This is a genomic window from Pseudonocardia charpentierae (genome assembly GCF_031845345.1).
Classification (GTDB): domain Bacteria; phylum Actinomycetota; class Actinomycetes; order Mycobacteriales; family Pseudonocardiaceae; genus Pseudonocardia; species Pseudonocardia charpentierae.
This window is the reverse complement of the sequence record NZ_JAVREJ010000017.1, coordinates 55,673-110,559: the sequence shown is the minus strand read 5'-3', so window position 1 is coordinate 110,559 and position 54,887 is coordinate 55,673. Positions and strand designations below refer to the sequence as shown.

60 protein-coding genes (1 of these 60 cut by a window edge) are annotated in these 54,887 nt (G+C 72.9%); 26 read left to right on the top strand and 34 right to left on the bottom strand.

Going from position 1 to position 54,887, the window contains the following annotated elements:
- Positions 1-783 carry the 5' portion of a phosphoglycerate kinase gene (locus RM445_RS22370; RefSeq protein WP_311558785.1) on the bottom strand. It extends 447 nt beyond the left edge of the window, so only the first 783 of its 1,230 coding nucleotides appear in the window; its start codon is at positions 781-783; the stop codon falls past the left edge of the window.
- Positions 780-1,796 (bottom strand): type I glyceraldehyde-3-phosphate dehydrogenase, encoded by a 1,017-nt coding sequence (gene gap / locus RM445_RS22365; RefSeq protein ID WP_311558821.1) that lies wholly within the window; start codon positions 1,794-1,796, stop codon positions 780-782. Before gap ends, RM445_RS22370 begins: the two co-directional genes overlap by 4 nt.
- Positions 1,797-2,132: 336 nt before the next feature.
- Here gap and glgC point away from each other — a divergent pair, with 336 nt between their 5' ends.
- A complete protein-coding gene (glgC, locus tag RM445_RS22360; RefSeq protein WP_311558784.1) occupies positions 2,133-3,371 on the top strand; it encodes a glucose-1-phosphate adenylyltransferase in 1,239 nt (412 codons plus the stop codon).
- Entirely contained in the window at positions 3,368-4,549 is a 1,182-nt protein-coding gene (gene glgA / locus RM445_RS22355; protein ID WP_311558783.1) for a glycogen synthase, read from the top strand. Before glgC ends, glgA begins: the two co-directional genes overlap by 4 nt.
- A gap of 29 nt (positions 4,550-4,578) precedes the next feature.
- Here glgA and RM445_RS22350 read toward each other — a convergent pair whose 3' ends face one another.
- On the bottom strand, positions 4,579-5,244 hold the full coding sequence (locus RM445_RS22350) for a DNA-formamidopyrimidine glycosylase family protein (RefSeq protein ID WP_311558782.1): 666 nt from the start codon (positions 5,242-5,244) through the stop codon (positions 4,579-4,581).
- Positions 5,181-5,501: a DNA-formamidopyrimidine glycosylase family protein gene (locus tag RM445_RS22345; RefSeq protein WP_311558781.1), complete on the bottom strand. Its 321-nt coding sequence runs from the start codon at positions 5,499-5,501 to the stop codon at positions 5,181-5,183. Before RM445_RS22345 ends, RM445_RS22350 begins: the two co-directional genes overlap by 64 nt.
- Positions 5,502-5,734: 233 nt before the next feature.
- Here RM445_RS22345 and RM445_RS22340 point away from each other — a divergent pair, with 233 nt between their 5' ends.
- A complete protein-coding gene (locus RM445_RS22340; protein WP_311558780.1) occupies positions 5,735-6,241 on the top strand; it encodes a CAP domain-containing protein in 507 nt (168 codons plus the stop codon).
- 1 nt (position 6,242) lies between these two features.
- Here RM445_RS22340 and RM445_RS22335 read toward each other — a convergent pair whose 3' ends face one another.
- Entirely contained in the window at positions 6,243-7,364 is a 1,122-nt protein-coding gene (locus tag RM445_RS22335; protein ID WP_397469384.1) for a winged helix DNA-binding domain-containing protein, read from the bottom strand.
- 84 nt (positions 7,365-7,448) lie between these two features.
- Between RM445_RS22335 and RM445_RS22330 the strand changes: the two genes are divergently transcribed.
- Complete coding sequence (locus RM445_RS22330; protein WP_311558778.1) at positions 7,449-7,988, top strand: phage holin family protein; 540 nt, start codon at positions 7,449-7,451, stop codon at positions 7,986-7,988.
- Between the two features lie 6 nt (positions 7,989-7,994).
- Here RM445_RS22330 and RM445_RS22325 read toward each other — a convergent pair whose 3' ends face one another.
- Entirely contained in the window at positions 7,995-9,155 is a 1,161-nt protein-coding gene (locus RM445_RS22325; RefSeq protein ID WP_311558777.1) for a macrolide family glycosyltransferase, read from the bottom strand.
- 135 nt (positions 9,156-9,290) lie between these two features.
- On the opposite strand from RM445_RS22325, the gene RM445_RS22320 reads away from it, so the two are divergent.
- Positions 9,291-9,752: a P-loop NTPase family protein gene (locus RM445_RS22320; RefSeq protein WP_311558776.1), complete on the top strand. Its 462-nt coding sequence runs from the start codon at positions 9,291-9,293 to the stop codon at positions 9,750-9,752.
- A gap of 4 nt (positions 9,753-9,756) precedes the next feature.
- Here RM445_RS22320 and RM445_RS22315 read toward each other — a convergent pair whose 3' ends face one another.
- From RM445_RS22315 to RM445_RS22285, 7 genes are all read right to left on the bottom strand, one after another.
- Complete coding sequence (locus tag RM445_RS22315) at positions 9,757-10,047, bottom strand: DUF1540 domain-containing protein (RefSeq protein WP_311558775.1); 291 nt, start codon at positions 10,045-10,047, stop codon at positions 9,757-9,759.
- Positions 10,048-10,322: 275 nt separating this feature from the next.
- A complete protein-coding gene (locus RM445_RS22310; RefSeq protein ID WP_311558774.1) occupies positions 10,323-10,784 on the bottom strand; it encodes a Rieske (2Fe-2S) protein in 462 nt (153 codons plus the stop codon).
- Positions 10,785-10,810: 26 nt separating this feature from the next.
- On the bottom strand, positions 10,811-11,374 hold the full coding sequence (locus tag RM445_RS22305) for a DUF6529 family protein (protein WP_311558773.1): 564 nt from the start codon (positions 11,372-11,374) through the stop codon (positions 10,811-10,813).
- Positions 11,371-12,066, bottom strand: coding sequence for a hypothetical protein (locus RM445_RS22300; protein ID WP_311558772.1), 696 nt, complete (start codon positions 12,064-12,066; stop codon positions 11,371-11,373). The genes RM445_RS22305 and RM445_RS22300 overlap by 4 nt, the downstream gene beginning before the upstream one ends.
- A gap of 49 nt (positions 12,067-12,115) precedes the next feature.
- Positions 12,116-12,679 carry an RNA polymerase sigma factor gene (locus RM445_RS22295; protein WP_311558771.1) on the bottom strand — a complete coding sequence of 188 codons (564 nt, stop codon included), beginning with the start codon at positions 12,677-12,679 and terminating at the stop codon, positions 12,116-12,118.
- 94 nt (positions 12,680-12,773) lie between these two features.
- Positions 12,774-14,879: an adenylate/guanylate cyclase domain-containing protein gene (locus RM445_RS22290; RefSeq protein ID WP_311558770.1), complete on the bottom strand. Its 2,106-nt coding sequence runs from the start codon at positions 14,877-14,879 to the stop codon at positions 12,774-12,776.
- Between the two features lie 41 nt (positions 14,880-14,920).
- On the bottom strand, positions 14,921-15,595 hold the full coding sequence (locus RM445_RS22285; RefSeq protein ID WP_311558769.1) for a Crp/Fnr family transcriptional regulator: 675 nt from the start codon (positions 15,593-15,595) through the stop codon (positions 14,921-14,923).
- 162 nt (positions 15,596-15,757) lie between these two features.
- Here RM445_RS22285 and RM445_RS22280 point away from each other — a divergent pair, with 162 nt between their 5' ends.
- The gene (locus tag RM445_RS22280; RefSeq protein ID WP_311558768.1) at positions 15,758-15,976 is read left to right on the top strand and encodes a hypothetical protein; all 219 of its coding nucleotides are present in this window, start codon (positions 15,758-15,760) and stop codon (positions 15,974-15,976) included.
- Entirely contained in the window at positions 15,973-16,215 is a 243-nt protein-coding gene (locus RM445_RS22275) for a hypothetical protein (protein ID WP_311558767.1), read from the top strand. The genes RM445_RS22280 and RM445_RS22275 overlap by 4 nt, the downstream gene beginning before the upstream one ends.
- A 264-nt stretch (positions 16,216-16,479) precedes the next feature.
- Here the strand turns inward: RM445_RS22275 and RM445_RS22270 are convergent, their stop codons facing one another.
- Positions 16,480-18,345, bottom strand: coding sequence for an Hsp70 family protein (locus RM445_RS22270; protein WP_311558766.1), 1,866 nt, complete (start codon positions 18,343-18,345; stop codon positions 16,480-16,482).
- 278 nt (positions 18,346-18,623) lie between these two features.
- On the opposite strand from RM445_RS22270, the gene RM445_RS22265 reads away from it, so the two are divergent.
- The 5 genes from RM445_RS22265 (at position 18,624) to RM445_RS22245 (ending at position 25,052) form a co-directional block, all read left to right on the top strand.
- A complete protein-coding gene (locus RM445_RS22265; RefSeq protein ID WP_311558765.1) occupies positions 18,624-19,190 on the top strand; it encodes a hypothetical protein in 567 nt (188 codons plus the stop codon).
- A 75-nt stretch (positions 19,191-19,265) separates the two neighbouring features.
- The gene (locus RM445_RS22260) at positions 19,266-20,072 is read left to right on the top strand and encodes an IniB N-terminal domain-containing protein (RefSeq protein ID WP_311558764.1); all 807 of its coding nucleotides are present in this window, start codon (positions 19,266-19,268) and stop codon (positions 20,070-20,072) included.
- 7 nt (positions 20,073-20,079) lie between these two features.
- Entirely contained in the window at positions 20,080-21,894 is a 1,815-nt protein-coding gene (locus RM445_RS22255) for a dynamin family protein (RefSeq protein WP_311558763.1), read from the top strand.
- Positions 21,891-23,375, top strand: coding sequence for a dynamin family protein (locus RM445_RS22250; protein WP_311558762.1), 1,485 nt, complete (start codon positions 21,891-21,893; stop codon positions 23,373-23,375). Before RM445_RS22255 ends, RM445_RS22250 begins: the two co-directional genes overlap by 4 nt.
- A gap of 222 nt (positions 23,376-23,597) precedes the next feature.
- Positions 23,598-25,052, top strand: coding sequence for a LuxR C-terminal-related transcriptional regulator (locus RM445_RS22245; protein WP_311558761.1), 1,455 nt, complete (start codon positions 23,598-23,600; stop codon positions 25,050-25,052).
- 55 nt (positions 25,053-25,107) lie between these two features.
- On the opposite strand, the gene RM445_RS22240 is transcribed toward RM445_RS22245, so the two are convergent.
- The 3 genes from RM445_RS22240 to RM445_RS22230 are packed head-to-tail and all read right to left on the bottom strand — an operon-like array spanning position 25,108 to position 29,516.
- Positions 25,108-27,303: an FUSC family protein gene (locus RM445_RS22240; RefSeq protein WP_311558760.1), complete on the bottom strand. Its 2,196-nt coding sequence runs from the start codon at positions 27,301-27,303 to the stop codon at positions 25,108-25,110.
- A gap of 43 nt (positions 27,304-27,346) precedes the next feature.
- On the bottom strand, positions 27,347-27,853 hold the full coding sequence (locus RM445_RS22235; RefSeq protein WP_311558759.1) for a nuclear transport factor 2 family protein: 507 nt from the start codon (positions 27,851-27,853) through the stop codon (positions 27,347-27,349).
- Positions 27,854-27,899: 46 nt separating this feature from the next.
- Positions 27,900-29,516 carry a DHA2 family efflux MFS transporter permease subunit gene (locus RM445_RS22230; RefSeq protein ID WP_311558758.1) on the bottom strand — a complete coding sequence of 539 codons (1,617 nt, stop codon included), beginning with the start codon at positions 29,514-29,516 and terminating at the stop codon, positions 27,900-27,902.
- A gap of 169 nt (positions 29,517-29,685) precedes the next feature.
- Between RM445_RS22230 and RM445_RS22225 the strand changes: the two genes are divergently transcribed.
- The gene (locus RM445_RS22225) at positions 29,686-30,654 is read left to right on the top strand and encodes a trypsin-like serine peptidase (protein ID WP_311558757.1); all 969 of its coding nucleotides are present in this window, start codon (positions 29,686-29,688) and stop codon (positions 30,652-30,654) included.
- Positions 30,651-31,688 (top strand): hypothetical protein, encoded by a 1,038-nt coding sequence (locus RM445_RS22220; RefSeq protein ID WP_311558756.1) that lies wholly within the window; start codon positions 30,651-30,653, stop codon positions 31,686-31,688. Before RM445_RS22225 ends, RM445_RS22220 begins: the two co-directional genes overlap by 4 nt.
- On the opposite strand, the gene RM445_RS22215 is transcribed toward RM445_RS22220, so the two are convergent.
- Positions 31,685-32,851, bottom strand: coding sequence for a 4-hydroxybenzoate 3-monooxygenase (locus RM445_RS22215; RefSeq protein WP_311558755.1), 1,167 nt, complete (start codon positions 32,849-32,851; stop codon positions 31,685-31,687). The genes RM445_RS22220 and RM445_RS22215 overlap by 4 nt on opposite strands.
- A 187-nt stretch (positions 32,852-33,038) precedes the next feature.
- On the opposite strand from RM445_RS22215, the gene RM445_RS22210 reads away from it, so the two are divergent.
- Positions 33,039-34,253, top strand: coding sequence for an alpha/beta hydrolase family protein (locus tag RM445_RS22210; protein WP_311558754.1), 1,215 nt, complete (start codon positions 33,039-33,041; stop codon positions 34,251-34,253).
- Here RM445_RS22210 and RM445_RS22205 read toward each other — a convergent pair whose 3' ends face one another.
- The 3 genes from RM445_RS22205 to RM445_RS22195 are packed head-to-tail and all read right to left on the bottom strand — an operon-like array spanning position 34,254 to position 35,293.
- Positions 34,254-34,823: a nitroreductase family protein gene (locus RM445_RS22205; RefSeq protein WP_311558753.1), complete on the bottom strand. Its 570-nt coding sequence runs from the start codon at positions 34,821-34,823 to the stop codon at positions 34,254-34,256.
- The gene (locus RM445_RS22200) at positions 34,820-35,152 is read right to left on the bottom strand and encodes a DUF6092 family protein (RefSeq protein ID WP_311558752.1); all 333 of its coding nucleotides are present in this window, start codon (positions 35,150-35,152) and stop codon (positions 34,820-34,822) included. Before RM445_RS22200 ends, RM445_RS22205 begins: the two co-directional genes overlap by 4 nt.
- An 18-nt stretch (positions 35,153-35,170) precedes the next feature.
- The gene (locus tag RM445_RS22195; RefSeq protein WP_311558751.1) at positions 35,171-35,293 is read right to left on the bottom strand and encodes a hypothetical protein; all 123 of its coding nucleotides are present in this window, start codon (positions 35,291-35,293) and stop codon (positions 35,171-35,173) included.
- Between the two features lie 159 nt (positions 35,294-35,452).
- Between RM445_RS22195 and RM445_RS22190 the strand changes: the two genes are divergently transcribed.
- Complete coding sequence (locus RM445_RS22190) at positions 35,453-35,818, top strand: hypothetical protein (protein ID WP_311558750.1); 366 nt, start codon at positions 35,453-35,455, stop codon at positions 35,816-35,818.
- Here RM445_RS22190 and RM445_RS22185 read toward each other — a convergent pair.
- On the bottom strand, positions 35,815-36,771 hold the full coding sequence (locus tag RM445_RS22185) for a sugar-binding transcriptional regulator (protein WP_311558749.1): 957 nt from the start codon (positions 36,769-36,771) through the stop codon (positions 35,815-35,817). The two genes, RM445_RS22190 and RM445_RS22185, sit on opposite strands and share 4 nt — an antisense overlap.
- Positions 36,772-36,974: 203 nt before the next feature.
- Here RM445_RS22185 and tkt point away from each other — a divergent pair, with 203 nt between their 5' ends.
- Positions 36,975-39,131, top strand: coding sequence for a transketolase (gene tkt, locus RM445_RS22180; RefSeq protein WP_311558748.1), 2,157 nt, complete (start codon positions 36,975-36,977; stop codon positions 39,129-39,131).
- Positions 39,132-39,137: 6 nt separating this feature from the next.
- On the opposite strand, the gene RM445_RS22175 is transcribed toward tkt, so the two are convergent.
- Genes RM445_RS22175 through RM445_RS22165 form a run of 3 tightly spaced genes read right to left on the bottom strand, consistent with a single transcriptional unit; the run spans position 39,138 to position 41,368 of the window.
- The gene (locus RM445_RS22175; protein ID WP_311558747.1) at positions 39,138-40,118 is read right to left on the bottom strand and encodes a methyltransferase; all 981 of its coding nucleotides are present in this window, start codon (positions 40,116-40,118) and stop codon (positions 39,138-39,140) included.
- On the bottom strand, positions 40,115-40,822 hold the full coding sequence (locus RM445_RS22170) for a DUF899 domain-containing protein (RefSeq protein WP_311558746.1): 708 nt from the start codon (positions 40,820-40,822) through the stop codon (positions 40,115-40,117). Before RM445_RS22170 ends, RM445_RS22175 begins: the two co-directional genes overlap by 4 nt.
- A 24-nt stretch (positions 40,823-40,846) precedes the next feature.
- The gene (locus tag RM445_RS22165) at positions 40,847-41,368 is read right to left on the bottom strand and encodes a pyridoxamine 5'-phosphate oxidase family protein (RefSeq protein WP_311558745.1); all 522 of its coding nucleotides are present in this window, start codon (positions 41,366-41,368) and stop codon (positions 40,847-40,849) included.
- 57 nt (positions 41,369-41,425) lie between these two features.
- Between RM445_RS22165 and mtnA the strand changes: the two genes are divergently transcribed.
- Positions 41,426-42,418, top strand: a complete 993-nt coding sequence (gene mtnA, locus RM445_RS22160) for an S-methyl-5-thioribose-1-phosphate isomerase (protein ID WP_311558744.1) — start codon at positions 41,426-41,428, stop codon at positions 42,416-42,418.
- Between the two features lie 10 nt (positions 42,419-42,428).
- On the opposite strand, the gene RM445_RS22155 is transcribed toward mtnA, so the two are convergent.
- The 6 genes from RM445_RS22155 to RM445_RS22130 all read right to left on the bottom strand — a co-directional run bounded on the left by RM445_RS22155 (position 42,429) and on the right by RM445_RS22130 (position 45,966).
- Positions 42,429-42,845: a DUF6069 family protein gene (locus RM445_RS22155; protein ID WP_311558743.1), complete on the bottom strand. Its 417-nt coding sequence runs from the start codon at positions 42,843-42,845 to the stop codon at positions 42,429-42,431.
- 106 nt (positions 42,846-42,951) lie between these two features.
- A complete protein-coding gene (locus RM445_RS22150; protein WP_311558742.1) occupies positions 42,952-44,403 on the bottom strand; it encodes an aromatic amino acid ammonia-lyase in 1,452 nt (483 codons plus the stop codon).
- Between the two features lie 46 nt (positions 44,404-44,449).
- On the bottom strand, positions 44,450-44,740 hold the full coding sequence (locus RM445_RS22145) for a YciI family protein (protein WP_311558741.1): 291 nt from the start codon (positions 44,738-44,740) through the stop codon (positions 44,450-44,452).
- On the bottom strand, positions 44,737-45,249 hold the full coding sequence (locus RM445_RS22140) for an SRPBCC domain-containing protein (RefSeq protein WP_311558740.1): 513 nt from the start codon (positions 45,247-45,249) through the stop codon (positions 44,737-44,739). Before RM445_RS22140 ends, RM445_RS22145 begins: the two co-directional genes overlap by 4 nt.
- A complete protein-coding gene (locus tag RM445_RS22135) occupies positions 45,224-45,607 on the bottom strand; it encodes an ArsR/SmtB family transcription factor (protein WP_311558739.1) in 384 nt (127 codons plus the stop codon). The genes RM445_RS22140 and RM445_RS22135 overlap by 26 nt, the downstream gene beginning before the upstream one ends.
- Positions 45,608-45,609: 2 nt before the next feature.
- Complete coding sequence (locus RM445_RS22130; protein ID WP_311558738.1) at positions 45,610-45,966, bottom strand: VOC family protein; 357 nt, start codon at positions 45,964-45,966, stop codon at positions 45,610-45,612.
- A 115-nt stretch (positions 45,967-46,081) separates the two neighbouring features.
- On the opposite strand from RM445_RS22130, the gene RM445_RS22125 reads away from it, so the two are divergent.
- Together RM445_RS22125 and RM445_RS22120 are read left to right on the top strand one after the other, a co-directional pair.
- The gene (locus RM445_RS22125; RefSeq protein WP_311558737.1) at positions 46,082-46,858 is read left to right on the top strand and encodes an SDR family oxidoreductase; all 777 of its coding nucleotides are present in this window, start codon (positions 46,082-46,084) and stop codon (positions 46,856-46,858) included.
- Positions 46,858-47,967: an L-idonate 5-dehydrogenase gene (locus tag RM445_RS22120; protein WP_311558736.1), complete on the top strand. Its 1,110-nt coding sequence runs from the start codon at positions 46,858-46,860 to the stop codon at positions 47,965-47,967. The genes RM445_RS22125 and RM445_RS22120 overlap by 1 nt, the downstream gene beginning before the upstream one ends.
- On the opposite strand, the gene RM445_RS22115 is transcribed toward RM445_RS22120, so the two are convergent.
- Entirely contained in the window at positions 47,942-48,868 is a 927-nt protein-coding gene (locus tag RM445_RS22115; protein ID WP_311558735.1) for an AEC family transporter, read from the bottom strand. The two genes, RM445_RS22120 and RM445_RS22115, sit on opposite strands and share 26 nt — an antisense overlap.
- A 120-nt stretch (positions 48,869-48,988) precedes the next feature.
- On the opposite strand from RM445_RS22115, the gene RM445_RS22110 reads away from it, so the two are divergent.
- From RM445_RS22110 to RM445_RS22100, 3 genes are all read left to right on the top strand, one after another.
- Positions 48,989-49,858, top strand: coding sequence for an NAD(P)H-binding protein (locus RM445_RS22110; RefSeq protein ID WP_311558734.1), 870 nt, complete (start codon positions 48,989-48,991; stop codon positions 49,856-49,858).
- Between the two features lie 78 nt (positions 49,859-49,936).
- Positions 49,937-50,782 carry a Rossmann-fold NAD(P)-binding domain-containing protein gene (locus RM445_RS22105; protein WP_311558733.1) on the top strand — a complete coding sequence of 282 codons (846 nt, stop codon included), beginning with the start codon at positions 49,937-49,939 and terminating at the stop codon, positions 50,780-50,782.
- A 59-nt stretch (positions 50,783-50,841) separates the two neighbouring features.
- Complete coding sequence (locus tag RM445_RS22100) at positions 50,842-51,282, top strand: hypothetical protein (RefSeq protein ID WP_311558732.1); 441 nt, start codon at positions 50,842-50,844, stop codon at positions 51,280-51,282.
- 7 nt (positions 51,283-51,289) lie between these two features.
- Here the strand turns inward: RM445_RS22100 and RM445_RS22095 are convergent, their stop codons facing one another.
- Positions 51,290-52,015 (bottom strand): SDR family oxidoreductase, encoded by a 726-nt coding sequence (locus RM445_RS22095; protein ID WP_311558731.1) that lies wholly within the window; start codon positions 52,013-52,015, stop codon positions 51,290-51,292.
- Between the two features lie 97 nt (positions 52,016-52,112).
- Between RM445_RS22095 and RM445_RS22090 the strand changes: the two genes are divergently transcribed.
- The gene (locus RM445_RS22090) at positions 52,113-52,961 is read left to right on the top strand and encodes a LysR family transcriptional regulator (RefSeq protein WP_311558730.1); all 849 of its coding nucleotides are present in this window, start codon (positions 52,113-52,115) and stop codon (positions 52,959-52,961) included.
- Positions 52,962-52,966: 5 nt separating this feature from the next.
- On the opposite strand, the gene RM445_RS22085 is transcribed toward RM445_RS22090, so the two are convergent.
- On the bottom strand, positions 52,967-53,731 hold the full coding sequence (locus RM445_RS22085) for a DeoR/GlpR family DNA-binding transcription regulator (protein ID WP_311558729.1): 765 nt from the start codon (positions 53,729-53,731) through the stop codon (positions 52,967-52,969).
- A 48-nt stretch (positions 53,732-53,779) separates the two neighbouring features.
- Here RM445_RS22085 and RM445_RS22080 point away from each other — a divergent pair, with 48 nt between their 5' ends.
- Positions 53,780-54,163, top strand: a complete 384-nt coding sequence (locus RM445_RS22080) for a DUF4406 domain-containing protein (RefSeq protein ID WP_311558728.1) — start codon at positions 53,780-53,782, stop codon at positions 54,161-54,163.
- Positions 54,160-54,843, top strand: coding sequence for an NUDIX domain-containing protein (locus RM445_RS22075; protein ID WP_311558727.1), 684 nt, complete (start codon positions 54,160-54,162; stop codon positions 54,841-54,843). Before RM445_RS22080 ends, RM445_RS22075 begins: the two co-directional genes overlap by 4 nt.
- Positions 54,844-54,887 lie beyond the last annotated feature (44 nt).

Sequence of the window (54,887 nt, the reverse complement as noted above, 5' to 3'; positions counted from 1 at the left end):
CAGCAGCCGACGGCAGCTGTTGATCTGGTCTTCCTCCAGCAGCGAGTCGCCGACCCCCAGCCCCTGGGCGGCGAGGAAGGTGAAGCACATCCCGCCGCCGACCAGCAGCGAGTCGACCTGCGGCAGCAGCGACTCGATCACCTGCAGCTTGTCGGAGACCTTCGACCCGCCGAGCACCACGGCGTAGGGCCGCTCCGGGTCGTGGGTCAGCTTGCGCAGCACCTCGACCTCGGTGAGCACCAGCTCGCCCGCGTAGGCGGGCAGCTCGCGGGCCAGGTCGTAGACCGAGGCCTGCTTGCGGTGCACGACGCCGAACCCGTCGGAGACGAAGACGCCCTGCGTCCCGGTCAACGCGGCGAGCTCACCGGCCAGCTCGCCCCGCTCGTCGTCGTTCTTGCTGGTCTCCCGCGGGTCGAAGCGGATGTTCTCCAGCAGCACCACACCGCCGGAGGTCAGCCGGTCGACGGCCGCCTTCGCCTCCTCGCCGTGCTGCACGAGGGCGACGTCGGTGCCCAGCAGCTCGCCCAGACGGGACGCGACCGGGCCGAGGGAGTACTTGGAGTTGTCCGCACCGGGCTTCGGCCGGCCGAGGTGCGCGGCGACGACGACCCGCGCACCGGCGTCGCGCAACCTCTGCAGGGTGGGGACCGAGGCGCGGATGCGCCCGTCGTCGGTGATGGTCGTGCCGTCCAGGGGGACGTTGAGGTCGGCGCGCACGAACACGCACCGGCCCTTCGCCGGATCCCCGTCGAGCTCGGCGACCAGGTCGTCGAGGGTCTTCACAGCTTGGACGCCACCAGCCCGGCGATGTCGACCAGCCGGTTCGAGTAGCCCCACTCGTTGTCGTACCAGCCCACGACCTTGACCTGGTTCCCGATCACCTTCGTCAGCCCCGAGTCGAAGATGCACGACGACGGGTCGGTCACGATGTCACTGGACACGATCGGCGCATCGGTGAACTTCAGGTAGCCCTTCAGCGGCGCCGAATCCGCCGCCGCCCGGTACGCGTCGGTGATCTCCGCAACCGAGACCTCGTTGCGGACGGTCACCGTCAGATCCGTCGCCGACCCGGTCGGCACCGGCACCCGGATCGCGTACCCGTCGAGCTTGCCCTGCAGGTGCGGCAACACCAACCCGATCGCCTTCGCCGCACCCGTGGATGTCGGCACCATGTTGATCGCCGCCGCCCGCGCCCGGCGCAGATCCTTGTGCGGCCCGTCCTGCAGGTTCTGATCCTGGGTGTAGGCGTGGATCGTGGTCATCAGACCCCGCTCGATCCCCGCCAGATCATCGATCACCTTCGCCAACGGCCCCAGGCAGTTCGTCGTGCACGACGCATTCGAGATCACGTCCTGGGAACCGTCGTACTTGTCGTCGTTGACGCCCATCACCACGGTGATGTCCTCACCACTGGCCGGCGCCGAAATGATGACCTTCTTCGCACCCGCCTCCAGGTGCTTGGCCGCCGCGTCGCGCTTGGTGAACAGACCCGTCGACTCGATCACCACATCGACGCCGAGGTCCTTCCACGGCAGCTGCGCCGGGTCGCGCACGGCCAGGCCCTTGAAGCCCTTGCCGTCGACCACGATCTCCTCGTCGGTCGCCGAGACGTCGCCCGGCAGCCGGCCCAGGATCGAGTCGTACTTCAGCAGGTGCGCCAGGGTGTTGTTGTCGGTGATGTCGTTGACACCCACGATCTCGATGTCCGACGTCCCCGCCGCCTTCTGCGCCGCCACCGCACGCCAGAAGTTGCGGCCGATCCGCCCGAACCCGTTCACGCCTACCCGGACCGTCATGTTCTCTCGCTCCTCCATGAACTGCTCTTCGGTTGCTTCTGGGTGCGGGCAGCCGACTGCCGCAGGCCGGTCGCCGCGGGCACAGTCCAGCAGACCGGCCGGAGGCGGAGAAGATCGACTCCCGGTGAACGGGCACACGATCGGGGCCAACGCATGTCCTGTGAATCAGCGCCGCAGCGGAGCAAGGCGGTGATTCACAGGTGAACTGGCTGCCAACTCGTACCACCGGCCAGCGGGAGCGGCGCTCCCCGACGCTGCGCCGCACTGCGATCCTCCGCAAGGATGGGTCCGAGAACCACCCGGTCCGCCGGGGTTACGCGGCGCAAAGGAGTGCAGATGGCCGAACCGAGGATCCTGGGCATCGTCCTGGCCGGCGGCGAGGGCAAACGGCTCGCCCCGCTGACCAACGACCGGGCCAAGCCCGCAGTGCCGTTCGCCGGTCTCTACCGGCTGATCGACTTCGCCTTGTCCAACCTGGTGAACGCGAACGTTCTCAAGATCGCGGTACTCACCCAGTACAAGAGCCACAGCCTCGACCGGCACATCACGATGACCTGGCGCCTGTCGAACCTCCTGGGCAACTACGTCACCCCCGTGCCGGCGCAGCAGCGGCTCGGTCCGCGCTGGTACACCGGCTCGGCGGACGCGATCTTCCAGTCGCTGAACCTGATCCACGACGAGCGCCCGGACCTGGTGATCGTCTTCGGCGCCGACCACATCTACCGCATGGACCCGCGGCAGATGTGGGAGCAGCACCTCGACGGCGGTGCCGGGGTGACCGTGGCCGGCATCCCCGTGCCGCGCCGCGAGGCCTCCGCGTTCGGGGTGATCCAGACGGCCGACGACGGGCGCAAGATCGAGGCGTTCCTCGAGAAGCCCGCCGACCCGCCCGGGCTGCCCGGCAGGCCGGACGAGACGTTCGCGTCGATGGGCAACTACGTCTTCAGCACCGAGGCGCTGCTCGACGCCCTGCACACCGACGCCGCCGACGAGAACAGCAAGCACGACATGGGCGGCAACATCGTCCCGATGCTCACCGCGCAGAGCGCCGCACAGGTCTACGACTTCCAGTCGAACGAGGTCCCCGGCGAGGCCGCAGGAGGCGAGCGCTACTGGCGCGACGTCGGGACGATCGACTCGTACTTCGACTCCCACATGGACCTCTGCGACGTGGTCCCGGCCTTCAACCTCTACAACGAGCGGTGGCCGATCCTCACCCACATCCCCTCGCGCCCGCCGGCGAAGTTCGTGCACAACGACGGCGACCGGGTGGGCAAGGCGATCGACAGCATCGTGTCGAACGGTGTGATCGTCTCCGGGGCGTCCGTGAACGAGTCGGTGCTGTCGCCGGGTGTGCACCTGCACAGCTGGGCGTCGGTCGACCGGTCGGTGCTGATGGACGGCGTGGACGTCGGTCGACGGGCCGTCGTGCGCAACGCGATCCTCGACAAGAACGTCCGTGTCGGGGACGGCGTGGAGATCGGTGTCGACAAGGACGAGGACCGGGCCCGTGGATTCGCCGTCTCCGAAGCAGGCGTCACCGTGATCGGCAAGGGCGTGGAGGTGCTGAAGTGAGCGGGCCGACCGACGACGCGGCGGACCGGCTCAAGGTCGCGCTGCTGACCCGTGAGTACCCGCCGGAGGTCTACGGCGGCGCCGGGGTGCACGTGGAGTACCTGGCACGCGAACTCGCGCCGTTCGTCGACCTGACCGTGCACTGCCAGGGCAAACCGCGGACGACCGCCGTCGCACACAGCCCGTGGAGCCTGCTGTCGGAGTCGAACCCCGCCCTGCAGACCCTCTCGACGGACCTGTCGATGGCCGCCGCACTCGACGGCTGCCAGCTCGCGCACTCCCACACCTGGTACGCCAACCTGGCCGGGCACCTCGGCGGGCTGCTGCACGGGATCCCGCATGTCGTCACCACGCACTCGCTGGAGCCTCAGCGGCCGTGGAAGGCCGAGCAGCTCGGCGGCGGCTACGCGCTCTCGTCGTGGGCGGAGAAGGTGTCGATCGAGGGCGCGGCCGCAGTCATCGCCGTGTCGGAAGGAATGCGCGCGGACGTTCTGTCGAACTATCCGGCCGTCGACCCGGCCAAGGTGCACGTCGTCTACAACGGCATCGACGCCGAGCAGTACTCCCCCGACCCGGCCACCGACGTCCTCGAGCGCTACGGCGTCGACACCAGCAAGCCGTCGGTGGTGTTCGTCGGGCGGATCACCCGGCAGAAGGGCGTCCCGGTGCTGCTGCGGGCGGCGGCGCACCTCGACCCGGAGGTGCAGCTCGTGCTGTGCGCGGGCGCTCCGGACACGCCCGAGCTGGGCGCGGAGGTCGCGGGTCTGGTCGAGGAGCTGCGCAAGACCCGCTCGGGCGTCATCTGGCTCTCAGGGATGCTGAGCAAGCGCGAGGTCATCCAGCTGCTGTCGCACTCGACGCTCTTCGCCTGCCCCTCGGTCTACGAACCGCTGGGGATCGTCAACCTGGAGGCCATGGCCTGCGGGACGGCCGTCGTCGCGTCCAAGGTCGGCGGTATCCCGGAGGTGGTGGCGGACGGGGAGACCGGGCTGCTGGTGCCCCCGGACGACCCGGACGCCCTAGCCGAGTCGATCAACGCGTTGACCCGCGACCGCGACCGGGCGAAGGCGATGGGCACCGCGGGCCGCGAGCGCGCGCAGTCGCAGTTCGACTGGGGCAAGATCGCCCAGCAGACCGCCGAGTTGTACGAGTCGACCGTGGCCGCCCACGGCAAGTAGCGGGCCGCCGCCGCCATGCCTCAGTCGGGTCAGATCTGCTCGCGAGGGCAGAACCACGTGGTCCGTCCGCCGACGGTGGCCCGCTGCATCGCGGTGCCGCACCGCGGGCAGTGGCCGTCCGGGTGCCGGTGCGCGATCACGGTGCCGGTGTGCACCCCGCCGTACCGGATGGCCGCACGGGTGGCCGCCCGCAGGGCGCGGTACAGGGCGGCGAGGTCGTCGGCGCTCAGAGCGTCGGCTGGGCGGCGCGGGTCGATCCGCGCCTGCCACAGCGTCTCGTCGGCGAGCAGGTTCCCGACGCCCGCGAGCACCGACTGGTCCAGGAGCCGCGCCTTGACCGCGGCGGTGCCGCGTCCGACCCGCTCCCGGAACGCGGCAGCGCTGATCCGGGCGGCGTCGGGCCCGAGCACGGTGAGGTCGGGGTCGAGGCGGACCCGGCCGAGCCGGCGCTTGTCGAACAGGCGCTTGTCGAACAGGCGCAGCGTGCCGCCGTCGTCGAACGTGATGCTGAAGCGGGTCCATTCGGGGCGCCGGTCGGCCTGCTCGGCCGCGCCGCCGGTCACGCTGCCCGTGACGCGGTCGCCGCCCTCGGTCAGGCCGCCCGCCGGGTCGGAGACGAGGATCCGGCCGCTCATCCCGAGGTGCAGGCCGAGCACCTGCCCGGCTCCGTCGCCGGTCCCGGAGGTCTCCGGCACCGCCAGGCTCGCCGGCTTCGAGACATGCCCCGGTTGCGTAGAGGGGCTTCGCCTGACGGCCCCGTCTCACACCACAACGCTTTGCCCTGCCGGTACGCCGCGGTGAGCCGGCGGCCGACCAGCGCGGCGCGGATGTCGCCGGGAGCGTGTGGCCGGCACTCCCAGGTGTCGTGGTCGTCGACGTCGGCGATCGTCCGGTCCAGCGCTGCCCGCTCGATCGTCGCGCGGGCGCTCTCGACCTCGGGGAGCTCGGGCACGATCACCAGTGTCGGCCACGGCCACCGACGGTGCGCGGTGTCCTCACCGGTCGTCGTGCCGGGGCGGCCGTCCGCGGATCGACGACGCCGACGCGCCGCGACTACTTGGTGTAATTAGCTGCTTGACGTAGAGTGATGACGCTCAAGGAGACAGGCCGCAATACCGCGGAAGTCGCTCCCCCCTCCGGCCACCGACCGGATGGCGCCTCCGTCGGCCCCGGCCCGGGAGATCCATGCGTGCTGCCCGCGTCATCCCCACAGCCCTGCTCGCCGGGCTGTTCCTCACCCTGCCCGGCACCGTTCCAGGCATCGGTTGGCTGGTCGGGCCGCCCACCGCCGAAGCGGCCACCGCCGCATCGGCGGCGGAGCAGATGCTGACGCTGGTCAACGCCGAGCGCCGAAAGGCCGGCTGCGCCGACGTGCGCCTCGACCCCCGGCTGACGTCGGCAGCGAGCAAGCACAGTGCCGACATGGCCACGAACGACTACTTCAGCCACACCGACCGCAACGGCGCCGGCTTCGCGACGCGGATGGAGGCCGCGGGCCATCCCACGCCACGCTCGGAGAACATCGCCGCCGGCAACTCGACCGCCCAGGCGACCTTGAGCCGGTGGATGGACAGTGCGGTACACCGCCGCAACATCCTCGACTGCTCGGCGAAGGACATGGGCGTCGGAGTGGCCACCGACCCCGGGTCGACCTACGGCGTCTACTGGACTCAGGACTTCGGACGCGGGTAGGTCACTCGTCGCCCGGCGGGTCACCGAGCCGCACCTCGCTCGCCGGGTCACCGTCGGAGAGGAACACCGCCAGGCGCGTCCCCTCCTGGACGAGGTCGTCGCGTTCCGCAGCGGTCAGACGCCGGTGCGGTGCGACGACCACGTGCGACGTGTCGCCGGCGCGAGTGATCGTCCACGTGCCGGCGACCCGTCCGTCGACCAACAGGAACCGCGCGCCCTGCACGGACAGCCCCCGGTCCGCGTCGTCGACGATGCGGGAGCGGTCGTCGAAGCCGAGCACGGCGTTGTCGAACGCGGGCAGGAATCGGACGGGCGCCGGGGTCTCGGGGTCGGGCAGCGGGGCGTCGGGAAGATCGAGCAGGGTGCGTCCCCGCTCGTCGCGGAACGTCCGCAGTCGCGGACGCAGCCGGGCCACCACCGCGGGCAGCCCGGTCAGGCCGGACCAGGCCCGAACGTCGGCCGTCGCCGCAGGGCCGAACGCGGCCAGGTAGCGCAGCACAAGAGCCTCGGCGAGGTCGGGCGTGTGCTCTGCGGGCTCGGCACCGAGCCAGGCGCCGATGGTCGTGTTCTTCGCGGGCGCGGTCTGCCGCCACAATCCGCGCGGCGGTACCTGCACGAGCGTGAGCAACGTGCTCAGCGCGTCGCCGAGATCGCGGGGAGCTGCCTGCGGCCACCGATGGCCGACGGCCATGGCCACCTCCGTCAACGTGCTCGGCGCAGCGGCGAACAGGGGTTCGGCGGCAGCGGCCAGTGCGGCCTCGTCGACGTCGGGAAGGCGGCGGCCGAGGGTGCCGCGCATCCGGGCGACCAGCATCGGGTCGTGCAGTCGGCGCAGGGCCAAGCAGTCGCGGGCCGACACCAGGTGCAGCGTGCGGCGCATGAGCAGCACCCGCACCGCGGTCCGCTGCTCGAGCAGGTCCGCGAGGTCTGCGGGCACGAAGTCGTCCAGCCGGGACCAGACGCCGACGTAGGGCTCCTGCGGTTCCTGCGCCTGGAACCCCACGAGGTGCTCGACGAGGTCCAGCGCGGATCCGCCGGTCCGGGTGAGCAGGTGCTGGCGGGCGAGCAGGGCCCGGTTGAGCGCGCGGGCGCTCAGCACTGTCCCGTCCGCCACAGGCGGCATCATGACATCGCGGCACGTTCTCGTTACCGCGGCTGTTTGTGCCGGGCCGACCGGGGCAAGCCGTAACCGACGAGAGGACGTGCCATGACCACCGGACCGACCCCTGCCGGCCGAGACACCCCGATACCGGACGTCGACCCCGCTGCACCGGTGCCCAGCCCGGCCGGGAACGTCGACGCCACCGCCTCGATCGGCGATGCGTCGGCGACCGTGCCGCCCGCGGACCAGCGCCCTGATCCCTCCGGCGACTCGACGGGTGACCTGCTGCGCCGGCTTACGGACAACGTCCAGTCGCTGGTGCAGGGCGAGGTGGCCAGTGCACGTCAGGAGATGACCGACAAGGCGCTCGCCCTCCGACCGGCCGCCGGGATGCTCGGGGGCGCGGCCGTCCTCGGCGCGCTGGCGGCCGGCACCTCCGCGGTCGTGCTGGTCCGTTTACTGGACCGCTTCCTGCCGCCGACGACGTCGGCCGCGGTCGCCACCGCGGTGCTCGGCGGCGGCGCGGCCGTGCTGGCGAAGGCCGGTGCCGAGCAGGTGCGTCTCGTCGGGCCGCCCGTCCCGGAGCGCACCCTTGAGAGTGTGAAGGCCGACGTCGCGGCCGTGACCGAGGCGACGTCCGGCTGACCTCAGTCAGGTGGTCAGGTGCGCCTCGATCGCATCGGCCGCCGCCTCCGCCCCACCCGCGCCGCGCACGGCGGTCCGCATCCGGTCGAGGGCGGTCCGCATCGCCGCGTCTGTCGTCACCGCGTCGACGGCGGTGCGCAGATCGGCGGCGGTGATCCCGGCGGCGTCCAGACGCACGCCCAGGCCCAGTTCCGCGACGCGGCCGGCGTTCGCCTCCTGCTCGAGCATCTGCGGCACGCACACCAGCGGGACGCCGTAGTACAGCGCCTCCATGGTCGAGCCCATGCCGGCGTGGGAGACGAAGGCCGCGGCGTGGCGCAGCACCGCGGGCTGTGGGAACCACGGCCGGATGTCGATGTTGCCGGGAATCGCACCTAGACCGTCGACGCCGACGTGCTGCCCGACCGCCATCGCGACGGGCCCGCGGTCCGCGAACGCCTCCAGGCAGGTCCGGAAGAACTCGGGGCGGTCGTTGAAGGCGGTGCCGAGCGAGACGAAGAGCACCGGCTCGTCCGGCGGTGACCACCCTCCGTCGTCTTCACGGGTGCCGGGCGACGGGCCGACGAACCGGAACCGGCCGTCGAAGGTGTCGGCGCCCGGCTGGAACTCCCGCGGCACGAAGACGACGTTCAGGGAGGCGGGGGCGAGAATCCCGACGCCCCGCTGCAGCTCGACACCGTGCGCTGCGGCCAGGTCGGCCATCTCGCGGACGACGGCGAGGATCTCCGGGGGCGGTGCGCCCGCACGGGCGAACGGCGACGAGCGCTCGTTGGTGGCGAACGTCGGCAGGAGCGCGACGTCCGCGGCGCCGGTCTCGGCCGCGAGAATCCGGCCGGCGAGGCTGGTGGCGTCGTAGCAGACCGCGCGTGGAGGGTCGGCGCGGAAGTGCGCGGTCAACACCGGCAGCGAGGTGCGGGCGTCCACGACGATCCGCTGCAGGAAGGACGCGACCACGGCCGGACCGGTCACCGTCGGCGGTGGCGCAGCAGGCGCCGGCGTCGAGGTGCGGACGAGTGTCGCGCCCGCCTTCTCGACCTCGAAGCCGAACTGTTCACCGGTCGCGTAGCTGATGCGCCAGCCGCGACGGGCGAGCTCGGCGACGACCGGCAGCGTCGGGGTCACGTGCCCGTGAGCAGGCAGGCTGACGAACGCGAGATGGCGGTCCACCCGACCAGGATGCCCGTACTCGGGGCGCTCGCTTCGGGGCGTCGAACCCGGGAGAAATCCCAGACCTGACTAAGACGTATGGACCCTTACCGACTGGGTTGTTAGCCTTGCCTCACTGTCCGGAGGGAGCGTTCGATGTCAATCACCGCAGAGCCGTCGCGCGGGCTGCGACTGCCCTTCCGCCAGGTCACCGTGCTCCTCGGCCCGAGCGATGCGCGGCGCGACGTCATCGAACTCCTCGACGCCGCGACGGCCCGCCGCCCCGGCGGGTCGCCGATGGGCGGCGTCCTCACAGTGACGTCCGGGCCGGCGCGCACTGCGGAAGAGCGGTGCGCCGCGCTCGCGCAGGCAGCAGAACACCGCCCCGCGATCGTGCTCGTGGCCCGCCTCACGGACGGGCTCGACGCCACGGACCGCCGGGTGGTTCTCGCCGAGCTGCGCGCACTGGCCGACGGCGGCGCCGCCGTACTGGTCGACGACGTGGATCCGGTCGCCGCACTCGCGGTCGCGGACGGCGCTCTCCGCGCCGGGCTCGACGGAACGCTTCAGGCGGAGAAGCTCGGCGCCGCGGTCGACCCGGCCGTCATCGAGTCCTGACTCGTCAGCGGGCCGAGTAGGTCAGGCAGTCCGCCGCGTCCGCGCCGGCACCGACGCGCACCGAGGCCGCCGTGCACTCGAGCTTCTCGTTGTACTTGCACTCCGAGCGGTGACACGCACCCACGAGACCGGTGCGGTCCAGACCGCCCCGGAAGGAGATCTCGACGAACGTGCCGCAGTGCGCGTGGTCGCCGGCGATGGTGATCGCCCCGGCGTGGCAGCTCGTGTCGGAGTTGTAGGAGCAGGCGGTGACCGAGCACTCCTGGATCTGGGGCATGCTCTGGGTCGCGGTCATGATTCCTCCGAACGGTCGGTTAGTACGCGACTGAGCCTGCATCAAGCGACCATGATCGTCCAGGCAACAGAGGCTTACCTATAGCTCAGGCAGGGCACGCACACAAGACGCCATCAGGTCCTGATCATGGTCGGTGACCTGGGATTTCGCCGGCATCCCCACCCTGCGCCAGCCGCCGTCCCGGTGTGCGTGCGCCCGAACCACCAGGCTCATCACCCGTTCGGGGGCTACGCCGAGCCGGCACCCGTGGCAGGGCGGCCATCCAGGCGACGATCTCACGCCAAGACGACGGAGGTGCCCTCCACCGTCACCGGCTTCTCCGGCAGCGGCTTCTTGGCCGGGCCCGCGGTCGGTGCCCCGTCCCCCACCGCGAACTTGCTGCCGTGACACGGACAGTTGATGGTGCCGCCGGCCACCTCGTTGACCTTGCAGCCCTGGTGGGTGCAGGTTGCACTGAAGCCCTTGAACGTGCCCGCGACCGGCTGGGTCACGACCAGGTCCTGGGCGGCGAGCACAATCCCGCCGCCGACGGGGACGTCCGCGACGGCCGCGACCGCACCGGCACCGGCCGCAGTACCTCCCGCCGTTCCTGCCGCCTCGTTCGGCGCGGCCGACGGAGCTGGCGCCGTGACCGGGCCGCTGGCGTCGTAGCCCGCGCACGCGGTCAGGGCGGCTGCGGCGGCGAGGCCACAGCCTCCGGCGACGACGGCCCGGCGGGTGACGGGAGTCTGTTCCATGATCGGCTCCTGGGGGTGTGGTGGGGTCAGAACGTCAGGCCGGACGTGGCGAAGAACCACACGGACGCGGTCAACCACAGGGCGGTGAGCGCGGAGAACACGGCCCCGCCGAGCACCGGCAGGGTCCACTTCGGGGTGTCGGCGCGCAGGACGAGCATCTTCGCGGCGAACGCGCCGTAGAAGAAGCACCCGAACAGCGAGTGCACCAGCACACGCGGCTCACCGGCCTGGAAGCCGAGCGCGTAGAGGCAGTGCACCGCGACGGGCACGGTCAGCAGCACCGCCACCCGCCCGGACCAGCGGTGCAGGGCCCCGATCCACGACGGCGCCCGGACCGGGATCCGGCCGTACATGATCAGCGCCGAGACCAGCTGCACGACGGCGAGCACGAAGGCGCCCGTCGCGAGCCACGCCTTGGCGGCAATGCCGCTCGAGAACCCCGCGACGTTGAGCGCGAAGAACGTCGGCTCGTGCGTGCTGCCGTAGACACCGAGGCCGACGGCGAAGAGCGAGCCGACGCCGAAGGCGATGACGAGTGCACGGATCTGCCCGTTGCGTCCGTGCCGGTTGCGAGCTGCCGGGAGACTCATCGCTGCACCACCGTCGAGGCGCCGTCGAGCGCGGTCACGGTGACGGGGCTGCCGTCGCTCATGGTCGCGCCGAGGTTCGTCGGGTCGAGCGGAGCGGCGGGCTTCGGGGAGCCGCCGGCGTTCTCGACGCCCGTCACCGAGCCGTCCTCCTGCACGATCCACCCGACCCGCGCGGCGACGCCGTCCACGTTGCCGCGGCCCTCGTAGAGCCCGGCGGGCGACGCCACGCCCTTGGCCGAGAAGGGCCACTCCTTGCCGTCGACGGTGACCGTGCCGAACGAGGCCTTGTCGTCGAGCGTGGCGGTGATGCTGCTGGTCTTACCCGAGAGGGAGAGGCTGTCGCCGGTCAGCGTGCCCTCCAGCCATGCCTCGGTCTTCTTGCCGTCGCAGGCGTAGGCCACGGCCTTGCCGTTCTTGACGGCGATGGCGACGGTCACCTCGTTGCCTGCCGAGCGGCCCGTGTAGGCCTTCTCGACCACGGCGGGCTCCGCCGGCGCCGGAGCAGGCGCGGGCTCCGCGGCGGCCGCGGCTGGATCGCCCGGTGCAACCGCCGCCGCAGCCGAGGCGGCCGGGGCGGCCGGGGCGGCGGCGGTGGTCTGGTTGGCGGGATTGCTGAGCATGTTCGCCACCAGGAGCCCGGCGCCCAGGAGGACGACGGCCACGAGTGTGGCGAGAGGCGCGTACTTCTTCATGTCTTCTCCTGGTGAACGGGCGTGCGCAGACCGTTGTCGGTCTACACGGTCAGGCCGCGAGCACGGTTCGATCGAGGCTGGGATGACCCAGGCTGCGGCGCATGCCGCGCAGGGCGTGGTGCACGCGGCTCTTGACCGTGCCCACCGGGATGTCGAGTGCGGCGGCGACGTCGGCGTAGGGACGGTCCCGCACCACGGCGAGCAGCACAACGCCCCGGTGCTCGGGGCTGACCTGCGACAGCGCGTCGACCAGCACCATCCGCTGCAGGGCGGCGTCGACGGCCTCGACGGTGCAGGCGCCGTCGGTCGCGTCGTCCACCTCGGCGGTGAGCCGAGGCCGGACGGACCGGGCGCGGAGCATGTCGACGGCGACGTTGCGCCCGATCGTGCCGAGCCAGGTGCCCAGCGACGGTCCGGCCGACGGGTCGAAGGCCCGGCACGCCCCCCACGCGCGCAAGAACGTCTCCTGCACCGCGTCCTCGGCCGCCCCGGGATCGCCGAGGAGGGTGCGGGCGCGGGCGAGCAGCCACGACCGGTTCGCGCGGTGGGCTGCGGCGAACCCCTCGGGGCGGCACAACCCGGCACACGGACGATCACAGATGCTCTGGCTCATGGCGCTGAGCGTGCTCGGGATCGCGCGCAGCCAGCAGGCCTCGCTACCGGTGCGAACCGGTACTTCGACACAGTCCGCTCCACCCCAGGCCGCTCTACCCCCCCGGCCGCTCCAGTCCGAACAGCCGGTACGCCACCACGACGCTGCGGCGGCCCTTGACGGCCAGCTCGCCGAGGGGCTCGACGGCGGCGTCGGCAGGCAACTGCGCCCGGGTCGACTCGCCGATCACGACCTGCCCGGGCTGGGCGGCCGACTCCAGGCGGGCCGCCACGTTCACGGCGTCGCCCATCGCGTTGAAGCTGCGGAACGCCGTGCTCCCGATGTTGCCCACCAGCGCGGGGCCCGTGTTGATGCCCACCCGGAAGCGGGGCCACCCGGGCGATGCGGCGGCCGTGGCCTCGACGGCGGCCTGCATGGCGAGCGCGGCACGCGCCGCCCGGACCGGATGGTCGTCCTGGCGGGCGGGGGCGTTGAACAGGGCCATCAGGGCGTCGCCGACGAACTGCACCACGGTGCCGCCCTCGTGCAGGATCGCGGTGGTGGCGTGCTCGTAGTACTGGTTGAGCATCACGACGATCTCCTCCGGCGTGGAGCGCTCGGAGAAGCCGGTGAACCCGCGCAGGTCCGCGAACAGGGCCGTCACCTCCACGACCGCCCCACCGAGCGCCGCCTGCTCGGGGTCGGCGAGCAGGGCCGTCGCGACGTCCGGGGACATGTAGACGCGGAACAGCCCGTCGAGCTGGTGGTAGAGCCGCGCGTTCTCCATACCCATCGAGAGCTGGCTGGCCAGCGAGGCGAACAACGACCGGTCGCGTTCGGAGAACCCGTTCCGCCTGCGGGTCAGCAACACCCCGGCGGGCTTGTCCTTGACCGTCAGCGGGCAGGCGAGGATCGCCCTGTCAGATCCAATGGGGTCGAGCGTGACGGGCTCCATCCCCCCGCGCTCCCCGACGGACGCCTCCACTCGCCGCGCGACGTCGGCGCCCACCAGCCAGCTCGGATCCGTCGCGAGCTCGTCCGGGAACCGCAGGTGCCCGCCGCCGAGCAGGCCGACGCGGACGCCGTCGCCCCCGAAGCCGTCGGCGACCCGCCGCACGGCGCGCTGCAACAGGTCCTGCTCCGCCATCCGCACCCTGGACTCGTGCCCGATGGCGACGAGCGTGTCCAGCCGGCCGATCTGCTCGCGCTCGGTGCGCAACGCGTCCGCCGCACGGCCGAGCACCGCCGTCTGCCCCTCCGTGAGCCCGAACCGGCTCTCCATCCCGGCGGTGATCAGGCTCATCTCGTCCGCGGAGATCTCGCCCGCCTCCTGCCGGCGCAGCGCGCCGACCAGCGTCTCCAACGCGGCCTCGTACTCGGCGCGGACGGCGCGGACGGTCTCCTCCGTACGCACCCCGTCGAACAGCCCGGTCGTGGCGCCTTCGCGCCGGTAACCGATGTACGCGCTGTAGGCGACGTAGCCGAAGGCCAGCACCATCAGCACGTGCCACAGCCACCAGGTGAGGCGCCAGTTCACCGACAGCGCCACGGCGACCATCGACTCCGCGAGCAGGATGTTCGCCGTGATGATCGACAGGAGCATCACCGAACGCCGACGGCGGTAGAGCAGGTAGAAGCGGACGGCGACGAAGACGTAGAGCACCACCGACACCGCCGTCATCGCGATCAGCGGGCCGCTCAGCCGTTCCGCGATCGCCGGGTCGCGCAGGGGCGGCAGGCCGGCGAGGGAGAAGATCCCCCACACCGCGGCGAGGGTGTAGATCCCGGAGCGCAGCCACGGCCCGATGCGCAGCACGCGCTGCGCCCGCTCGGGCGAGAACTCCACCGCGGACGCCGCGGTGAACAGGGCTCCCAGCGCGAGTCCGACGGGGGTGGCCAGCGCGAACCCGCCGTTGCGGCTGTCGAGCAGCACCCCGGGCGTGGCGAGCGCGTGCAGCACGAAGAACAGGGCCGCGGCGAGGAACCCGAGCCCGACGAGCAGCAGCCGCGGATCCTCGTGGCGCTGTGCCGCTCGGTCGACGACGAGCGCGAGGCCCACGTTCACCCCGGCGACGAGGGCGACCAGCCAGAAATGGGTCGGATGGTGTTCGACGAGGAGGTCCGTGGACGGCACGGCCAGCAGCAGCCACAGCCCGAGAAGCGGCAGCGCCAGGTGGAACAACCACACCGCAAAACGGACAGGGACGCCTCTCGTCGCCATGCCACCCCCTCGTGGGCCGACCCTAGGGCCCAGCGCAAGCCCTAGTCGCCGGCGCGCCTGCGCAGCCCGTCGAGGTCCAGCACCGTCATGGTGCGGCGCCCGGTGGTGACGAAGCCGCGGTCGCGCAGTACCCGCAGCGCCTTCGCCACGGCCTCGCGCGACGCCCCGACCCAGCCCGCCAGCTCGTCCTGCGACAGCGCCACGCCGATCCGGACGCCCCGGTCGTCCGGCTCACCGAACCGCTCGGCCAGCTCCACCAGCCGGCGCGCCACCCGGCCCGGGATGTCGTAGGCGGCGCTCTCCACACGCTTGCGGTCCGAGTCACGCAGCTTGGCGGTGACCAGTTGGAGCAGCGCGATGGCAGCGTCGCCGTGGGTGCGGAGGTAGTCGATGAACGACGGGAGGGGCACCACGAGCGCCGCCACCGGCTCCAGCGCGGCGACCGACGTGCTCCGCGGGCCTCCGTCGACGGCCGAGAGCTCACCCAGCAATGCCCCCGGTCCGCGGACCGCGAGCAGGATCTCCTCGCCCTGCTCGGTCAACGAGAAGGCCTTCACCCGGCCCGACTCGACGATCATCACCGTCTTGCAGGACTCCCCCTCGAGATAGAGGGATGCGCCCGCCGGCCACTGCCGCCGCCTGCCTCGCGTGATCAGCGCCGCGCGATCCGCCTCGCGGAGCCGCGACATGAACTCGTCGGGCTCGGGGTCCGTCATGGTGACCTTCCGGCCGGAGACACGGGATGTCCGGATCCTAGGCCCGCGGAACCGCATGCATCAGGGAGTCGCTCCAGCCCTCCTTATTACACATCCGAGCCGCTACGACGACCACGACCACAGCGCCGCGACGGCCCACGCTTCTCGCAGGAGGTGGACGACATGACCGACGACCACAACAACGAACTCGACCTGGTGGTGTGCCCCGAGTGCGCCGCGCCGGCCGAGGTCGTGGACCGCTTCGCGGTGCCGAGCACGCACGGCCCGGTTGAGCACGTCAAGGTGCAGTGCCTGGGCCGCCACTGGTTCCTGCTGCCCGTGGCCGCGCTGGCGCCGGTGCGCACGGTGAGCCCGACGGTGAGAACGGGGCCGGTCCGATGACCGGGAACCTCACCCACCGCGACCGGGCCATCCTGCGGGCCGTCGCGGGTGGCACCGCCGAGCTGCTGGGCAGCACCCAACCCGACCTGTTCGTCGACGGCCGCTGCTGCAGCGACCAGCTCGCGGCCCGCCGCCTGGCGCACGCCGGCCTCATCGCCGGCGCCCGCCCGGCAACACCCGGCCAGCGCGTCCCGGCAAGGCTCACCGAGGCCGGGCACCTGGAGCTGCTCGCCGTCTGACCGACCCGTCCACCCCGACCCCCGGCCCTCCTCCGTCCGTGACCATCCCGGACGGAGGAGGGCCGGTCCCATGTCCGGGCCCGGCCCGGCCCGGCCCGCCGAGGCGCCCACGTCCGACGAGTGGGCCGCTCGTCGGATAGGTCCGGACGAACGGGCCGCTCGTCCGACAGCGGGTGATCGCCGTTCGGGCGCGTCCACGGTGGTCGATCTCCGAATCGGCGCGTCCGCCGCTGTGGATCAGCAGCAGACGCGCCGATTCAGCGATCAGCGTTCCGGTGCTTCCTCCGCAGCGGGCGCGGTCGGGGCGGCGGCCGCAGCCGCGGCGCCGTCGGGAGCCGCCGCAGCGCCCTCGGCACCGGCGGCGTTGTCCTCTCCCCCGGCCCCGTTGCCCGCGCCGGCGCCACCGTTCCCGGCACCCCCGCCGTTGTTGCCACCGGCCTCGTCGTCACCGTTCCCGGCACCGCCGCCGTTCTCGGGCTCCGTGGTCTGCGGCGGGGTGGTCTCGGTGGGCGGTGCGCTGGCTTTCGTCGTGGCGGGGGGCGCCGTCGTCGGGGGCGGCGGGGCACTCGTCGTCGGGGCGGCCCGGGTGCCGCGACGCGTGGGCGGAGGCGGCGGGGCCGGCTTCGGCACCGTCGTCTCCGCCGGGATCACCACCGTCGGCGCCGGCGCCGAGGTGTCGACGGCCGCCGGTGTGACGGCCCCGGCCTCCGTCCCCGCGCCCACGCGCTCGATGCCGAACGCCACCACCCCGCCGAGCACCGCCAGCGCGACCGCGCCCGCCGACGCGAGCACCGCGATGCGCCGGGGCCGCGAGGTGGTCGGTTGCGTCGCCACGAACGGCCGCGCCTGCTTCGGCGGCCGGGCCACCGCGAGCACCTCGGTGCCGTCCGGCGAACCTGCCGCGGCAGCGAGCGGCAGGGTGCCCGGTCCGGGCGACGCGGCGACCGGGCGCTCGGCGGCGCGAGCACTCGGAACCGGCGCGGCAGCGGCCGGCGACGTCGGTGTCCTGCCGCCGGTTGCCGGCGGTCGGGCTCCCGCCCGGGCGTCGGCGGAGGGGACCGGCCGTCGCACTCCCGCAGCCACCAGCGCCGCGCCGACCGCCACCACGCCCACGGGGTCGGGCGCCACCGTCACGTCGCGCCCGAACTCCTCCGACAGCAGCTGCGGCACGAGCGGGATCCGCACCGACCCACCCACCAGCACCAACGCCGCCAGATCGGCCGGGCTCATGCCGGCGCCGTCCAGGGCCCGGCGCACCGCCTCGACCGTGTCGGTCAGGGCCGGACGGATCATCTCCTCGAACTCCGCGCGCCCGAGCCGCACCTGCGTGCGTGATCCGGGCAGCGCCACCGGCACGAGCACCTCGGTGTCCTGCGAGAGCGCCTCCTTCGCGGCAGTGGCCTCGCGGCGCAGGTCGGCCACGGCCGCCAGCACGTCCGGGTCGGTCGGGTCGAGCGCCTCCCAGGCCGGGCCGAGCGCGTCGCGCACGTGCGCCAGCACCACCTCGTCGAGGTCCGCACCGCCGAACTGCTCGACACCCTCGGGGGCGCCCACGACCACGAACCCGTCGCGCTCCCGGCGCAGCACCGTCGCGTCGCAGCGGCCGCCACCCAGGTCGTAGATCCCGACGGCCGCACCGGGCTCGATCCGCGCACCGGCGGCGTACCCGGTCGCGGCGGCCACCGGCTCCGGCACCAGCATCGCGGACCCGAGGCCCTGCTCGGCCAGTGCGGCGTGCAGCGCGCCCATCCGGTGCGGGCCCCAGCCTGCCGGGTGCGTGACCGCCACGCGCGAGGCCACACCGCCCTCGCGCCGGGCCACGTCGTCGACCAGGCGCGCGAGGAACCGGGCGGCGAGCTCCTCGGGCGCCACCGGGCGGCGCCCGACCAGCACCGGGGTCGCGTCGCCGACCCGCCGGGTCAGGTCGCGGACGACGTGTCCCGGGTCGGACAGCGCCCGGCGCTGAGCCGCCTCGCCCACGAGCAGGGTGCCGTCCGCACCGAGATAGACCGCCGAGGGCACCGCCGTGGCGGATCCCTCCAACGGCACGACCTGCGCGGCGGCGCCCGGGCGGCACACGGCCGCGACGGTCGACGTGGTGCCCAGATCGATTCCCACGACGTACGACATCGGGATGCCTCCATAGGGGTAGCTGCACGCGTCCGATGGGTGGGCACGAGGACGTCCCCGGCGCGGTTCACGCGCCGGCCGGAGTACCGGGCAAATCCCCTACCGGCCCAGGTCGAGGGCTCGTCGACCCGGTAGCGGCGGTCGACACGAACCGGAGTCCGCCCCGATTCGCGGGGCCGCCGCGCACCGCAGCATTGGCGGCAGCCGGACGACGAGCCGGACGGCGCGACGAGGAGCCGATCCCCGCGCCGAACCCCACATCCTCAAGGAGTCACACCATGAGCCAGCCGTTCAACCTCGACAGCTTCATGGCCGAGATCAACGACCGCTTCGACCTCGACAACGACGTCGTCCAGGACCAGGCCGCCGCCAACGAGAACCAGAACGCCGAGCTCGCCGACCTGGCCAACAACCAGCAGGGCAACCTCGAGCAGAACACCGTCACGGAGACCGAGACCACGGCCGGCGCCGGCGGTGACGGTGGCGTCGCCGTCGGTGGCAACAGTGGCAGCGCGGACGGTACGGGCATCGGCGGCGACGCCGGCGACATCGACCTCGAGGGCAAGCAGGTCGTCAACTTCGGCAACGCCGACGGCGGCGACGGCTTCGGCTTCGGCGGCATCACCGGCGACGGTGGCGACGCCGACGCCTCGGGCGGCGACGGTGGATCCAACGACGTCGACGTGGACGTCGACGCCGAGGCCGACCAGTCGTTCGACTCCGACCAGGACGTCGACCAGAACGCGGACCAGGACGGCGAGAACGACCTGAACGCCGACGCCGAGACCGAGACCGAGATCGACAACGAGAGCGAGATCGAGGACGAGTCCGAGTTCGCCATCTGACCACCCGCGGCCCCGCCCCGGCACCGTGCCGGGGCGGGGCCGCCCTTCTTCACGACCTCAGGAAAGGACGAAGCCGTGGTGGCCTTCTCCGACATCATCGATTTCCTGCTCAACCTGCTCAGCGACGAGACGGCCCGCGCGGAGTTCGACCAGGACCCGCAGGGATCACTGGAGCAGGCCGGCCTCGAGGGCGTCACGGCCGCGGACATCCGCGACGCGCGTCTCCAGCTCGCCGACTCCGGCGCGGTCTCCGCCACGGACGACGGCTCCGCCTCATCCCGTACGGGCTCCTCGTACCCCGACGGCGACGACCCGATCCGCGAGATCGGCTACACGACCCAGCACTACGTCGCCGACGAGCAGGTCACCTACGACGACAGCGGGCACGCCGACCTGAGCCTCGTCCAGGGCGACACCTTCGTCACCATCGACGACCGCGACACGCTGTTCTTCCAGTCGATCTCCGATGACGACGTCACGATCAACCAGGACAACAGCGTCAACAACCAGCTCGCGATCCAGGACAACGACGTCACCGTCTCCGACGACGACACCACGATCAACGCCGAGGACTCCTTCAACTCCGACGACGACCTCGTGGCGATCCAGGACAACGACGTCAACGGCGGCGACGAGGTCATCGACATCGACGTGACCGGCGGTGTCGCCTCCGACGCCGAGGCACCGTCCCCCGTCGTCGAGACCGCCGTCCTGGAACCGGGCGAGCTCGACGCCGACCCCTCGGCGGACTTCGGGGCCGTCTCCGGGCCCGCCGAGGTCGACGAACCGGTCGAGGAACCGGTGGACGACGCGGACGCCGCGGTGGACGACGCGGACGCCGCCGACCTCGCCGCCGACGACTCCGACGCACTGGCCGTGTGAGGCGGCCATGACCAGCGACCCGGTGGCCGTCGTCGAGCGGGCGTGCGCTCTCGTCGCCCGCTACGACCGCCCCGACCTCGACGCACGACTGACCGCCGCCCGCTCGCGGCTGCTGGACGGGCGCACCCGCGTGCTCGTGGTCGGCGAGTTCAAGCAGGGCAAGAGCCTGCTCGTCAACGGCCTGGTCGGCGCACCGGTGTGCCCGACGTTCGACGACGTGGCGACGGCCGTGCCCACCGTCGTGCAGCACGCCGACGTCCTCGACATCGTGATGGTCCGGGCCGACGGCGAACGGGTCGGGATCCCGGGCGACCAGCTCGCCGACCACGTCTGCGAGCAGGGCAACCCCGGCAACCGCGAGGGCTGGAGCCACGCCGAGGTCGGCTTGCCGCGGCCCGTCCTGGGCGGGGGCCTGGAGATCGTCGACACCCCGGGGGTCGGCGGGCTGTCGTCGGTGCACGGTGCGGCGACGACGGCGGCACTGCCCTCGGCGGACGCCGTGCTGCTGGTGTCCGACGCCGCGCAGGAGTACACGGCGCCGGAGCTGGAGTTCCTCGCCCACGCCGCGTCGGTCTGCCCGAACGTCGCGTGCGTGATCACCAAGACCGACCTGCACCCGGAGTGGCGGCGCATCGTCGAGCTCGACCGCGGGCACCTCGCCGCCGCCGGGATCAAGGCCGACATCTTCGCGGTGTCGTCGACGCTGCGCTGGCACGCGGTGCTGCACGGCGATGCGGACATCAACGCCGAGTCCGGTTTCCCCGAGCTCGTCGCCTACCTGCGCAAGCGCGTCCTCGGGCAGGCCGACCGGCTGGCCCGGCGCGGCGTGGTGCACGACGTCCTCGCCGTCACCGAGCAGATCGGCGGCAATCTCGTCGCCGAGCGCACCGCGCAGCAGGATCCGGCCGCCGTCGCCGCGCTGACCCGCGAGCTGACCGAGGCCCAGGCGCACGCGACCGCGCTCAAGGAGCGGTTCGCGCGCTGGCAGGTGACGCTCAACGACGGGATCGCCGACCTCAACGCCGACATCGACTACGACCTGCGCGACCGGATGAAGGAGATCAGCCGGCTCGCCGAGGACGAGCTGCTCGGCGGGGGCGATCCGGCGAAGGTGTGGGAGCAGTTCGCCGGCTGGGTGGAGCAGGAGGTCGCCGCGGCGGCCGCCGCCAACTTCATCTGGGCGACGCAGCGGGTGCGCGCGCTGGCCACGCTGGTCGCCGAGCACTTCTCCGACGATCGCGACCATCTGCTCCCGGCGCTGCGCAGCCACCCGTCCGACGCCATCCGGTCGGTCCGTGCGATGGCCGCCCCGGCCGCGGAGGCGCAGGGGCTGGGCACGAAGGCGCTGACCGGGGTGCGCGGCGGCTACATGGGCATGTTGATGTTCGGGATGTTCGGGACGCTCGTCGGCTTCGCCTCGGTGATCAACCCGGTGGGTATCGGGGCCGGCGTCATGATGGGTGTGAAGTCGCTCGGCGACGAGCGCAAGAAGCTCGTCACCCGGCGGCAGAACGAGGCCAAGGCCGCGATGCGCCGCTACGTCGACGACGTGACGTTCCAGGTCGCCAAGGACTCGCGCGACCGGCTGCGGGCGGTGCAGCGCGACCTGCGCGACCACTTCACCGCGCAGGCCGACCAGCTCAAGCGCTCGCTGCTGGAGTCCCAGCAGGCCGCCGAGCGTGCGGTGAAGGCCTCCCGCGCGGAGCGGGAGGCGCGGCTGACCGAGCTCGCCAAGGAGCTCGAGCAGCTGGAGCTCGTCCGCAGGCAGGCACGGGCGCTGCTGCCCCAGCCCGCGGCGACGAAGACGGCGGTGGCGGTGTGAGTGGCCTCGCCACCGCCACCCGGCGCGTGCTGTTGCTCGCGATCGACGCCCACCGCCACGAGCCGGAGACGGCGCGGTGGCTGCACCTCCAACTGCGCCGGCTCGACGAGCCGCTGCGGGTGGCGATCGCGGGCAAGGTCAAGGCGGGCAAGTCGACGCTGCTCAACGCGCTGGTCGGGGAACAGGTCGCACCGACCGATGCGGGCGAGTGCACCCGCGTGGTCACCTGGTACCGCGACGGCGCCACTCCGCGCATCGTGCTGCACCCGCGCGACGGCGTTCCGCGTCCGCTGCCGGTGCGCCGGCACGACGGCGCGCTGACGATCGACCTCGGCGCGACGCCCGCCGAGCAGTGCGAGCGGCTGGTGGTCGACTGGCCCGCGCAGAGCCTGCGGTCCACCACGCTGATCGACACCCCCGGCATCGCCTCGACGTCGAAGGCGGTCTCGCAGCGCACGGTCGACTTCCTCGATCCCGACTCCGTGGATGGCCGCGACACACCCACCGAGGCCGACGCCGTCGTCTACCTCATGCGGCACGTGCACGCGCGCGACGCCGCCTTCCTCGAGGCGTTCCGCGACCGCGGGGTGGCCCGCGCGACGGCCGTCAACGCGGTCGCGGTGCTGTCGCGGGCCGACGAGATCGGCGGCGGCCGGGTGGACGCGATGTTCTCGGCCCGGAACATCGCCGCCCGATACCGGGCCGACCCGACGGTGCGCGGGCTCTGCCAGAACGTGGTCGCCGTGGCCGGGCTCCTCGCGCAGACGGGACGCACCCTGCGGCAGGCCGAGCACACGGCGCTGAAGGCGCTGGCCCGCACGACGCGCGACGACCTGGAGACCGAGCTGCTCTCCGTCGACCGGTTCCTGCGGGCCGGTCGGGAGAGCGACGTGACCGCCGAGGTGCGCCAACGGCTGCTGACGCGGTTCGGGCTGTTCGGGATCCGCCTGTCGACCTCGCTGATCCGCCAAGGTGCCGACAGCCCCGCCGCGCTCGCGAAGGAACTGGTCGACCGCAGCGGCCTGCGCGAGCTGGAGCAGGTGCTGCACACGCAGTTCGGCGAGCGCCGCGACGTGCTGAAGGCGCGGTCGGCGTTGCTCGCGGTGGACGCGGTGCTGCGCAGCGGCGACGGCGCGGGCCCCCGCCAGGGTCCGCTGGCCCGCGAGATCGACCGGATCCTCGCCGGTGCACACGAGTTCACCGAGCTCCGGCTGCTCGGCGCGCTGCGCAGCGGCGCGGTCACCCTCCCGACCCGGGACGCCGACGACGGCGAGCGGCTGCTGGGCGACGCCGGCGCGTCCCCCGCCGCCCGGCTGGGCCTCGGGCCCGACGCGCCGGGCCCCGAGCTGGCGGAGGCGGCGTACACGGCGCTCGAGCGCTGGCAGCGCCACATGGTCAACCCGATGCTGGGCCGGTCGACGACGGACGCCTGCCGCGCGGTGGTGCGCAGCTGCGAGGGCATCCTCGCCGGGCTCGGGTAGGCGCCGGGGAATGCCTGGAAGGCCACCTTCATGACGCCTGGCGCCGTGAATGTGGCCTTCCTGGCACGAGCGCCCGCGCACGGCCGCCCGGGGGAAGTGTCGCCAGGTACCCGGTCCGAGCGTGTACGGAGACATACTCGTCCGCCGCCTCCCCCGCCAGCATGGATCCCAGGCAACCGAGGGGGATCCCATGGACGCACGGACGAAGCGAACGGCCCGATCGTGATCGCGCAGATCGTGCCCGCGTGGACCGAATCCGACGCCGAGACCGCAGAGCAGGCGTGGCGCGACGGCGACGTGTTCGGCGCCATCGAGGCGGCGGACCGCGCGCTCGCCGCCGGGACCGACACCGACGGCCGGGCGGCCGGGGTGGCCGCCGCGGGGGCGGCGGCGGACGGGGCCCTGCTCGACGCCGCCGCCCGCTGGCGCGGGGTCGGGGCGGCGCTCGAGGGCGCGGCCGCAGCCCGCGCGGCCGGACGGGCGGCGATGGCCGCGGCCCTCACCGGTGACGTCGCCACCGCCGTGAGCGACCTGGCGGACGCCCGTGACCAGCTGCCCGACCCCGCGCCCCGTGGGCTCACCGTGCTCCTCGGCGGGGCCGGAGCGGTCGTCGAGGCGATGGGCGGCGCGCTCGACCGGGCGTCGCGGCACCTCGCCGGCCTCGCGGCCGCGAGCGTGGCACCCGACCCGATGGCCGCCGAACGCCTCGACGAGCTGGCGGTCACCGTGACGGCCGCCGGCGGCGACGTCGACACCGCGCGGGCGCTGCTGCACGCGCTGCCGGGACCGCCGACCGGGCGCGGGCGGCTGCTGCGCGCCTGGCTCGACATGCGCACCGGCCACCTCGCCGCCGCCCGCGACTCGCTTGCGGCGGCGGCTCGCACCCCGGTGCTGCGCCGCGACGCGCTCCTCGGTGCGGCCGTGAGCGTCGGGCTCGCCCGCCGGACGGGCGACACCGCCGCCGTCGCCGCCACATGGGCCCGGGTCGCACCGGTCGTCGCGGGCACCGACGTCGAACTGCTGTTGCTCGACGCCTGGGGCGAGCTCTCGGTCGTCGCCGAGCAGGTGTCGCCGACCGACCGCGACCTCGTCGTCGACGCGATGCGCAGCGCCCTGCACCGCGCGGGGTCACCGTGGTGGGGCGTCGCCGCCGACCGGTGGTGGCAGCTCGAGCGCGCCGTCGTCGCGGACGACGCCGCGGCGGCCACCCAGGCCGCGACCGAGCTCACCGCTCTCGCCGCCGAGCATCCGCGGCTTCGCGGCCGGGCCGACGCGGCCACCGCCTGGGCGGCCGTGCTCGACGGCCGGGTGTGCCCCGTGGCGGTCGACGACGCCGCCGCCCGGCTGGCCGATTCCGGGCTGCGTGCCGAGGCCGCGGCGCTGTGCCGCGGCGCCGCCCAGCGCACCACCGACCCCGCCGCCACCCGGCGGCTGCTCGGGGCGGGCCGCGGCCTGCGTCCGGCAACCGGAGGCTCCCGGACGTCCGGCCTGCTCTCGGGTCGCGAGCGGGAGGTGGGCGCTCTTGTGCTCGACGGGCTGACCCAGAAGGAGATCGGCGCCCGCCTCTACATCTCCCCCAAGACGGTGGAGCAGCACGTCGCGCGCCTGCGGCAGAAGCTCGCGGCCTCCAACCGCGCCGCGCTCGTCGCCGCGCTGCGGACCCACCTCGAGCAGTGACCGCTCACAGCGGCGGCCCGTCCGGCCCGGCCGCGTGCAGCGCACCCGCTCCGGATCAGCTGGTCGCGCCGTCGGCGAGCCGGGCGACCCGCCGGCGCACGTCCGCGCCGTCCGCATCGGCCGACGACGCAGCCGGGATCCGGCCGAGGTCGTCGCGCAGGCCGTCGAGCCAGACGTGCAGGTCGGCGAGGTGGTACAGGTCGGCGCCGAGGTCGGTCGGCCAGTCGCCGCGAGGTGGAGCGGGCGATCTGGCCGCGAGCACGACGTGGTCGCGGCGCAGCAACGCGTCGGCGACCCGCTCGTAGCGGGTGGCGACGGCGTCCGCCTCGGCAGCGAGCGGCTGCACGCACGGCAGGAGCCGCCCGGTCGGGCACTCCCGCAGCAGCCATTCGGCCCCGCGGACGGCGTGGTGCCCGGCGAGCAGGGTGGCCTGCCAGTCGACCGAGGGCGCCGGGTGGTGCTCGGTCTGGTAGAGCGCCCACGACGCCGAGGCGAGTTCACCGGCGTCGCGGGCCTGCGGCAGCGCGCCGTCGGCACGGGCGCCGCGGGTGAGGACGTCGACCGTCTGCCGGACGACCCGGCCCGTGGCCGCGAGATAGGTCCCTGCGGCCCGGTGCAGCTCGCCGGAGCCGCCGCGTGGCCAGGCGAGCAGCCCGGTGGCCAGACCCACCGCGGCCCCGACAGCGACGTCGAGCACGCGCGCCTCGGCGAGGTGCCAGTCGACCGGGGAGACCTGCGCGAAGACGAGTGCGATAACGAGGGTGAACAGCGCCTGGGCCCAGCCGAGGCCCAGCAGCGGGCCTGCGGAGAAGCCGATCAGCATGACGAACGGGAGGAGCAGCGCGTAGGCGACGGGCGGGATGTCGATCAGGAGCAGCCCGGCCGCGCCGATCGAGCCGATCACCGTGCCGACGAGCGCAGGCCACAGCAGCGAGCGGGTCTCCGACGCCTGCGTCCGCAGCAGCGTGAGGATCGTCAGCAGCACCCAGAAGCCGTGGGAGAGGTCGAGCACGCCGGCGAGCAGCCGGGCGACGGCGAGCGCGACGGCCAGGCGCAGCGCGCCCTGGAAGTACACCGACCTTGGGGTGAGGTGCTCGCGCAGGCGCTGCCACCACAGCCGCGGGGTGGACTCGCGGGCGAACCACAGCACGCCCGGGCGGGCCGCGGGCGGTGTGGGGTCGGGACCCACCGGTGCCGCCGCGACCACCCGGACGGCGGCCACGAGAGCCCTCGTCCACTCGCCCAGACTCAGCGCGAGCGAGTTCAGGCGCAGCCGGTCGGCCGGGACCCCGTCGGGCGGCATGGCGGCGCGGTCGGCGCGGAACGCGTCGATGGCAGCAGTCATGTCGTCCGTGTCGGGCACCGGGGCGCCGTCGCGGCCTTCGGTGCGCAACCAGGCCGCTGCGGCGCCGGCGCACGACGCCGCCCGCCGCAGCAGGGACGCCGCCGCCGGCAGGCCGGTCGCCCGGTGAGCGTCGGTGTCGTGCAGGTCGACCGCGCGGCCGAGGAGGAGCCGGGCCGTGCCCGCCGCGACCGTCAACGCGCGGTCCCGGCGGCCGGCCGATGCGGGCCGCTCCATGGGTGGCGAGTTGGACGGACGCAGGGCCTCGGCGGTCTCGGTCGCGTCGGGAAGCAGTGCGGTCAGGCGGTCGCGGTCCTGCGGGCGGCCCGTCCAGCCGTCTGCCACGGCCGTCAGGCAGCCCGCGACCGCACCGACGGCGACGCCCAGCTTCGCGGTGTACGGCTCGGGCGTCGGGTCCGGCCACAGCACCAGTTCCGCGGCGGCGAGCAGCAGCACCGCCAGCGTCAGGCCGGCCAGCCGCCAGCCCAGCGACCCCGGGTCGTACGGGGGGAAGCACGGCAGGATGTAGAGCAGCTGCGTGCCGGCGGCGAGCCCGACCAGCCGGGGGCCGCCCACACCGACGAAGCTCACCACGAAGCCGAGCACGAACATGCCGGCGGTGGCGGTCGCGGTGCTCACCGACAGCAGCGTGCCCAGCGTGACCAGCAGCCAGCCGACCGGGAGCACCGTGAGCAGGACGCGGGCGCGCTGTGCCGGGCTGCCCGGGATCTGGGACAGGATGCCGAGGGCCACCGCGCCGAACAGCGCGTACGGCGCCATCACCGCGTTGTCCAGTGCGTAGCGGGACACGAGGAAGCCGGTGCAGGCCACGAGCGTGACCCGGGCGGCCCGCCGCACGACGAGGAACCCCGGGTCGCGCCGCGCCAGCCACGCCCCGGGTCCACTCACGATCGGCATCGTGCCACGCGGCACTGACGAATCCGACCGTTTCTCACCACCAGCCGCGGGGCCCCTCGCCGTCGCCGAGGGCCACCACCGCCGGGTGCACCGCGTCCGCGGGCAGGCCGAGCCCGGCCAGCAGCGTCGTGTGGTCCCACAGTGTCCGGACCGCCAGCAGTCGCCCCTGCCGGACCGTCGTCACCGAGATCGCCAGTGTCTCCGCCCGGCCGCCGGTCGCCGCGACGCCGGGCAGCAACCACGGCAGTTCGCGGTCGTGGGTGAAGGAGACCCGCTCCTCGTCGACCACCCGGAACCGGTCTACCGTGCGGGAGAGCCGGGCGAACGTGAGGTCGGCCGGAAGGTGCGCGGCGACCTGCGCGAGGTGGCCGCGCACCGCGTCACGGCCCGTTGCGCCGATGCCCGACGGCAGGTCGACCACCGTCACGGCGTCCGTGCACAGCGCCACCGCCGCCTCGGGATCACCGGCCAGCACGGCGCGCCGGAACCCGTCGCGGACGCGCTCGACCTCTCGCATCAGCTCCTGGATGCCCGGAGTCACCCTTCGTTCCTACCGCAGGCGACCCGTTCGCACCGCCCGTGAAGCGCTAGTGGGCGGCGACCACCGGGCCGCCGGCCGCCGGCTTGCTCGGGCCCGACCGCAGCATCAACGCCAGCGGGATCCCGGCCGCGGTGATGATCGCGGTGACGATGAACAGCGAGTGCATCGCCTCCACGAACGCGATCGTCTGGGTCTGCTGGTAGACCGCGTACATGCCGGCCATCTCACCGGTCGCCCCCGGCGCGAGCACGGGCATCGGGGTGTCCGTCGATACCAGCAACCCGCGGTCCAGGGAGAACTGCTCGCGCGAGTAGGTGACCAGGGACGTCAGCCCGGCCAGGCCCAGTGCCGACGACGTCCGCTGCACCACGTTGTTGAACGCGCTCGCCCCGTCGACCTGGTCCGGCGGGACCGCGGAGAGGCCGCCCGTCATGATCGGCATCATGGCCAGGCCCATCCCGACGGCCCGCAGCACCAGCACCCAGACGACGTGCTCGGTGCTGCTCTCCAGCGTCACGTCGGTGAGCATGTAGGTGCCCAGGGCGACGATCGCCAGCCCGATCGCCGCCGGCCAGCGCGGGCCGATCTTGTCGTAGAGCAGCCCCGCCGTCGGCATGATCACCGCCATCACGAGCGCCTGGGGCAGGAGGAGCAGCCCCGTGTCGAAGGCGCCGAGCCCACGGGCCTGCTGCAGCAGCAGCGGGATGTAGAACAGCACGGCGAACAGGCCGATCGACAGCACCGACACCAGCATCAGCGAGTTGGTGAACGCCCAGTGCTTGAACACCCGCACGTTTAGCAGCGGGCGTTCGACCTCCAGCTCGATCACGACGAACAGTGCGAGGCCGAGCACGCCGACGGTCAGCAGGATCATGATCGAGTACGAGGTCCAGCCCCACTTCTGGCCCTCGGTCAGCGCGAGCAGCAGGCAGACCAGCCCGGTGGCCACGCTCAGGAAGCCGAGCAGGTCGAAGCGACCCACCGGTGTCGGCCCGAACCTCGGCAGGAGCATGACGGCCGCGATCACGCCGAGGATGCCGACCGGCACGTTGATGAAGAAGATCAGCCGCCAGTCGACGTACTCCACCAGGTAGCCGCCGAGCGTGGGGCCGACGGCCGGGGCGACGATGATGCCCAGGCCGTACATGCCCATGGCCGCGCCGATCTTGTCCGGCGGGACGATCTTGTAGAGGATCGTCAGCGTCACCACGGGCAGCACGCCGCCGGGCAGGGCTTGCAGCACGCGGAAGGCGACGATGCTGTTGAGGTCCCAGGCCAACCCGCACAGAGCGGAACCGGCCGCGAAGCCCAGAAGCGACAGGTTGTAGACCCGGCCCGGCCCGAACTTGGCGGCCATCCAGGCGCTGACGGGCACCACGACACCCAGCGCCAGCGAGTAGCCGTTCTCCACCCACTGGATCTGGTCGGTCGTCGCGCCGAAGTCGAGCTGCATGGTGGGGATCGCGACGTTGATGATGCTGATGTCGAGCACCGACATGAACATGCCGACGATCAGCACGGCGAGCGGGACACCCCAGCCCCGGTCCGACGGCGGCGGGGCCGGGGCGGGCGGGGCCGGTGGCGCGGGCGCCGCAGCGCGCGGAACGTCACGGTCGACGACCGGAGTTCGGGCGACCGGAGTGGGCGCGGCGTCGGTGGCCATGTCCCGAGTGTCACACGACGGCATGAATCGGACGGCTCTCGGGCCGACCGGGCTGTCGATCATCGCTGCGGCGCCGCTCACACGGCGGGCCACGGACTACGCAGATCTGCGTACATCGGCCGCTGACCTGTGCTGATTACCATTTGTGACCCCTGATGAACGGATACCGATGACGATCGTCGACACGGGCCGTCGCCGTCCCGACCGGGACCGGCTGATCACGGTCAGCAGCAATCCCGCGGACGCCTGGCGGACGGAGCCGATCGATCGGAAGATCCAGTACGCGCGCCGGCACGGCGCCGATCTGCCCTCCGCGCCGAGCCAGAGGCAGGTGGACCGCGAGCTGGAACGCATTTTCACCGAACCGGACTTCCTGGGCAGCCGCTGGCTCGCCGACGGTGCCAAGCGGTGCGACGCGGTCGCCCGCCTCGTGACGCCGGTCGAGATGGGCACCGGCTTCCTGGCGTCGCCGTGGCTGCTGGTGACGAACAACCACGTGCTGACCGACGCGGTGACGGCCGCCGGCTCGACGGCCACCTTCCGCTACGAGGAGGACGCGCGCGGCCGGTCGACCCGCGCCGTCAAGGTCCGGCTCGACCCGGACCGCTGCTTCCTCACCAGCCCCGTCGACGAGCTGGACTTCACCGTCGTCGCCGTGGCGGCGGTCAAGGGCAGGCCGCCGGGCAAGGTCTTCGGCTCCGTCCCGATGGTGGGCGCCACCGGGAAGATCCTCAGCGGCCAGCCGGTCAACATCGTCCAGCATCCCGCGGGCCGCTCCCGCGAGATCGCGGTGCGCAACAACCTCCTGGTGGGGGTGGACGACGCCCGGTACCTGACCTACCTGACCGACACCGAGCCCGGCTCGTCCGGATCCCCGGTGCTCAACGACGCCTGGGAGCTCGTCGCGCTGCACAGCCGCGCCGAGCAGGCACGGGATGCGCAGGGCCGCGAGGTCGACACCGACGGACGGCCGGTCACCGACGACACGCCCGAGTCGAAACGGGTGTGGGTCGCGAACAAGGGCGTCCGCACCTCGGCGATCGTGGCCGACATCAAGACCCGGGTCCTCGGCGCGGCCGACGGCTCCGACGCCGCCGCTCTCGTCGAGGAGCTGCTCCGGAACGGAGGGAACCGATGACCGCGCTGCTGCTCGTCCACGGACGGTCCCAGGAGATGGCGGCCGGTGCCGACCGGTCGGCCGCCGCCGTCGCCGCGTACGTGGAGGGCCGGAAGCGGGAGTGGCTGGGCGGCCTGGCCCGGGGCCTCACGCTTGCCGGTCATCCCCCGGTACGCCCGGAGGACGTCTACTACCCGTTCTACGGCAACCTGCTCGCCGACCTGATCGCCGCGCACGAGCGGGCGGGCGGGCACACGCCGGATCTGGAGTCGGCCCCGGTCGCGGTAGTCGCGAAGAAGGCGACCCGCACCCGCGACGACCTGGTCCTGGAGGCGGCCGAGGAGCTCGGCTTCCGGCCGTCGCGCCGGCTCGCGCGCACCGACCCCGAGCTCGTGGCCCCGGTCGTCGCCGTGGAACGGGCGCGGGCCGCGGGCGCCGAGGCCGGCTGGTCAGACCTGCTCAAGCCGCGGATCGTCCGCGAGGCGCTGCAGTTCCTGGCCGAGAAGACCGGGACCTCGGAGCTCATCATCCAGCAGTTCCTGCGCGACGTCGCCTACTACCTCGAGGACGACCGCATGCGCACGGCGGTGCAGAAGGAGGTGTCGGCCGCCGTCGACCGCGCCGTCGCCGACCACCACCACGACATGGTGGTGGTCGCGCACAGCCTCGGCAGCGTCGTCGCCTACGACCTGTGCGCCGACTTCACCGCGAGCATCCGGGTGCGGCTGCTGGTCACCGCGGGCTCCCCGCTGGGCTACCCGATCGTCCGCCGCAACCTCCGCGGAGGCACGGAGGGCGCCGACGACCGGGGCGTCCCGGCCGTCCTCGACCCGATCCCCGGCTCCCCCGGCCGCGACAGGGTGTGGTGGCTCAACGCCTTCGACGTGCTCGACGTGGTCGCGTTGGTGCACCCGCTCGCCTCGCGCTTCTCGTCGGGGCCGCAGCGGATCCGCGACGAGCGCACCTTCAACCCGACCGCCCCGCACTCGGTGTCGGACTACCTGTCCGACCCCGACGTTGCGGGCCCGATCGGCGACGTCCTGGCCGGCGTCTAACCCAGCGGCAGACCGGTGTAGTTGTCGGCCAGGGTCTTCGCTGCGGTCGGGGAGCTGGTCACCAGCTCCAGCTCGGCGATCTGACGCCGCAGGTCGAAGTCGCTCGCGTCGGAGAACCGGTGCAGCATCGAGGTCATCCAGAACGAGAACCACTGCGCCCGCCACACCCGCCGCAGCGCCGTGCGCGTGTACGAGTCCAGCAAACCCGTGTCCTTGGACTGGTAGAAGGCCCCCAACGCCCGGTCCAGTACGTGCACGTCACCGACCGCCAGGTTCAGCCCCTTCGCCCCCGTCGGCGGCACCGTGTGTGCCGCGTCGCCTGCCAGGAACAACCGGCCGTACTGCATCGGCTCGCACACGAACGACCGGAACTGCAGCACGTCCTTCTTGAAGATCGGCCCCTCGGTCACCGTCGCTCCCGACGGGCCCAGCCGCGCGCTGAACTCCGCCCAGATCCGGTCGTCGGACCAGTCGTCGACCTTCGTCTCCGGATCGCACTGGAAGTACAGCCGCTGCACGCTCGGCGACCGGGTCGACACCAGCACGAACCCGCGCTCGGAGTGCGCGTAGATCAGCTCGTCGGACGACGGCGGCGCCTCGGCCAGGATCCCGAACCAGGCGAACGGGTACTGCCGGAAGAAGTCCCTCCGCTCGGGGATCAGGTAGCGGCACATCGTCCGCGACCCGTCCGCGCCGATCACGAAGTCGCACTCCAGCGTCTCCTGGCGGCCCTCGTGGGTGAACCGGATCGTCGGCTGGTCGGTGTCGATCCCGTCCACCGCGGTGTCGGTCACCCCGAACCGGATGTCGCCGCCGTCGCCCAGCCGCTTCGCGATCAGGTCGATGAGCACCTCGTGCTGGGCGTAGACCATCACCGACCGGCCTCCCGACAGCTCGGTCAGGTTGATCCGGTGCAGCCCGCCCTCGAACGCCAGGTTGATCCCGTGGTGGACGAATCCGTCGCGCATCATCCGGTCGCCCACCCCGGTCTGACGCAGCAGATCCACCGTGCCCTGCTCGAGGATCCCCGCCTTGATCGTCTGCTCGATCGACTCCCGCTCCTGGACGTCGATCACCACCGACTCCACCCCGCGCAGGTGCAGCAGGTGCGACAACAGCAGGCCCGCCGGGCCGGCTCCGACGATTCCCACCTGGGTGCGCATGGGCTGGGCTCCTCTCGCCTCGGAACGCGGTCGCGTGGCCAGTGTTCTCGACGACCCGCCCTTCCGCAGGCGAACCCGGTCGTATTTCCATTGGGTGACGGAAGCGGCATCGGAGTCGGATTGGACCGGGGTCGGTGCACGGTGGTCCCGACAGCCCGCAGCACGCCCACGCCGACAGGAACCCACGATGCGCCCCTTCTTCAAGGACGACGACTTCCAGTTCGCCACCGAGAACGTCCTCGGTGGTGTCTTCCACCGAGCCGCCGACGTCGGCGAGGTGCTCGCCACGATCGACAACATCCCCAACGGCAAGGCCGCCGCGTGGGTCGAGCAGTGGAGCGCCACCGCGGACCGGCTCGCCGACCAGGCCGCGGCCGATGCGGAGGCCGGGCGCCTCCGGTCCGCCGCCGCTCGGTACCTGCGCGCCGCCAACTACTACTCGGAGGCCTCCGACAAGGCCGACGCCACGCCCGACCCGGCCCTGTTCACCGCTCTGTGGGAGAAGCACCGCCACGCGTGGGACCGGTTCGTCGACCTGAGCGTCGAGTCGGGAGCCCTCGACGTCGAGCGCATCGCGATCCCGTACGAGGGCACGACGCTGCCGGGCTACGTCTTCCGGTCCGGTGCCGCCGACGAACCACGGCGCACGCTGATCTACAACAACGGCAGCGACGGATCGGTCGTCGGGTCGTGGGTGCGCGGCGTCGCCGACGCTCTCGACCGCGGCTGGAACGCCATGACCTTCGACGGCCCCGGGCAGAACGCCGCGCTGATCCGGCAGGGCATCCCGTTCCGGCCGGACTGGGAGAACGTGCTCACCCCGGTCGTCGACACCCTCGTGGCCCGGGCCGACGTCGACACCGACCGCATCGCCGTCATGGGCGTGAGCCAGGGTGGCTACTGGGTGCCCCGCGCCGTCGCGTTCGAGCACCGCATCGCCGCCGCGATCGCCGACCCCGGTGTCGTCGACGTCTCCACCACCATGCTCTCCCAGCTCCCGCGGCCGCTGGTGAAGCTGCTCGACGCCGGCGACCGGGCCAAGTTCGACCGGGAGATGGGTTGGGCGCTCAAGCTCTCGACCGCCACCCGCACGATGATGGCCTGGCGGATGCGCCCCTACGGCGTCACCTCGCCCTTCGACTTCTTCACCGCGGCCCGCGAGTACGCCCTGAGCGGCGAGCAGATGGCCGCGATCACCTGCCCGATGCTCGTCACCGACCCCGAGCACGAGCAGTTCTGGCCCGGCCAGTCGGCGCAGATGTTCGAGGCGCTGACCTGCCCGAAGGACCTGGTCGCCTTCACCGCGGCCGAGGGTGCCGACGGGCACTGCGAGCCGGCGGCGACCGGCATCCGCGGCGAGCGTCTCTTCGACTGGCTCGACGAGCGCGTGCCGGCGGCCTGATCAGGTCGCCGGAGCGTCCGCAGGCGGTACCCACCTGGTCAGGTCCCGCCAGGTGACCCTCGAGCCCGGACGCATGGGCGCAGGCTGCTGGTCGGCGGGATGACCCAGGCAGACGATGAGCTCGGGGGTCCAGCCCTCGGGCAGGCCCAGCACGGTCGCGACCGCCGCCTTGCTGAAGGAGGTGACGGGACCGGCACCGAGCCCGAGCGCGTGCGCCGCGAGCAGCATCGTCGCCGTCGCGGTGCCGACGTCGACCGACAGCCCCGGTATGTCGGGCCGGAAGCCGTAGGCCACCGCACGCGCGCGGTCGATGCAGACCACGACGACGGCCGTCGGGCGCTGGATCATGCCGGGCGAGACCATGCGGAGCACCCGCAGGACACGGGGATCGACCGTCGCCACGAACCGCTGCAGATGCCGGTTGCCCGCCGTCGGCGCCCAGCGCGCGGCGTCGAGGACGGCCTCCAACTGCGCCGTGTCGACCGGCTCGTCGGTCAGGGCACGGACCACCCGGCGGCCGCGGATCGCCGCGAGGACCGCGGCGGCGACGTCGTCGGGTGCCGTCGTCACGCCGGGTCGTCCGCGGGAACGCCGAAATGGGCGACGAGGTGGGCGGCGACGGCGCGGCACAGGTCGTCGAGGCGCGCGACGTAAGCGGCACGACCGTCGCCGTCGCCCCGCGGCACGGCGAGCGGCGGCATCTGCTCCAGGGCCGCGGAGACGGCCGCAGCGGTCTCCGGCGACGCCTTGTCGCCGAGGGCGTCGCCGAGCCGGTGTGCCGCGGCCAGCAGCCGCATCGGCCCGTACTCGGCAGCCTCGTCGACCTGCGTGCGGGCCGCCGTGACGAGGAACGCCAGGAGCTCGAGGGCGTCGTCCTCGTCGAGGATCCAGGCGGGCACGATTTCGTCCGACAGGGTCTAGTCGTCGACCATGCGCGTGATCGTCGCGAGCGCGACGATGATCAGCAGAACGGCCGGCACGAACATGGTGACCGTCCAGTAGTGCAGGATGACGTCCCACGTGGAGGCGTTGCTGCCCATTGCCCACCCTTCCGCGCGCGTGATCTGCAGGAAGACGGTATCGCGCTCGCGATCACGGGCACCAGGGACCCCGGCCGTCCCCGAAGGCCCCATCACCGAAAGGCCCCATCACCGAAAGGTGGAGTCCGCGGAGCCCGGACGCCGACTACCCTCGATCTCGTGCAGCGCTATCTGGTCGCCCTCCAGTGCGTTCCGTGCCGGACGGAACGCCTGCACAACATGACGTACCTCGGCAACGTCCTCGCGTCGGCCACGTGCACCGCCTGCGGAGAGACGTTCCGGCCGCGCCCGGACGTGCTGGTCGCCAACTACGTCCGCGACTTCGAGCACCGGCTGGCCCGCAAACCCGGCCGCATGCTGACCGAGGCCCGGCGGCATCCCCTGTCGTTCGTGCTCCACTACCTGCCGCGCGGGCTGGTGAGCAAACCTCGCGAGGTTCTCGCGGAGTGGGAGACGCTGGTCCGGATCAACCAGGACGCGGGCCGGGAGCAGCTGCCGCCGAAGAAGCCCGTCTCGCCGGTCTAGCGACCGTTGGTCCCACTCAGCAGGGCCAGCGCGAGGCCGGCGTCCGCGACCAGGCCGTCGATCAGCTCGCTGCGGAGCGCACCGAGCACGCCCTGCAGCTTCTCGGACCCCGTGGCCACGCCGATCACGGTCGGGATCCGGCGGAGCTGATCGAGCTCGATCGCCAGCACCCGGTCGTGCACCACCCCGCTGATCGCCCGACCCTGCGCGTCGTAGAACCGGCAGCAGGCGTCGCCGACCGGCCCCTCGGCGACGAACGCCTCGCGCTCCGCGGGCGTCAGCCCCAGACCGTCGATGATGTCCTTGCTCGATCCGGTCTCGACGCCGCCGATCCCGACCATCGCGATGTCGGCGGCCTGCGCACGCTCGAGGACCTCGGCGACCGCCGGCTCGGCGAGCAGGGAGTCGCGGGCCGTCTTGGACCGCAGCAGTCCCGGCGCGTGCAGGTACCGGAACGTCGCACCGAGCCGGCCCGCCAGCTCCCGCACCAGCTCCTCACCTGACGTCAGCGACGCGATCGTCGACAGACCGCCCACGAGCGGCACGACCTCGACGTTGCGCGGCTGGTCGACGGAGAAGGCGTCCACCATCGCCTGCAGCGTCGTACCCCACGACAACCCCAGCACGTCGCCGTCGCGCAACGACTCGTCGAGCCACTGTGCCGCGAGGTCGCCCGCCGCGGCGGTCACGTCAGCGCCGGGACGGAACGCCGCCACCCGGACGTGCGCCAGTCCGTACCGTTCCTTGAGGGCCTGCTCCAGCTCCGCCGAGCGGACGGTCTGGTCGTGCACGCGGATCTCGACGATGCCCTGCGCCCGGGCCGCCGACAGCATCCGCGAGACGTTGGACCGGCTCGTCCCGAGCGCGCGCGCGACCTCGTCCTGCGACTGACCGTCCAGGAAGTACATCCGGGCGGCCTTGACCAGCGCGGAGCGGTCACGGGGTGCAGGCATCGGCAGGGAGGTCCTTGTCCGTCACGATTGTGAGTACAGCTGGTCTCTCCCGACTGTACGGGTACGTGCACAGGTGTGACGAACGCGTGCTGAGGCGTACAACTCCCCGCTCCAGCCCTGCGGTAGTGGATCTCGCCAAGGACGATCGTGCACTGGATGCTGTCGGGGAGTTCGAAGCGCACCCCGTCAGTGAGGACACCGCGATGACCCTTGGGACCCAGCCGGACGTCGACCTCGACGCCCAGCCGATCGACCAGCTGACCGTCAACACAATCCGCACGCTGGCGATGGACGCGGTGCAGGCGGCGAACTCGGGGCATCCGGGCACACCGATGGCGCTGGCCCCGGTGGGCTACACGCTCTGGACGCGGTTCCTGCGGTTCGACCCCGAGCTGCCGGTGTGGGCCAACCGCGACCGGTTCGTGCTGTCGGCCGGGCACGCCTCCACGTTGCTCTACGCGTTGCTGCACCTCAGCGGGGTCAAGTCGGTCAACCCGGACTACGAGACCGTGGGCACGCCCGCCGTCGAGCTCGACGACCTCAAGCGGTTCCGCCAGCTCGACTCCAAGTGCCCCGGGCACCCGGAGTACCGGTGGACCTCCGGGGTGGAGTGCACCACCGGGCCGCTCGGCACCGGCATCGCGACCAGCGTCGGGATGGCCATCGCCGGGGTCTGGCAGGCGGCCACGTTCAACCGGCCCGGCTTCGACCTGTTCGACTACGACGTCTACGCGATCGCCGGCGACGGCTGCCTGATGGAGGGCATCGGCGCCGAGGCGGCCTCGCTCGCGGGCCATCTGAAGCTGTCGAACCTGTGCTGGTTCTACGACAACAACAAGATCACCATTGAGGGCTCCACGAGCCTGGCGTTCAGCGAGGACGTGCCGGCCCGCTTCGCCGGGCTCGGCTGGGCGGTGCAGCACGTCAAGGACGCCAACGACCTCGACGCCCTGAGCGCCGCGATCGAGGCGTTCAAGGCCGAGACCGACCGGCCGACGCTGATCGTCGTCGACAGCGTCATCGGCTACGGCGCCCCGCACAAGCAGGGCACGCACGCCGCACACGGCGAGCCCCTCGGGGCGGACGAGGTCGCCGCCACCAAGCGCTTCTACCACTGGCCCGAGAACGAGACCTTCCTCGTCCCCGACCGGGTCAAGGAGCACTTCGCCGGTGCGATGCACGAGAACGGCGGGCGGCTGCGCCGCGAGTGGGAGGAGCTGTTCGCCCGCTACAGCGCCGAGCACCCCGACCTCGCCGACCAGCTCAACCGCATGCAGCGCCGGACGCTGCCCGACGGATGGGACGCAGACCTGCCGGAGTTCCCGCCCGACCCCAAGGGCATCGCCAGCCGCGACTCGGGCGGCAAGGTGCTCAACGCGGTCGCGGGGCGGGTGCCATGGATGATCGGCGGGTCGTCGGACCTGGCGCCGTCGAACAAGTCGCGCCTGACCTTCGACGGCGCGGGCGACTTCAGCGCGGAGGGTTCCGGCACAGGCGACCGGGCCGGTCGCAACCTGCACTTCGGGGTCCGCGAGCACGCCGCCGCGGCGGTCTGCAACGGGCTCGCGCTGTCCAAGCTGCGCGCCTACCAGGCGGGGTTCCTCATCTTCTCCGACTTCCAGCGCGGCGCGCTGCGGCTCTCGGCGCTGATGGAGCTGCCGCTGATCCACATCTACACCCACGACTCGATCGGCGTCGGCGAGGACGGGCCGACCCACCAGCCGATCGAGCAGATCGCCTCGATCCGCGCCATGCCCGGCGTGATCGACATGCGGCCCGGCGACGCCAACGAGGTCGTCGAGGCGTGGCGGGTGATCATGCCGATCCGGCACGAGCCGGTGGCGCTGATGCTGTCGCGCCAGCCACTGCCGACCCTGGACCGCAGCCGCTACGCCCCTGCATCCGGCGTCGCTCGCGGCGCGTACGTGCTGGCCGATCCGCCCGAGGGCGCGGCGGGTGGGGAGCCGGAGGTCATCCTCATCGCCACCGGTAGCGAGGTCGCCATGACCGTGGAGGCCTACGAGCAGCTCACCACCGACGGGGTCCGCGCGCGCGTGGTGAGCATGCCGTCGATGCAACTGTTCGACAAGCAGCCGTCGGCCTACCGCGAGGAGGTCCTGCCACCAGCGGTGACCGCGAGGGTCGCGGTGGAGAAGGGCACCCCGTTCGGCTGGGACCGCTGGGTCGGCTCGACCGGCGCGGTCATCGGCATGAGCACCTTCGGCGAGTCCGCGCCGATGAAGGTGCTGCAGGCCAAGTTCGGGTTCACGACGGAGAACATCGTCGCGACGGCCCGGGCACAGCTCGGACTGGACCACACCAGCCCCGAGGGGACCACGCTCGAGCCGTCCGAGGGCTGAACCGCGTCACCGCACCCGGGCCTCCAGGACGTGCACCCCGGCCCGGGTCGGGACGTCCCCGGTCAGCCGCAGGTCGGCTGCGTCCAGCAACGCGGCGTACTCGGCGGCGGTCCGTTCGCGCCCCTTCAGGAGCACGAGCATGTGCAGATCCATGCGCACCGCCGCCGGGTCGTCGACGGCGCACTCGGGCAGCACCGCCTCGACGACGGCGAGCACCGAGTCGGGCCGCATCGCCGCCCGGCAGGTGCGCAGCACCCGCAGCGCGTCGTGGTCGTCCCAGTCGTGCAGCACCCGCGAGAGCAGGTAGGCGTCCGCGCCGGCGGGGACCGCGTCGAAGAAGTCGCCCGCGACCGGGCGCACGCCGGGATCGTCGACGGAGGCGACCACCTCGGGGCGGTCGAACAGCACCAGGTCGGCGTGCGGCGCGCGCGCGCGGACGGCACGCAGCAGCACGCCGCCACCCCCGCCGACGTCGACGACCGACCGGAACGGCGCGACGTCGTAGGCCGCGACCACGGCGCCGGCCTCGCGGGCGGAGCGGTCGGCCATCGACGCCTGGAACGCGGCGAGCCGCGACGGGTCCGCAGCGAGGTGGGCGAAGAAGGCCTGCCCGTGTACGACCTCGTACGGCGCGTTCCCTCCGCGCAGCGCGCCGACGAGCCCGGCGGCCGCCTCGTAGTAGACCTCGCCGCGCGCGGTGACCACTCCACGCAGCGACACCGGCGCGGCCGGGAGCAGGTGCGCACCGACGGCGGTGAGCGCGAACCGCCCGTCGGGCCGCTCCTCGACGACCTCCTCGGCGGCGAGGCCGCGCAGCACCCGGTACAGCGGACCGGGCGCCGCGCCGAGCTCGGCCGCGAGGTCGTCCGCGCTGCGCGGGCCGGCGGCGAGCGCCTCCGGCACCCCGAGCGCGACCGCCGCGAACAGCAGCTGCGTCACGAGGTAGCCGTCGGCGAGGCGGGCGAGCCGGTCCGCCGGGGTGCTCACGTCGTCGCTTGTGCTGCCGACTGTGCCGCCGGGTACTCGTCGTGCCAGTTCCACCACTGGTAGGGCGGGGTCTGGGGGTAGCCCTCCGGCGAGTCCTCCCACTCCTCCTGCCGCCCGAGCGCGGTGATGTCGAGGTAGCTCCAGGTGCTGCCCATCGCCTCGTCGCCGCGGTTGTTGACGAAGTAGGTCCGGAACACCCGGTCGCCATCGCGGATGAACGCGTTCGTGCCGTGCCACTCGTCCACGCCGAAGTCGACGTCGAACCCGTCGGTCATGGTGAACCACGGCATCGTCCACCCCATCCGCTTCTTCAGCCGCGCGATCTCGGGCTGCGGGCCCCGCGTGACGAAGACCAGGGTGGTGTCGCGGGCGTTCAGGTGCGCGAGGTGGGCGACCTGATCGGCGAGCATGGAGCACCCCGGGCAGGCGTGGTCGGGCCAGCCGTGCACCCCGGGCTCGAAGAAGGCGCGGTAGACGACCAGCTGGCGACGGCCCTCGAACAGGTCGAGCAGGCTCACCCGGCCGTCCGGACCGTCGAACTCGTACGCCTTCTCCACGGCCGTCCACGGCATCCGGCGGCGCTCCGCGGCGAGCGCGTCGCGTGCCCGGGTCATCTCCTTCTCCTTGACGAGCAACCGCTCGCGCGCCGCGTCCCACTCCTGCGGCGAGACGATCGGGGGTGTGGTGAAGCTCTGCACAGACATGGGTCTCCTCGAGTCAGTGATCGTCTAGAACCGGTAGGTCGTCTGGCCGTGGTCGCCGCCGAACGCGATCGCCTTGTCCGCCGCGACCCGGTAGACCCGCGCGCCACCCTCCGTGCCGCCGCCGGAGTGGCTGAGCTCGACGAACTCGTCGCCGCGGACCGCGAAGTGCCAGTCGTCGCCGTACTTCTCGAACCAGGCGTCGGCGAGCTCCTGCAGGTCGTCGGGATCGGTCACGCGCACCGCGGTGCCCTCGACGACGACGTCCCGGCCGGCGTCCCAGCCACCCGCGCCGGTGTTGCCGGTCGTCACCGCGACGTGCAGGTCGGCGTCGAGGTTGCGCTGCTTCTGCTCGTCGGCACCGGTACAGAAGGCGAACGCTCCGTCGTGCCACACCCCCACGAGCGGCACGGCGTGCGGACGCCCGTCGGCGCGGACGGTGACGATCCAGTAGAGCTGGGCGTCGGTGAGCAGGCGGGCGATGTCGTCCCACGCCGGGGCGGTTGCCGACGCGTCGCCGTACCGCGGGTCGATCCTTCCTTCGGTCATGGAGCTGTGACCGGCTCCGGTCGCCGAACTCATCGGGGGACGGCCGACAATGGCGGCGTGGAACGACCAGTCGACTGGGACAGTGGAGCGATCGTCGCCGTCGACCAGACGGTGTTGCCGGCGGAGCTGCGTCACCTGCGGCTCACCACGGTCGACGAGGTCGTCGACGCCATCCGCAGGCTCGTGGTCCGCGGCGCTCCGGTCATCGGGGTGACCGGAGCGTTCGGCGTCGCGATCGCCGCCCGGCAGCACGAGGAGCCCGGCGGGCGGCTCGACCAGGCGGCCGTCCGGCGGGACGCGCAACGGATCGTCGACAGCCGGCCGACCGCGGTGAACCTGCGCTGGGCCGTCGAGCGGGTGCTCACCCGGCTCCCGGACGGAGCCGACGGGGTGCTCGCCGAGGCCCACACCGTCCTCGCCGAGGACGAGCGGGCCAACCGCACCGCCGCCCGCCGAGCCGCGGACGTCCTGCGTGACGAGTGCCCGGACCGCCCGCTGCGCGTGCTCACCCACTGCAACTCCGGCGCCCTCGCGACCATGGGCGGCGGCACCGCGTTCGGCGCGATCCGCGAGCTCGCCGGGGACGGCCGCCTCGAGGAGGCCATCGCCACCGAGACCCGGCCGCTCCTGCAGGGCGCCCGCCTGACCGTCTGGGAGCTCCACCGGGCCGGCCTCCCCCACCGCCTCTGCGTCGACTCGGCCGCGCCCGCCGCGATGGCCGCCGGCCTGGTCGACGCGGTCGTCGTCGGCGCCGACCGCATCGCCGCGAACGGCGACACCGCCAACAAGATCGGCACATACGGGCTGGCCTGCGCCGCGGCCCACAACCGGATCCCGTTCGTGGTCGTCGCCCCGCAGAGCACCGTCGATGCCGACACTCTGTCCGGCGCCGACATCCCGATCGAGGAACGCGACGCCGACGAGGTGGTCCGGCTCGCGGGAGCCGACACCACCGTCCCCGGTACCCGTGCCTACAACCCGGCCTTCGACGTGACGCCCGCCGGCCTGATCACGGCGATCGTCACCGAGCAGCAGGTCTGGCGGCCCTGACGCGCGTGGGTCAGGCGGCGAGCCGGCGCGCGACCATCGGGACGACGATGGCGGCGGCGACGAGGTGGGTCAGCATCAGCAGCGCCTTCGTGGCCGGGGCGGCGTCGACGATGACGTCCGGCACCAGGGAGAGGACGGTCAGCACCACGGTGGTGCGGACGAAGACGGTGCGCGGGCGGCGGACGGTGCGGGACAGGACGACGGCGAGGACCACACCGACCAGGGAGAACACCGCGGTCAACGTGGCGAACCCGGGAACGGGGATCGGCGCGCCCGCGATGTCCAGGCTGATCCCGGCGGCGAGACCGGCCGCGGCGACGACCGGGGTGGCGACGCTGGCGAGGACCGTGGCGGCGAGCCCGGTCCCGACGAGCGAACCGATCGACGCGGAGGTGCGGGGGGCGGTGGTGGCGTAGGTCGCGGACATGGTGGCCTCCGATGTAGCGGTGACCGGCCGGTGCCGGTCTCTCACCAGGGCTACGAACGGGACCGACGAGATACGACACATCCTTCGGAGATTTCTCCTCCACGGGTCAGGACGCCGCGAGGTCGTCGAGCAGCTCCTCGGCGATCCGGATCTCGTCGCCCAGCTGGTGGTCCGGGCGGATGTCGGGCAGGCGGGCCGTCACGTGGGCGAACGCGGCCGCCAGCACGTGGCCGCGCGGGGGCGTGCCGGCGATCCGCAGCGCCCGCGTCGCCGCCACCAGCTCGCACGCGAGCAGGGTGCGGTACGCGGCGGCGGCCGCCAACGCGCTGCCCGCGGCGTGGGGCGAGAAGCTCGCGTGGTCCTCCAGCCCCCGGGAGATGACCGAGGTGCCGAGGGTGACCGGGCCGGCCGAGTGCCGCAGCCTGCCCAGCGCGTCGTGCGCGACGTACTCCAGGATCATCACGCCCGAGCTGCCGACGGGGCCGTCCGCGAGGAACGCCGGCAGGCCGGTGAGGTCCGGCTCCACCAGGTCGCCGAGCCGGGCCGCGGAGAGCTCCGCGACGTGGTGCACGGCCGCCCGGACGTGGTCCAGCGCCAGGGCGGGATACGCCGTGGAGAACTGTCCGTGGTGGAACACCGCACCGGAGTCGACGTCGATCAGCGGGTTCTCCGCCGCGGCGTTGATCTCGATCTCCAGGACCCGCCGGAGCTGCGCGGCACCGTCCAGCGCGGCGCCCTGCACCTGCGGGAACGCCCGCAGACCGAACGGGTCCTGGATGCGCCTGCCCGGGCCGAGCTCCCCCTCGTGCCAGAGGATCCGGCGCATCTCCGCCGCCGTACGCACCGCGCCGGGATGGGGCCGCCGCGCATGCACCTCCTCGGCGAACGCCTCCGCGGAGCCACCCAGCGCGCAGTACGAGAGCGCCGCGACCACGTGCGAGGCGTCCAGCAGGCGGCTGAGCTCCTCGCACGCCAGTGCGGCCCGGGCCAGGGTCACCGCGCTCGACGACATGAACGCCAGCGCGTCGCCGGGACCGGCCACGACCGGCGGCACGTGACCGTGCACCCACGGGCGCCGGCCGATCAGGGTGAGGGCGATCTCGGCCAGCGCGGTGAGGTCGCCGGTCCCGATCGTCCCGGTGATGTGCACGGCGGGCAGCGCGCCGGTCCGCAGCGCCTGCTCGAGCGCCTCGGGAAACCGGGGGTGGATGCCACTTCCGGCGGCGGTGAGCTGGTTGAGCCGGATCAGCATCGCCGCCCGGGTCGTCCGGGCGTCGAGGAGATCGCCCACTCCCGCAGCGTGGCTCAGCAGGAGCCGCAGGTCGTGGGTGCTCGCGTCGCCGGCCGCGACGACCGCGTCGCGATTGGCCCCGACGCCGGTCGTCCGGCCGTAGACCGGGCGGGCGGCGCTGGCCGTCTGGGCCTTCTCGTGCGCCTGGCCGACCCGTTCCCACACCGCGGCGTCCACGACGATCGACGCGCGCTGCTCGGCCGCCCGCACGACCTCCGTGCACGTCAGGGCGGTCCCGTCGACAACGATGCGCGGTTCGTCGGTCATCGGCTGATTCTCGCCGCGAGCGCAGCCCGTCGACCTCCGGCCTCGGTCAGACGGACTTCCCGCTCGTCGCGGGCTGCAGGATCTCGTCCCACTCCCGGATCCGGTGACGGCCGACCACGCCGTGCCGCAGGAACGGGTCGTCGGCCATGAACTCGTCGACGGCCTCCCGGGTCGCGAACACCGCCATGGCGCCCACCGGATCGTCGGCGAAGGTGCCGACGAGCAGCAGCACGCCGCGCCGGTGGAACTCGTCGATCCGCGCCCGGTGCGCCGGGAAGTGCTCCATCGCGAGCCCCTCCGCGTTCTCGGCCAGGTCGTAGAACAGGACGTACTTCATGCGGATCCCTCCGTGTCGGCGTCGACGGCCTCGGCGAGCGCGGCGAGGATGCGGGTCCACCCCGTCGCGAAGGCGCCGGCGGCGTAGCCCCCCGGCTGCGCACAGTCTTCGCGGAGCTGGGCCTCGCTCAGCGCCTCCCACCCGCGGTGCTCCACGGCGACGCGGGTGAGCGCCGGCCCGAGCGCGGTGAAGGTCAGCTCCACCTCGGTGGGAGCGGGTGTGCACGTCCACGACATCGTGAACCGGCGCGGCGGCTCCCAGACCAGCAGCGTGCCCCAGTCGACCGTCGTGTAGTCGTGCCACGTCTCGTAGACGCGGCCGCCGCGGTGGGGCTCGACGGTGACGGCGCGGACCCGGTCCTGCCCCGCGGAGATGATCGATGTCGGCCACCACGTCCCGATCTCCCGGACGAACACCGTGAAGGTGTGCTCGACGTCGCTGCGGACCGTCGTCGCCTGCCGGATCGGGGGCCGACGTAGCGGTTCAGCCTGCTGCGGTGACGTCGTCATGCTCGGTGATCCCTCGTTCGGCCTCGACGAGGCGGGCGGCGGTGTGCAGGGAGGTGGCCCACATCTGATCCAGAAAGGCCTGGAGCCCGGCGAGGCCCTCGGGCCGGGCCCGGTAGAGCCGGCGCGTGCCGTCGCGGCGCTCGTGGAGGAGCCCCGCGTTCCTGAGCACGCTCAGGTGCTGGCTGACGGCCGTGCGGGTGACGTCGAAGGCCTCGGCGATCTGCCCGGCAGGCAGTTCCTCGTGCGCGACCAGGCGCAGGATCGCCCGCCGGCGCGGCTCGGCCAGCGCGCGCAACGCCTCATCCGTGGCCAGCTCGGCGCCGGGGTCAGCGGCCGAGCCGGCGTCGTCGTCGGACATTGTCAGGCCCACAGCCCGACCGGGTTGCCGTCCGGGTCGGCGAGGAGCGCGAACCGGCCGTAGTCGCCGGGCAGGTCCGTGGGCGGCACCAGCACCGTCCCGCCCAGTTCCTCGGCACGGTCGAGCGACGTCTGAAGGTCGGGCACCCGGACGTAGATCTTGACTCCCGTGTCGCCGGGTGCCGCGGACGGCCCGATGCCCCCGCCGATCGCACCCTCCCCCGAGCCCGTGTCGACCAGGCCGTAGCCCCCCATCCCCGGGTCGACCGCGACCTGCCAGTCGAACAGCGCGGCGTAGAACTTCTGTGCTCGTTCGTGGTCGTCGCTCACGACCTCGAAGAACGCGATCGGCATGCCCATCTGCGAACTCCTTCCTCATCGTCTGACGAGCCCCAACGTTAGCGTTGACGAACGTTAGCGTCAACTGACGAAAGACACGGATTACGCTCGAGCCCTCACCGACCGAGGAGTACCGATGCCCGCCTCCCCCGCGTTCGACCTCGGCGGTCGGGTCGCTCTCGTCACCGGATCCAGCCGTGGCATCGGTCGGAGCCTCGCCGACGGGCTCGCCGCGGCGGGCGCCACCGTGGTCCTCAACGGGCTCGGCAAGGCGCGGCTCGACCGGACCCGCGCCGAGCTGGCCGAACGCCACGGCAGCGACCGGGTCCATGCGTCCCCGTTCGACATCACCGACGAGGAACAGGTCGTCACCGCGGTCGCCGGCGTCGAGGGCGACGTCGGCCCGATCGACGTCCTGGTCAACAACGCGGGCATCCAGCACCGGGTCCCGATGCTCGACCTCGACGTGGCCGACTGGCGGCGGGTGATCGAGCACAACCTCACCAGCGCCTTCGTCGTCGGCCGGGCCGTGGCCCGCAGGATGGTCGAACGCCGCCGAGGCAAAATCATCAACATCGGTTCCGTCCAGTCCGACCTGGCCCGCCCGACCATCGCCCCCTACACCGCTTTCAAAGGCGGCCTGCGCAACCTCACGCGGGCCATGGCGGCAGAGTGGGGCGGGGCGAACATCCAGGCCAACTCGGTCGCGCCGGGCTACATCCACACCGAGATGACCCAGAACCTCGTCGACGACGCCGTGTTCAACGCCTGGGTGGTCGGCCGCACCCCGGCCGGCCGCTGGGGCAGCAGCGCGGACCTCGTCGGGCCCACCGTCTGGCTCGCGTCGGCCGCATCGGACTACGTCAACGGGCAGACGATCTTCGTCGACGGTGGCATGACGGCGGTCGTGTGATGAGCGCCGAGTTCCTTGCAGCGGTCGGCGGTATCCCGGACCGCGCCGTCGGCCTGGTCGCGCACGCGGCCCGCGACGTCCGCGTCGAGCCGGTCGCCGTCCGCGCCCCCGGGCCGGACGAGGCCGTCGTCGAAGTCGCCTACGGCGGCATCTGCGGCTCCGACCTGCACTACTGGCAGCACGGTGCCGCCGGGGTGTCGATCCTGCGGGAACCGATGCTGCTCGGCCACGAGATCGTCGGCACCGTCCGCCGCGCCGCCACCGACGGGTCGGGGCCGACGACCGGGACCCCGGTCGCCGTGCACCCGGCCCGGCCGCATCCGGGCGACGGCACCCAGCGCTATCCCGCCGACCGGCCCAACATCTCCCCTGCCGGCACCTACCTCGGCAGCGCCGCCCACCATCCGCACACCCAGGGCGGGTTCGCGCGCTACCTGACGATCGAGGCGCACATGCTCCGCCCGCTGCCCGCCGGGTTGTCGCTGCGGACGGCCGCGCTCGCCGAGCCGGCCGGCGTCGCCTGGCACGCCGTCAGCCGTGCGGGAGAGGTCCGGGGCCGGAGCGCCCTCGTGATCGGTGCCGGGCCGATCGGCGCGCTGGTCGTCGCCGTCCTGCGCCGTGCGGGTGCAGCCGAGATCACCGTCGTCGATCTGCACCAGCCTCCGCTCGACCGCGCCCGGGCACTCGGCGCAACCCGGATCCTGCTCGCCTCGGACAGAGCGGCGGTCCGCACCGTGCAACCGGATGTGACCATCGAGTCGTCCGGCAGCCCGCACGGCCTCGCGGCCGCCATCGAGAACACCGCTCGCGGCGGACGGGTGGTCATGCTCGGCCTGCTCCCGCCCGGCGATCAGCCCGTCCCGGTCTCCACGGCCATCGCCCGGGAACTCGAACTCGTCGGCTCCTTCCGCTTCATCGACGAGATCGGCCACGTGCTCCGGGCCCTCGCCGACGGGTCGCTCGACGTCGAGGCCGTGATCACGCACGAGTACCCGGTGGACGACGCCCTGACGGCCCTCGCGACCGCCGCCGACCCCGTCCGCTCCGGCAAGGTCCTGCTGACCTTCGACCCGGCGCTCGCCCCTAGTCGAGCAGGGCCACCACGGTGAAGAGCACGGGCACGCTGACCAGCGTGGTGGCCAGCCCGGCATCCCGGCCGAGCGTGACACCCTGGCCGAACCGCACCGCGTAGCCGAACACGTTCTGCGCGGTGGGGAGCGCGGCGCACACGACCACCGCGAGCAGCGCGTGGCCCTGCAACCCCAGCGCGACGCCGAGCGCCAGCGCCAGTGCGGGCTGGACGAGGTTCTTGAGCAGCAGCACGGCGACGAGGGACGGTGCGCCGTCGCCTGCTCCCGGTCGCGCCGCGCCCCGCAACGACAGCCCGAACGCGAGCAGCATCGCCGGCACCGCCAGGTTGCCGATCAGCTCGACGGGGGCGAGGACCGCCGCGGGCGGCTGCAGGCCCGTCGCCGAGACGACCAGGCCCGCGGCGCTCGCGATCGCGATCGGATTGCGCAGAGGAGCCGTCAGCGTTCGCAGCAGCGGCGGGCGCTCGCCGGCCGTGCGCGACGCCAGGAGGTCGAGCACCGTCGAGAAGACCGGCGCCAGCACCGTCAGCTGGAACAGCATCACCGGCGCCACCTCTGCCGCGTTGCCGAGGGCGTAGGTGGCGATGGGGATGCCGAGATTGCCGGCGTTGACGTATCCGCTGGCCATCGAGCCGACCGCGGTCTCCCCCGGCGGTCGCCGTCGCAGCACGCCGACCGGCAGGTAGAGCAGGCAGGCGATCGAACTGCTGACGGCGGTGACGATCAGCGCCTCGGAGAACACGGCGCCGATGTCGGCGTGCGCGAGCGTGACGAACAGCAGCGCGGGGCTCGCGATGAAGAACGCCACGCGCGACAGCACCTGGACCGCCGCGGGTCCGAGCACCTCCCACCGCCCCAGGAGGTACCCGACCACGATGACGATCCCGATGACGACGAAGCCTTGGACCACGCCGTTCACAAGCCCGCCACCGCTGCGATCGCCCTCCCGCGCCGACATCGCCTTTTGCTTAGGATACCTAACGAGATGCCTCGGATACGGTCGATCCGCCCACACCGGCTCCCGCAGCGAGAGGCATCCGTGCGCATCACCGTCACCACTCCCACCGGCAACGTCGGCCGCCACGTCGTGGAGATGCTCGTCCGCGCCGGTGTCCGGCCGACCGTTCTCGTCCGCGATCCCGCCCGCGTGGACCCTGCCGTTCTCGAGCGGGTCGACGCCGTGCCGGTGGATCAACGCGACGCCGACGCGGTCGTCGCCGCCACGAAGGGCACCGACGCGCTGTTCTGGGTCGACCCGCCCACCTTCGCCGACGACCCGAGCGCCGACTACGCGCTCGCGACCGATGCTGTGGCCCGCGCCGTCTCGGAGAACCAGATCTCCCGGACCGTCTTCCAGAGCAGCATCGGCGCCGAACTGCGGCACGGCGCGGGCGAGATCGACGACCTGGCCCGCACCGAGGAGCATCTCGACGCGACCGGCGCCTCGGTCGTGCACCTGCGCTGCGGGTTCTTCTTCAGCAACCTGCTGCTGCAACTCGACGCGGTCCGCGCCGGCGTGGTGCCGATCGTGCTCCCCGTCGATCAGCCGATGCCCTGGGTCGCACCCCGCGACATCGCCGAGGTCGCGGTGTCACGCCTGCTGTCCGACGGATGGACCGGCCGCCGGGTGCAGGCCGTCCACGGCCCCGCGGACCTCAGCTGGGCCGAGGCCGCTGCGATCGTCACCGACGCCACCGGACACCCCGTCCGGGCCGAGCGGATCACCGACGACGAGATGCGCGGGCTGCTCGCCGGCTACGGCATGAGCGACGGCCTCGTCGAGGCGGTGATGGGCATGTCGACGGGCATGCGCGACGGCTTCGTCCCCGAACAGGCCCGTGACGTCACCACCACCACTCCGACGACCCTCGGGTCGTGGGCCTACGACGTCCTGCGTCCGCTGCTCTGAGTCGGGTCCGGACGCCCGCGTATGCCGTCGAGAGCCTCGGCGATTTCGCGCCGGACGTCCGGCCCCTTGACTGAGGCCATGACATCGACGGACACCCCAGACCTGACTCTCGTCCTCGGCGCCCAGGGCACCACCGGCCGACGGGTGGCGAGCAGGCTCGCGGCACGGGGCGTCGCCACGCGGCTCGGCTCGCGGTCGGGCGAGCCACCCTTCGACTGGGCGGACGAGCGCACGTGGCCCGCCGTGCTGCGCGACGTCTCCGCGGCCTACCTCGTCTACTACCCGGATCTCGTCGCGCCCGAGGCGCTGGAGCGCGTGCACCGCTTCGCCGGGCTCGCCGCGGACAGCGGCGTCGGCCGGCTGGTGCTGCTCTCGGGACGCGGGGAGAAGGCCGCGCAGCAGGCCGAACAGGCCGTGATGGCCGCCGGGACGGCGTGGACGATCGTGCGCTCCGCGTTCTTCGCCCAGAACTTCAGCGAGAAGGGCTTCGAGGCCTTCGTCAGGAGCGGGACGGTCGCGCTGCCCGCACCCGAGATCGGCGAGCCCTTCGTGGACGCCGACGACATCGCCGACGTCGTCGTGGCGGTGTTGACCGAAGACGGCCACGCCGGTCAGGTCTACGAGGTGACGGGCCCGCGGCTGATGAGCTTCGCCGATGCCGTCGCCGACATCGCCGCCGCCACCGGCCGCGCCGTCGCGTTCGAACGGATCACCGCGGACGAGTTCGTCGACGGACTCACCGCGAACGGCGTGCCCGCAGAGGAGGCGCACGTCTTCGCCGAGATCTTCGAGACCGTGCTCGACGGACGCAACGCCTACCTGACCGACGGCGTGCAGCGTGCGCTCGGCCGCCCGCCCCGCGACTTCACCGAGTACGCCGCGGCCACCGCCCCGACGGGCGTCTGGCACGACACCGAAGGCTGACTCGCGACGGCGACGACGGGCCCACGCTTCACGCCGAGCCCGCTGGGCATCCCGACCGCATGAGCGACGACGACCTGATCGCCCGGTTCGGCTCGGCCCGCCACCCCGGTCGCCCGCCGGGACACCCGGTGCCCGACGGGGTCACCGACGAGACCGTGGCGGCCCTGGGCGCGCTGTCGGCCGCGTTCGAGGTGATCGAGGAGGCCCGCGGCCACCTGTACGCCTTCCACCGCCGCTCGGGGAAGGCCGACCTCGCGCTGCAGGAGGCCGTCGGCCACCTCAGGAAGGCCGGACATCCCGAGCTCGCCGACGAGATCGACGAGGTGCTCGTCGGCCGCGACGTCGTGCCGGGCCTGTGGACCTACCAGCTCGTCGAGGGCTACGACCGCACCTACTACGACGTCTGGCAGGCCGTGGTGGAGAAGGCCGAGCGCCTCGGCGGCGGCGCGCCCCACCTCGCCGAGTCCGGCATGAAGGTGCAGGAACAGTCCGACGGTTGACCGGCCGTCACCAGGGCACCACCCCGGCCTCCTCGAAGAAGCCGCCGGTGGGGCCGTCGTCGGGCAGGCTGGCGAGCTGGATCGCGATCGCCGCGCCCTGTTCCGGAGTGCGGACGCCGCGGAAGCCGTTGAGGTCGGTCGCGGTGTAGCCGGGGCAGCCGGCGTTGATCAGGATGTTCGTGTCGCGCAGCTCCTTGGCGTACTGGATCGTGAGCGCGTTGAGCATGGACTTCGACGGCGAGTAGGCGGCCGACAGCGGACCCGTCTCGGCGTCGGGGTCGGTCTGCCGGGTGAGGGAGCCGACCGTGCTGGACATGTTCACGATCCGCGGCGACGCCGAGCGGCGCAGCAGCGGCAGCATGGCGTTGGTGACGCGGAGGACGCCGATCACGTTGGTCTCCACGGCGGCACGCACGGCAGCGGGGTCGACCACGGTCGGCTCCTGGGGCCCGCCGCCGGTCACGCCGGCGTTGTTGACGAGCACGTCGAGGCGGCCCGTGTGCTCCTCGATCAGCCGGGCGGCCGCCGTCACGCTCGCGTCGTCGGTCACGTCGAGCGGCACCCCGAACGCGTCGACGCCGCCCGCGCGCAGCTTCTCCACGGCGGCTTCCCGCCGCTCCTCGTCCCGCGCGCCGACGCCGACGGTCCAGCCCAGCGCGCCCAGACCGGCCGCGATCTCGTAACCGATCCCCTTGTTCGCGCCGGTGACCAGCACGATCGTCTTCTCGCTCATGTCATCGATGGTGCGTGCGCCGCGGCAGGTCGTTCAACACCGTCTGGGTGTGCGGCGATACCTGCCGGGTATCGGTTCCCGCCCGTACCGTGGCGGCATGGAGACGCGGGAGCTGCAGTACTTCGTCGCCGTCGCCGAGGAGCTGCACTTCGGGCGGGCCGCGCAGCGCCTCGGGATCTCGCAGCCGCCGCTGTCGCGGGCGATCCGGCAGCTCGAACGCCGGCTCGGGGTGGAGCTGCTGGAACGCACCAGCCGCAGCGTCACGCTGACCGAGGCCGGATCGGTGCTGCTGCGCGAGGGCCGGGCCGCCCTCGACGCGGTCGAGGCCGCCGACCGCCGCACCCGGCGCGCCGCCCTCGCCGCGACCGGCCACCCGGGCCTGGTCCTCGTCACGAAGGCCGGGGCGTCCGACGAGCTGCTGGCGAAGCTGCTCGACGCGTACGCCGCCGAACCCGGCGCGGTCGCCGTCGACGTGCTCCTGTGCGGGCCGGCCGAACAGGAGCGGCTGCTGCGCGACGGGCGGGCGGACGTGGCGCTGCTGCACCTGCCGTTCGACTCGACGGCCGGGTTCGACACCGAGGAGCTGTACACGGAGGGGCAGGTGGTGGTCCTGCCGGCCGGGCACCCCCTCACCAGCCGTCGGCACGTGCTGACGGCCGACGTCGCCGCGCTGCCCGGGCTGCCGTTGCCGCGCTGGCCCCGCCACGACGGCACGTACGCCGACGGTCCGGGTGCGCAGGTCCGCGACACCGCCCAGCTGTTCCAGCTGATCGCACTGGGCCGGGCCTCGGCGGTCCTGCCGGAGTCGTGCCGGGCCCAGTTGCGCGGCGACCTCGCCGCCGTGCCGGTGCTGGACGCGCCCCCGGTGACGACAGTGATCGCCTGGCCGCCGCACAGCCGGTCGCTGGCGGTCGCCGGGCTGGTCCGGGCCGCGACCCGCCTGTAGCGCCGTCAGGAGCGTCCGGGCTCGACGAGCCGCGCGCCTGCCGCGACGAGCTGCCGCACGGCCGGGTCGTCCGGTGCGGCGTCGGTGACCACGCCACTCACGGCCGCGAGCGGCAGCACGAGGAAGCGTGACGCGGCACCGACCTTCTCCGCGCTGGCCAGGACGTAGGTGTCGGCGGCGCGCCGCGAGAGGGCCCTCTTCATGGCCGCCTCGTCGGCATCGCCCGTCGTCAACCCGGCCTCGTGGTGGACCCCGGTCACCCCCAGCAGGAACACGTCGGCCGTCACGGCCTGCGCCGCCTCGACGGCCGCGGCTCCACAGGTGACCATCGAGTGCCGGAACAGGCGGCCGCCCAGAAGGAAGACCTCGACGTCGGCGTGGTCGGCGAGCGCCGCCGCGATCGTCGGGCTGTGGGTGACGACCGTGACGTGCAGGTCACGCGGGAGCGCCTCGGTCACGGCCAGTGTGGTGGTCCCTCCGTCGAGGATGACGGTGCTGCCCGGGACCACGAGCGCGGCTGCCGCTGCGGCGACGCGGCGCTTGCTGTCGGTCTCGACGTCCTGCCGGGTGGCGTAGTCGGCGACCGCGGGCGACACCGGCAGCGCTCCCCCGTACACCCGCTGGCACAACCCGGCCGCGGCCAGTTCGCGGAGATCACGCCGGACGCTGTCCTCCGACACCCCGAGCTCCACGGCGAGATCCCGGGCGACGAGGCGTCCGTCGGTGCGGAGCCGGTCGAGGAGCCAGTCGCGACGCTGCGCAGGAAGCATGCGTATTACTCCTTGTTTCTACCGACTTCTGCACGATACCGTACGGGCATGACCAAGCCCATGCTCATCCTCGTCGCCGGCCCCTACCGCTCCGGCACCGGCGACGACCCCGACCTCATGGCCCGCAACCTCGGCCGTCTCGAGGAGGCGGCCTGGCCGATCTTCCGCAGCGGGCACGTTCCCGTGATCGGCGAGTGGGTCGCCCTGCCCGTGCTCCGCTCGGCGGGTGCCGACGGCGTGACGCACCCTCTCGCGGAGCGAGTCCTCTACCCGACGGTCGAGCGGCTGCTCCAGCACTGCGACGCGGTCCTGCGGTTGCCCGGTGACTCGACGGGCGCCGATCAGGACGTCGCCATCGCCGAGCAGCGCGGCATCCCCGTCTACCACCGGATCGAGGAGATCCCTGGTTACGCCGAGGCGGATGCGGCGTGACCGTCGGCATCGACGAACCGGACCACCGCGGACGCACCGGCCTGGACCGGGCCGGACGCGACCTGACCCGCAACCCCGACATCGTCGTGCGCGACGTCGAACTGCTGGCCAGCGGCTGGCATGTGCTCCGGCGGACCACCTACGACCACCGCCACCGCGCCGGGCACTGGACGACCGAGCAGCGGGAGACCTACGACCGCGGCAACGGTGCGACGATCCTGCTGTACGACGTCGCCCGCCGAACCGTGCTGCTCACCCGACAGTTCCGGTACCCCGTGTACGTCAACGGGCACGCCGACGGCTACCTCGTCGAAGCTGCGGCGGGCCTGCTCGACGACGACGACCCGGAGGCCGCCATCCGCCGGGAGACGGCCGAGGAACTGGGCGTGGACGTCGGCGACCTGGAGCACGTGTTCGACGTGTACATGAGCCCCGGTTCGGTCACCGAGCTCGTGCACTTCTACGCGGCGCCGTACAGCGCGAGCACCCGCACCGGACCCGGAGGCGGCCTGGCAGCGGACGGCGAAGACATCGAGGTCGTGGAGTTGCCCTTCGCCGACGCACTGGCGATGACGGCCGACGGCCGGATCGCCGACGCGAAGACGATCATGCTGTTGCAGTGGGCGGCACTCTCGGACCTCTTCCGAGAGTTGCACGATTCGGCACCCGTCGGCAGCTGACGGGAGCGACGCGGGTCGGCCTACGCTTGCCGGTGTGCTGCATC

Excerpts from the sequence above, each read along its gene's own strand:
- gap (WP_311558821.1), bottom strand. The coding sequence starts at position 1,796 with ATGACGGTCCGGGTAGGCGTGAACGGGTTCGGGCGGATCGGCCGCAAC.
- glgC (WP_311558784.1), top strand. The coding sequence starts at position 2,133 with ATGGCCGAACCGAGGATCCTGGGCATCGTCCTGGCCGGCGGCGAGGGC.
- RM445_RS22340 (WP_311558780.1), top strand. The coding sequence starts at position 5,735 with ATGCGTGCTGCCCGCGTCATCCCCACAGCCCTGCTCGCCGGGCTGTTC.
- RM445_RS22335 (WP_397469384.1), bottom strand. The coding sequence starts at position 7,364 with ATGCCGCCTGTGGCGGACGGGACAGTGCTGAGCGCCCGCGCGCTCAAC.
- RM445_RS22330 (WP_311558778.1), top strand. The coding sequence starts at position 7,449 with ATGACCACCGGACCGACCCCTGCCGGCCGAGACACCCCGATACCGGAC.
- RM445_RS22320 (WP_311558776.1), top strand. The coding sequence starts at position 9,291 with ATGTCAATCACCGCAGAGCCGTCGCGCGGGCTGCGACTGCCCTTCCGC.
- RM445_RS22315 (WP_311558775.1), bottom strand. The coding sequence starts at position 10,047 with ATGACCGCGACCCAGAGCATGCCCCAGATCCAGGAGTGCTCGGTCACC.
- RM445_RS22310 (WP_311558774.1), bottom strand. The coding sequence starts at position 10,784 with ATGGAACAGACTCCCGTCACCCGCCGGGCCGTCGTCGCCGGAGGCTGT.
- RM445_RS22305 (WP_311558773.1), bottom strand. The coding sequence starts at position 11,374 with ATGAGTCTCCCGGCAGCTCGCAACCGGCACGGACGCAACGGGCAGATC.
- RM445_RS22300 (WP_311558772.1), bottom strand. The coding sequence starts at position 12,066 with ATGAAGAAGTACGCGCCTCTCGCCACACTCGTGGCCGTCGTCCTCCTG.
- RM445_RS22295 (WP_311558771.1), bottom strand. The coding sequence starts at position 12,679 with ATGAGCCAGAGCATCTGTGATCGTCCGTGTGCCGGGTTGTGCCGCCCC.
- RM445_RS22290 (WP_311558770.1), bottom strand. The coding sequence starts at position 14,879 with ATGGCGACGAGAGGCGTCCCTGTCCGTTTTGCGGTGTGGTTGTTCCAC.
- RM445_RS22285 (WP_311558769.1), bottom strand. The coding sequence starts at position 15,595 with ATGACGGACCCCGAGCCCGACGAGTTCATGTCGCGGCTCCGCGAGGCG.
- RM445_RS22280 (WP_311558768.1), top strand. The coding sequence starts at position 15,758 with ATGACCGACGACCACAACAACGAACTCGACCTGGTGGTGTGCCCCGAG.
- RM445_RS22275 (WP_311558767.1), top strand. The coding sequence starts at position 15,973 with ATGACCGGGAACCTCACCCACCGCGACCGGGCCATCCTGCGGGCCGTC.
- RM445_RS22270 (WP_311558766.1), bottom strand. The coding sequence starts at position 18,345 with ATGTCGTACGTCGTGGGAATCGATCTGGGCACCACGTCGACCGTCGCG.
- RM445_RS22265 (WP_311558765.1), top strand. The coding sequence starts at position 18,624 with ATGAGCCAGCCGTTCAACCTCGACAGCTTCATGGCCGAGATCAACGAC.
- RM445_RS22255 (WP_311558763.1), top strand. The coding sequence starts at position 20,080 with ATGACCAGCGACCCGGTGGCCGTCGTCGAGCGGGCGTGCGCTCTCGTC.
- RM445_RS22230 (WP_311558758.1), bottom strand. The coding sequence starts at position 29,516 with ATGGCCACCGACGCCGCGCCCACTCCGGTCGCCCGAACTCCGGTCGTC.
- RM445_RS22225 (WP_311558757.1), top strand. The coding sequence starts at position 29,686 with ATGACGATCGTCGACACGGGCCGTCGCCGTCCCGACCGGGACCGGCTG.
- RM445_RS22220 (WP_311558756.1), top strand. The coding sequence starts at position 30,651 with ATGACCGCGCTGCTGCTCGTCCACGGACGGTCCCAGGAGATGGCGGCC.
- RM445_RS22215 (WP_311558755.1), bottom strand. The coding sequence starts at position 32,851 with ATGCGCACCCAGGTGGGAATCGTCGGAGCCGGCCCGGCGGGCCTGCTG.
- RM445_RS22210 (WP_311558754.1), top strand. The coding sequence starts at position 33,039 with ATGCGCCCCTTCTTCAAGGACGACGACTTCCAGTTCGCCACCGAGAAC.
- RM445_RS22195 (WP_311558751.1), bottom strand. The coding sequence starts at position 35,293 with ATGGGCAGCAACGCCTCCACGTGGGACGTCATCCTGCACTACTGGACG.
- RM445_RS22185 (WP_311558749.1), bottom strand. The coding sequence starts at position 36,771 with ATGCCTGCACCCCGTGACCGCTCCGCGCTGGTCAAGGCCGCCCGGATG.
- tkt (WP_311558748.1), top strand. The coding sequence starts at position 36,975 with ATGACCCTTGGGACCCAGCCGGACGTCGACCTCGACGCCCAGCCGATC.
- RM445_RS22170 (WP_311558746.1), bottom strand. The coding sequence starts at position 40,822 with ATGTCTGTGCAGAGCTTCACCACACCCCCGATCGTCTCGCCGCAGGAG.
- RM445_RS22165 (WP_311558745.1), bottom strand. The coding sequence starts at position 41,368 with ATGACCGAAGGAAGGATCGACCCGCGGTACGGCGACGCGTCGGCAACC.
- RM445_RS22155 (WP_311558743.1), bottom strand. The coding sequence starts at position 42,845 with ATGTCCGCGACCTACGCCACCACCGCCCCCCGCACCTCCGCGTCGATC.
- RM445_RS22150 (WP_311558742.1), bottom strand. The coding sequence starts at position 44,403 with ATGACCGACGAACCGCGCATCGTTGTCGACGGGACCGCCCTGACGTGC.
- RM445_RS22145 (WP_311558741.1), bottom strand. The coding sequence starts at position 44,740 with ATGAAGTACGTCCTGTTCTACGACCTGGCCGAGAACGCGGAGGGGCTC.
- RM445_RS22140 (WP_311558740.1), bottom strand. The coding sequence starts at position 45,249 with ATGACGACGTCACCGCAGCAGGCTGAACCGCTACGTCGGCCCCCGATC.
- RM445_RS22135 (WP_311558739.1), bottom strand. The coding sequence starts at position 45,607 with ATGTCCGACGACGACGCCGGCTCGGCCGCTGACCCCGGCGCCGAGCTG.
- RM445_RS22130 (WP_311558738.1), bottom strand. The coding sequence starts at position 45,966 with ATGGGCATGCCGATCGCGTTCTTCGAGGTCGTGAGCGACGACCACGAA.
- RM445_RS22125 (WP_311558737.1), top strand. The coding sequence starts at position 46,082 with ATGCCCGCCTCCCCCGCGTTCGACCTCGGCGGTCGGGTCGCTCTCGTC.
- RM445_RS22120 (WP_311558736.1), top strand. The coding sequence starts at position 46,858 with ATGAGCGCCGAGTTCCTTGCAGCGGTCGGCGGTATCCCGGACCGCGCC.
- RM445_RS22105 (WP_311558733.1), top strand. The coding sequence starts at position 49,937 with ATGACATCGACGGACACCCCAGACCTGACTCTCGTCCTCGGCGCCCAG.
- RM445_RS22100 (WP_311558732.1), top strand. The coding sequence starts at position 50,842 with ATGAGCGACGACGACCTGATCGCCCGGTTCGGCTCGGCCCGCCACCCC.
- RM445_RS22095 (WP_311558731.1), bottom strand. The coding sequence starts at position 52,015 with ATGAGCGAGAAGACGATCGTGCTGGTCACCGGCGCGAACAAGGGGATC.
- RM445_RS22090 (WP_311558730.1), top strand. The coding sequence starts at position 52,113 with ATGGAGACGCGGGAGCTGCAGTACTTCGTCGCCGTCGCCGAGGAGCTG.
- RM445_RS22085 (WP_311558729.1), bottom strand. The coding sequence starts at position 53,731 with ATGCTTCCTGCGCAGCGTCGCGACTGGCTCCTCGACCGGCTCCGCACC.
- RM445_RS22080 (WP_311558728.1), top strand. The coding sequence starts at position 53,780 with ATGACCAAGCCCATGCTCATCCTCGTCGCCGGCCCCTACCGCTCCGGC.